This window comes from Streptomyces sp. NPDC059788 (genome assembly GCF_042732265.1).
In the GTDB taxonomy this organism is placed as follows: Bacteria; Actinomycetota; Actinomycetes; order Streptomycetales; family Streptomycetaceae; genus Streptomyces.
Map to the genome: position 1 here is coordinate 75,011 of NZ_JBHWHY010000033.1, position 41,736 is coordinate 116,746.

Consider the following 41,736-nt stretch of genomic DNA (forward strand, 5'->3'; position numbering starts at 1 on the left):
AATCGTCCTCGGGACCACGACCAGGGGTCGCGGGGTGCTGCGTGCGCGATACTGGGATTGAACCAGTGACCTCTTCCGTGTCAGGGAAGCGCTCTCCCGCTGAGCTAATCGCGCGGGTTCCGCCCGGCCCGAAGGCGGGGGATCGGTCCTTGCGGACCAGTGGACGATACTGGGATTGAACCAGTGACCTCTTCCGTGTCAGGGAAGCGCTCTCCCGCTGAGCTAATCGTCCTTGGAGGTGGAGACGGGATTTGAACCCGTGTAGACGGCTTTGCAGGCCGTTGCCTCGCCTCTCGGCCACTCCACCAGGAGTGCGGGGGTCGGGAAGATCCCCCACTTCGAGCGGACGACGAGACTCGAACTCGCGACATCCACCTTGGCAAGGTGGTGCTCTACCAACTGAGCTACGTCCGCAGGTGCCTTTCCGGACCAGGTCCGGGGAGGAACCCCGTCTCCGTTTCGCTTCCGCGTCCCGGCGACGTGTTGAACTCTAGCGGATTCCGGGGCCAGTACAAAAACGCGTTTGTGCAGCGTGCTGCGCTGCTCGCCCGATCGGGGCGGCCGCCGGGCCCCAGCCATAGACTCGATGGCGTGAACGACCTCCCTCCGCTGGCCCGTTTCGGCGGCCGTACAGCCACTGACCTGCGCGATGTCACCCGTGATCCGGAAGCCCTGGACTCGGCGGGCTGGTGGGCCGTCGTCGCCGACTACGAGGGTGGTCTGCTCTGTGCGCGCTTCGGAGACGTACGGGACACCGGGGCGGCGCCCGCGCCGGACCCCGCCCGCTGGCGGGGGCCCGCCCCCGGGGACTGGCGCAGCTCCCTGGACCGCGCCGCCTACACCGCGGGCGTACGGCGCATACGCGAGCACATAGCGGCCGGCGAGGTCTATCAGGTGAACCTCTGCCGCATTCTCAGCGCGCCGCTCCCGGACCCCGCGCGCGCCGACGTGGACGCGCTGTCCGCCCTCCTCGCCCGCGGCAACCCGGCCCCCTACGCGGGCACGGTCCGCCTCCCCGCGCACGGCGCCGAGGTCGCCACCGCTTCTCCCGAGCTGTTCCTGCGCCGCCACGGCCGGACGGTCGAGTCCGGCCCGATCAAGGGCACCGGCCGGGTCCCCGACGACCTGCGGGACAAGGACCGGGCGGAGAACGTGATGATCGTCGACCTGGTCCGCAACGACCTCGGCCGGGTCTGCCGCACCGGCTCCGTGACCGTCCCGGCACTCTGCGCGGTCGAGGCCCATCCCGGCCTCGTCCACCTCGTCTCCACCGTGCGCGGCGAGCTGGCGGACGAGCACGAGAAGACCGGCTGGGCCGACCTCTTCGGCGCCACCTTCCCCGCGGGCTCCATCACCGGCGCCCCGAAGCTCGCCTCGCAGCGCATCATCGAGGAACTGGAGACCGCGCCCCGCGGCCCGTACTGCGGCGGCATCGGCTGGGTGGACGCCGACCGCGGCACCGGCGAGCTGGCGGTGGGTATCCGTACGTTCTGGATCGACCGGGAGACCCCCGAGGGGCCGGTGCTGCGCTTCGGCGCCGGAGCGGGCATCACCTGGGGTTCGGACCCCGAGGGGGAGTGGGACGAGACCGAGCTGAAGGCCCGCAGGCTGCTGGCGGTAGCGTCGGGCCTGCACGAGCCCAGCGGAGGGAGACGATCATGAAGATCTGGCTGGACGGGGAGCTGCGCGACGCCGACGCCGCCCGGGTCTCGGTCCTCGACCACGGCCTGACGGTCGGCGACGGCATCTTCGAGACGCTGCGCGCCGTGGACGGACGCGCCTTCGCCCTCACCCGCCACCTGGACCGGCTCACCTCCTCCGCCCGCGGCCTGGGCCTGCCCGCCCCCGACCTCGACGAGGTCCGGCGCGCCTGCGCGGCCGTCCTGGCGGCCAATCCGATGCCGCTCGGCCGGCTGCGCATCACCTACACCGGCGGCCTCTCGCCCCTCGGCTCGGACCGCGGCGAGGCGGGCGCCACCCTGGTCGTCGCGGTCGGCGAGGCGCCGCGGCGTCCCGACACCACCTCCGTCGTCACCGTCCCCTGGACCCGTAACGAGCGCGGCGCGCTGGCGGGCCTGAAGAGCACCTCGTACGGGGAGAACGTCGTCGCGCTCGCCCGCGCCCGCGAGCACGGCGCCTCCGAGGCGATCTTCGGCAACACCCTCGGCCGGCTCTGCGAGGGCACCGGCTCCAACGTCTTCGTCGCCCTGGACGGCGTGCTGCACACCCCGCCACTGTCCTCCGGCTGCCTGGCGGGCGTCACCCGCGCCCTGGCCGTCGAGTGGACCGGCGCCAAGGAGACCGACCTGCCGCTGGACGTCCTGGAGAGCGCCGACGAGGTCTTCCTGACCTCCACACTGCGCGACGTGCAGGCCGTCACCCGCGTCGACGGGCGCCAACTGGGTGACGCGCCTGGACCGTTGACCGCCGAGGCGATGCGGGTCTTCGCGGAGCGCGCCGCCGCCGACTTCGACCCGCGCTGATGACGCACGCCCGGAAAACCGGGTAGAAAGCCAGCGTGACCACTACGCTGCGCCCCGCCGGACCCGAAGATCGACGCGACGACGGCGGCCGGGCCCGTACGTACGAAGTCTGCGTCAACAGCCGCCCGGTGGGCCGGATAAGCCTCGCGACGGACGCCCGGCTCGGCCTGTCCGCCGGGCGCATCACCGACCTGCGCATCGACGAACGCGACCGGCACCGCGGGCGCGCCACGGTCGCGGCCCTCGCCGCCGAGGAGGTGCTGCGCGGCTGGGGCTGCCGGCGGATCTCGGTGGACGTGCCGGCCACCGCCGAGGTGGCGCTGCGGCTCGCCGCCGCGCTCGGCTACACGGAGCACAGCCGCCGGATGCTCAAGGAGCTGACCACGCCGCCCGGACTGCCCGCGGGCAGCGCCGACCGGCCGCTCGGCGCGGCGGAGTACCCGGACTGGCTGGCCGCCGCGCACGCGTACTACGTCGATGTGCAGGTGGCCAACGGAATGTCGCGCGAGCGCGCGGAACACTGCTCGGCCGAGGACCACCGGAGGCTGCTGCCGGACGGCCCGGCCAGCGCCCACCAGTCGCTGCGCGTGCTGACCCACGAGGGTGCGGACGTCGGCACCGTCTGGACCACGACGTACCACCCGGACCGGCCCGGCGGTTACGTGATGGACGTCCGCGTGGCGCCGGAGCACCGCGGGTGCGGCCACGGCCGCACGCTCATGCTGGTCGCCGAGCGCGAGACCCTCGCCGCGGGCCGCACCGTGCTCGGGCTCAACGTCTACGCGGACAACCCGCAGGCCCGCGGCCTCTACGAGACCCTGGGCCACCGGCCGACCGAATACACGCTGCGCAAACTCCTGCTGTGAGCGGGCGGCCCGCCCCCTGCGGCGGACCGCGTCAGGCCTGCTCGGCCAGCAGCCGGTCGGCGATCTCCGCGATGCGCTCCCGCAGGCCCTCCTGGCTCTTGCTGCCGTCCAGCAGCTTCCCGCCGATCTCGTACGTGGGCGTGCCGGTCACCCCGATCGCCTTGCCCTCCGCCTGGTCCGCGTCGACGGCCAGCAGGTGCCGGCCGTCGATGAGCGCGGTGTCCATCTCCTCGGCGTCCAGGCCCAGTTCACCGGCGACGGCCAGGAGCAGCCGCTCGCCCCGGGCGCCCAGTTCCTCCGTACGGGCCAGTACGGCCTCGGCGTACGGCCAGCCCTCGCCCTGCTCCGCGGCCTCCTCGGCGGCCTGGGCGGCGGCGTACGCGTGCTGGTGCTTGGCCAGCGGGAAGTGGCGCAGCCGGATGTCCAGCCGGTCCCCGTAGCGCTCGCGCAGGGCCCGCAGGTCTTCCAGCGCGGCGGTGCAGTCCGGGCACTGCAGCTCGCACCACACGTCGAGGACGACGGGGCGGGCCGGGCCGGAGGTCGTGGCGTCGTTCATGGGCCCAGTCTCCCAGCCCGCGGCCCGGGCCCCGACCGGGACCTGCCCCGGCACGGCGATCCGCGCCCGGACCGGGACCTGCGGAGGAGCCCGACCCCTAGATGTCCCTGAGCCCGTCCCGGATCGTGGCACCGGACGCCCCGGGCAGTGCAGGATGGAGGCAGAGCAGGACAAGAGGGGCCGTCGCGCGGCCGTCCCGCGGGCAAGCGGGTCCGGGCGCGGCGGACGACGAGAACCGATCGGCAGGAGGACCGGGGATGCTGAGCTCGACCGTCTGTACCGTGGTGTCGGTGGCGGGCCTGGGCATCGCCGCGCTGACCGCCTACCGCAAGCGTTTCCTGGCCGCGACGCGCATCGCGGCGATCTCCCTGGTCCCCGTGGGCCTGGCGATGACCGGCGTGATCGACTGGCTCACCGGCGTGGTCTTCAAGCCCGTGGTGTGGGCGGGCTTCGGGGTGCTGGCCCTCTCCGTCGTGCTCTTCATGATCGCGAGGGTGGCCGAGCGGCACTCCCTCAAGGCCGGCGGCAGCCGCAAGGAGCGGCGCGCCGCGGCCCGGCAGCGGGGGCAGGAGGCGGTGGCCCCGAAGGCCTCCGTCCCGTCGCTCGGCGCCGGCGCCCAGGCCGGGCAGCAGCCCGCGGCCGGGAGCAAGGGGAAGGCGGGCGCGCCGCAGGAGGACTTCTCCGACATCGAGGCCATCTTGAAGAAGCACGGTATCTGAGGCCGCCGGGGCCGTCGCCGGGGCCCGCGTCGGCGGCGCCTCCCGGTCCCGCCGTACGGACTCGCACGGGTGACCACTCGGACACCGGAGCGAACACGGAAATGCACGGGATCTGATGAACTCCCGCCGCTGAGCGCCGATCCGGGCCTTCCCGCCCGATCGCCTGCGCCATCATCGGCGGGAGATGAACGACGAGTGCGCCCTTTCCCGGGACCCCGCCGTCACACCGGCGCAACCCCCGGCCCCCGAACCGCGTGGCTGCCTTTTCGCATTGTCCCAGCCGCCGCTGATGCTCTTCCTCACCGTCATCGCCGTCCTCCTGCTCATCGGCGCCCTGCACGACCTCGTCTTCCTGTGAGGCGGGCCGGGGCGGCGACGGCCGGGTGTCCGGGCGGCACGGTCAGCGCGTGGCCTCGCGGCGGCGCGCCCGGTACGCGGCGACATGCAGCCGGTTGCCGCACGTTCGGCTGTCGCAGTAGCGGCGCGACCGGTTGCGGGACAGGTCCACGAAGGCGAACCGGCAGTCCGGGGCCTCGCAGTGGCGCAGCCGCTCCCGCTCCCCGGCGACGACCAGGAACGCCAGCGCCATCCCGCCGTCCGCCGCCAGGTGCTCGGCGACCGAGGCGCCCGGCGCGAAGTAGTGCACGTGCCAGTCGTAGCCGTCGTGGTCGGTCAGTCGCGGGGTGGTGCCCGCGGCCGCGACCAGGTCGTTCAGCCGCTCGGCCGCCGTACGGTCGTCCGGCGCGGCGAAGACCTCCGCGAACCGCGTCCGTACGGACCGGACGGCCGCCAGGTCCCGGTCGCCGAGCGTGCCCACATCGCTGATCGCGTTACGCGTGACGAACGCCTGGAGCGCCGGGAGGCCGGTCAGGCTGTCGGTGGCACCGGGGGCGTCGCCCTCCGGAGCGGTGTTCAACAGGTCGACGACCGCGTCGAGCGCGCACCGGGTGTCGTGGGTGATCATCACGGTTTCGCTCCCTGGCCGGGTGGGGTCGGACGGCGCCGCCCCGCTGTCCTTGCCGAATGGTCGCCGACTCTAGCGCGTCCAACAAGCCTCGGCGCCGTCTCCGCGGTGGGTCCGCGACGACGGCGCCGGCTTGTGCCGTATGAACTTGTCGGTCCTGTTCCGTCGCCCCGAGTCGGACGGTGCAGGTGTGAGCGGTTCGGTGCGGTGGATGGCTGCGATGGGCTGCTGCGCCGCCTTTCAGCTCTCCGCGAGGATGTGGGAGAGCTCCGTGTCGAGATCGAAGTGCCGGTGTTCGGTGCCTGGTGGAACCGCCGCGTCGGTCCTCTTGAGGAACGACTCCAGGGCCCGCGCCGGGGCCTCCAGGAGGGCCTCGCCTTCCGGGGAGCTCAGGGCGATGCAGACAACGCCCTGTCCATGGCTCCGGGACGGCCATACGCGGACGTCTCCGGTACCCGTGGGCCGGTGCAGGCCCTCGGCGAGGAGGTCGCGGGCGAAAACCCACTCGACGGTCTCCTCGGCTCCGGTGTGGAAGGTCGCGTGCACGGCATACGGATCGGCCGTGTCATACCGCAGGCCCGCGGGTACAGGCAGTGACGACTCGCTCGACACAACGAGGCGCAGGTGCAGCTCGCAGCTGACCGTGGTGTTCATAAGCGCCAGGGCCTTTCGCTCAGTGTGCGCTCGGGGATTCGCACGTCGGCGAAATCGACATGCCACCTACGGTGCCGTTGTAAACCCCTCTGAGGGTTTTGGGTGACTTCCGGTACCTCTTACGGCGGAGTTGCTCATCCTCCTCGGCGTCCATTCCGGTGACCGTCATTCGTCCGGTAGGTTGGGCCGTATGAATACGGAGAGTAACGGGGGAGTCGGAGTGGCCGCCGCGGCGTCGGCCCCGGCTGCGGGGGAGGGCGCCGCGGGGGAGACTGCGGGCGTGGAACAGCGACTCGGTTCCCGGGCGCCGCACTTCATCAAGCGCTCCCGGCCCCTGCACGTGAGCTGGCAGGTCGGCATCTTCGTCGTCGGCCTCGCGGTGGTCATCGGCGGCGTCATCATGCTGCCGCTGCCCGGACCGGGCTGGCTGGTGATCTTCGCCGGCATGGCGATCTGGGCGACCGAGTTCGTCTGGGCGCAGCTGGTGCTGCGCTGGACCAAGCGCAAGGTCACCGAGGCCGCGCAGAAGGCCCTGGACCCGAAGGTGCGGCGCCGCAACATCATTCTGACCAGCGTCGGCGCGGTGATCATCGTGGCCGGGCTGGCCGTCTATCTGTGGAAGTTCGGCCTCGTGCTGCCGTGGCACGCCGGGGAGTGAGCGCCGCCCTGCGACCCGGCCGCCACGGGTGGTCATGAGTGCCCTCCGACGTGCGGTAATGTTGGCGATGCGCCCGGGCGATTAGCTCAGCGGGAGAGCGCTTCGTTCACACCGAAGAGGTCACTGGTTCGAACCCAGTATCGCCCACAACGACGACGGCCCGGAGGTCCCACACCTCCGGGCCGTCGCCGTTTTCCCGGTCCCGGCGGCGCCGGGGCGGCACACTGGGCCCATGGCCGACTGGCAGCGCACCCTGCACCGGTACCGCTTCCGCAGCGAATGGCGGCTGTCCGCGCCGCCCCGGGCGGTCTTCGCCGTCCTGGAGGACGTCGAGGCGTATCCGCAGTGGTGGCCCCAGGTGCGACGGGTGACCCGCGTCGACGGGCGCAGCGGCACCGCGAGCTTCCGGTCCCTGCTTCCGTACGTGCTCACCGTCACCGCGACCGAGATGCGCCGCGACCCGGACACCGGCGTCCTGGAGATAGCGATGCGCGGCGATCTGGAGGGCTTCGCGCGCTGGACGGTGGGCGCGGCCGGTGGCGGGACGCGCGCCGTCTTCGAGCAGGAGGTCGAGGTGCACAAGCTGTCGATGCGCCGGCTGGCGCTGCCGGGACGGCCGTTCTTCCTCGCCAACCACACGCTGATGATGCGCGCCGGACGCCGTGGACTGGCCTCCCGGCTGACCCGCGGGTGATCCGCCGCCGGGGCCGGACCGGCCGGGCTGGGGCGCGGGCCGCGAGCGGAACGGAAAGGTGCGGGCGGGGAATTTGATGGAAAGGCGCGAGGGCCTGTATTGTTCAGGTCGTTCGCGGGGGAAACCCCGGGAGCGAAAAACCCGGGCGATTAGCTCAGTGGGAGAGCGCTTCGTTCACACCGAAGAGGTCACTGGTTCGAACCCAGTATCGCCCACCGGGACCGAGGGCCGGGCTGCCAACAGGCAGCCCGGCCCTCGGCGTTGGCGCACCGTCGTGACGTGCCCCTGTCGTAACGCCGTCGTCGCTCAGGCCGCGGCCGGCAGCTCCGGGCGCATCGGCCAGTGCGGATCGACCGCCTCCTCCGTGCCGTTGCGCGCGAACCACGCCTCCAGGCCCCGCGCCTGGGCCGCGTGCCACACCGCCTGCCGGGTGTGCAGCTGCGCCGGGCTCAGCGACTCCAGCCGCTCCGCGTACCGGTGGCCCAGGGCCCGTACGACCTGGAGGGCGGCGAGCGCGTCGGCGGCGGCCTCGTGGGCGCCGGTCAGCTCGACCTCGTACTCCGCGCACAGGTCAGTGAGCGTACGGCGGCCCTTGCGGTAGCGGTCCAGGTGCTTGTCCAGCACCCGCGGGTCCAGCACGGACAGCGGGTGGGCGCCCAGGTAGTGGGTGAGCGAGGCGGCGCGGTGCCGCCGCAACTCACGGTCCAGCAGCGTCAGGTCGAACGGCGCGTTCATCACGATCAGCGGCCGCCCGGCGAGCGACTGGTCGGTCAGCGCGCGGGCCACCTCCTCCATGACGGGCGACGGCCAGCGGCCGTGCAGGGCCAGGTGCCCGGCCGTCAGGCCGTGCACGGCGACGGCCGCTTCGGGGATCGGGACGCCCGGGTTGACCAGCCACCGGGTGACGCGGGGCACGCTGCGCGGGGTTTCCTGGACGACGAGGGCGGCGGACACGATGCGATCTCGCTCCACGTCGATCCCGGTCGTCTCGGTGTCGAAGGAGGCCAGTGGACCGTCGTACCAGCACGGCATCTTCCCAACTCCTCGCGCTCATGCGGCGGGTGGGCCGACACGCCCACCCGACCAGGTGATACCCGAGGGTTCCGGTTGTCGAACCGTCCTGGTTTGTTGACCACTCAAGACGGACAAGAACACCACAACGGGCCGTTGCCACAGGGGCGGCCCCTTCGAACGACCCGGCTCGGAAGGCACTTGAGCGATGACGCTCGCGCAGCCCGATCCGGGGGGACTGGTGCCCGCGCGGACGGCTCTGTCGCGCGGCGCGCTCGCCACCACGGCCTGTATGGAGACGCTCCAGGTGGGCTATCTTCACGCGGTGGCCGCCGCGTCGGGCTGCTCGCTGGCCCAGCCCTTCCCGGACAACGGCATCGACTGGCACGTCAGCCATGGCGCGCCCGGTCATGCCGTCGACGACGAAGTGACCATCAAGGTGCAGTTGAAATGCACGTACCAGGTCGGCCCCCGGCCACCCGGTGCGAGCTTCGCCTTCACCCTGGACAACGCCCACCTGGTGAAGCTCGCGCGCACGCCGGTGGCGGTGCACAAGATCCTGGTCGTGATGCTGGTGCCGCGGACCCAGGAGGAGTGGCTGCGGGCCGGCCACGACCGCCTCGAACTGCGGCACAGCTGCTACTGGATCAACCTGGCCGGTCATGAGGTGACCGGCCGGCGCAGGACCAACGTGCGGATCCCGACCACGCGGATCTTCGACGACCGCGCGCTCTGCGAGATCATGACGCGGGTCGGGGCGGGAGGGAGACCCTGATGCACCGGCCGACCGACGATTACGCATTCCGGCTTCCGGACCCGGCGCAGCTGGATCCGGCGGTGCTCGGCGCCCTGCTGGCGCGGCACGGCTGGCGGCGGCGGGGAGGCGCCGCCGGCCACTACGCCCGCTGGACGCCGCCCGGCGGTGCCGCCGGGGGCACCAGCCTGCTCGTACCGCAGACCCGGACGTTCCCGGACAGCACCGACCTCATCGCGGAGGCGCTGGCCGCTCTCACGCACAGTGCCGCGCCGTCCGCGCGCGAGGTCCTGGCGGCGCTCGCGGTGCCCAGCGACGAGGTGCGCTGGGAGCGCGAGGTCGCCGACGACGGCATCGGCGGCACCCCGTGGGTCGCGCAGGAACAGCTGCGTACGGCGGCGCGCTCGATGCTGATGGCGGGCGTGCTCGGCACGTACGGGCGGGCCGGGTTCTACGGGGCGCGGCACAAGCGCAAGGCCGAGGCGTTCATGGCGGACGTGCTGGTCGGGCCCGCGCCGGCCGGGCGGCGGCTGACCGCTTACGTCCCGGTGGCGGCGGGCCGCGCGGCCGTCGCCGGACTGCAGCGCGCCCTGCACGCCACCCGCGACGCCACGGACTACCAGCGGGCGACCGGCGGCATGGAGGCGTTCGACGCCGCCGTGGAGCTGGGTGTGTGCCAAGAGCTGGCGGAGGCGCTGATCTCGCTGGTGCGGGAGGCGGAGGGGGTGCGGATATCGGTGGAGTGGTCGCCGGGGGCGGGCCCGCCGCCCGGCTTCGCGGCCCGGCCCGAGCCGGTGGAGTTCTCGCCCGGCGACCTGCCCGCGCTCCAGCAGGCCGCCCAGCGCTACGTCCGCGACGAGCCGTCGCTGCCGGTGCGGGTGACCGGCGCGGTGGTGCGGATGCGGCGCGAGCGGCCCGGCGGCCCCGGCGTGGTGCGGCTGCGGGTGCTGTCCGGGGCCGACGTGCTCCAGGTACGGGTCGCGCTCGACGAGGAGGACTACCGCATCGCCGGGCACGCCCACCTGGTGGGACTGCCGATCCGGGTCAGCGGGCGGCTGGAGAGCCGGGGCGGTTTCCGCCGCGTCACCGGCGCGTCGGACGTCACACCCGTCCAGGTGGACGAGGCCGAACGCGACCGGCTGCTGAAGTCGCTCCAGGAGAACCTGGACTTCTTCGAGGAGGCGTGCGGAGGGCCGCTGCCGGGCGACTGACGGGCGGGCGGCGCACGGCCGGGCCCGCCCCGGCCGTGCGCCCGTGCGCGCAGCGGGCCCGGGGGAGCGGGCCCGGGGCGGGCCCACGCGATAACCGTTTCGCGAGGAAGACCGGTGGCTCGGTACGATTCGCCTGCGCAGCAATCGCTGACGCGCAGGAGACATGAGTCAGGAGAGACCGGTGTCAGACGTCCGTGTGACCATCCAACGCGATTCCGAGCGGGAAGAACGCGTGGTGACCACGGGCACTACGGCCGCCGACCTCTTCCAGGGCGAGCGCTCCGTCGTCGCGGCGCGCGTCGCCGGGCAGCTCAGGGACCTGGCGTACGAGCTCGCCGAGGGCGACGAGGTCGAGCCCGTCGAGATCTCCAGCGAGGACGGCCTGAACATCCTGCGCCACTCCACCGCGCACGTGATGGCGCAGGCCGTGCAGGAGCTGTTCCCGGACGCGAAGCTGGGCATCGGCCCGCCCATCAAGGACGGCTTCTACTACGACTTCGACGTCGAGACCCCGTTCACCCCCGAGGACCTCAAGCGCATCGAGAAGAAGATGCAGGAGATCCAGAAGCGCGGGCAGAAGTTCGCCCGGCGCGCGGTGAGCGACGACGACGCCCGCGCGGAGCTGGCCGACGAGCCGTACAAGCTGGAGCTGATCGGCCTCAAGGGCTCCGCGGCCGAGGCCGCCGAGGGCGCGTCCGCCGAGGTCGGCGCCGGTGAGCTGACCATCTACGACAACCTCGACGCCAAGAGCGGCGACCTGTGCTGGAAGGACCTGTGCCGCGGCCCGCACCTGCCCAGCACCCGGGTCATCCCGGCCTTCAAGCTGATGCGCTCGGCCGCCGCGTACTGGCGCGGCAGCGAGAAGAACAAGCAGCTCCAGCGCATCTACGGCACCGCCTGGCCCACCAAGGACGAGCTGAAGGCGTACCTGGAGTTCCTCGCCGAGGCCGAGAAGCGCGACCACCGCAAGCTGGGCGCGGAGCTGGACCTGTTCTCCATCCCGGAGGAGCTGGGTTCGGGTCTCGCGGTCTTCCACCCGAAGGGCGGCATCATCCGCCGGGAGATGGAGACCTACTCCCGCCGCCGTCACGAGGACGCGGGCTACGAGTTCGTCAACACCCCGCACATTTCGAAGGAAGCGCTCTTCGAGACCTCGGGGCACCTGCCGAACTACGCCGAGGGAATGTTCCCGCCGCTGGAGTTCGACGGGCAGAACTACCGCCTCAAGGCGATGAACTGCCCCATGCACAACCTGATCTTCAAGGCGCGCGGCCGGTCGTACCGTGAGCTTCCGCTGCGGATGTTCGAGTTCGGCACGGTCTACCGCTACGAGAAGTCCGGCGTGGTGCACGGTCTGACCAGGGCCCGCGGCTTCACCCAGGACGACTCGCACATCTACTGCACCAAGGAGCAGATGGCGGACGAGCTGGACTCGCTGCTGACCTTCGTGCTGGAGCTGCTGCGCGACTACGGCCTGGACGACTTCGAGCTGGAGCTGTCCACCCGCGATCCCGAGTCCGACAAGTTCATCGGCGAGGACGCGGAGTGGGAGGAGGCCACCGAGGCGCTGCGGCAGGCGGCCGAGAAGCAGGGCCTGCCGCTGGTCCCGGACCCGGGCGGCGCCGCGTACTACGGCCCGAAGATCTCCGTGCAGGCGCGGGACGCGATCGGCCGGTCCTGGCAGATGTCGACCATCCAGGTCGACTTCCAGCAGCCCAAGCGCTTCGGCCTGGAGTACACCGCGGCCGACGGCTCCAAGCAGCAGCCGGTCATGATCCACCGAGCCCTGTTCGGCTCCATCGAGCGGTTCTTCGCGGTGCTGCTGGAGCACTACGCGGGCGCCTTCCCGGTGTGGCTGGCCCCGGTGCAGGCCACCGGCATCCCGATCGGCGACGACCACGTCCCGTACCTGCAGGAGTTCGCGGCCGAGGCCAAGAACAAGGGCCTGCGCGTCGACGTGGACGCCTCCTCGGACCGGATGCAGAAGAAGATCAGGAACGCGCAGCGCAGCAAGGTCCCGTTCATGGTCATCGCCGGTGACGAGGACGTGGCCAACGGCGCGGTGTCCTTCCGCTACCGCGACGGGTCGCAGAAGAACGGCATCCCGAAGGCACAGGCGATCGCCGAGATCCTGGACGCGGTGGAGCGCCGTATCCAGGTGTGAGACGGGCCCCGCGCACGCGGGGGCGGACGAGGGGCGGTTCCGGATTCCCGGGACCGCCCCTCGCGGCATTCGCGCGCGGGCCGGGGAATATGCTGGCCCGCATGACGAGTGAGCCGGAGCAGCAGATCGGAGTCGGGACACAGGACGCCTTCCAGCGACTGTGGACGCCCCACCGGATGGCGTACATCCAGGGGGAGAACAAACCGTCCGGACCGGGCGCCGAGGACGGCTGCCCCTTCTGCACGATTCCGGCCAAGTCGGACGAGGACGGGCTGGTGATCGCCCGCGGCGAGCACGTGTACGCGGTGCTCAACCTCTACCCGTACAACGGCGGCCACCTGATGTCGGTCCCGTACCGCCACGTGGCCGACTACACCGAGCTGGACCGGGCCGAGACCCTGGAACTGGCCGAGTTCACCAAGCGGGCGATGACCACGCTGCGGGCCGCCTCCGGCGCGCACGGCTTCAACATCGGCCTCAACCAGGGCGCCGTCGCGGGCGCCGGTATCGCCGCCCACCTGCACCAGCACGTCGTGCCGCGCTGGGGCGGGGACACGAACTTCATGCCGGTGGTGGGCCAGACGAAGGTGCTGCCGCAGCTGCTCGCCGACACCCGCAAGATGCTGGCGGACGCCTGGCCGCAGTAACCCGGACGCCGTAGCGCGGCCGAGACACGCGCTCCGGTAAATCGGACAAAGCGACAAATGCGGACAGGGTGCCCTCTAATGGTGAGGTGACTTCCCTGCATCGTCGCTCCGTGCTGCGCGCCGCCCCGGCCGCGTTCGCGGGTGCGCTCGCGCCGGGGTGCGCGACGGCCCGTACGGACACCGCTTCCGTACGGGCCACCGGCTCCCCGCCACCGGGCGGGACCGGCCCGCCGGACCCGGGGCCGCGCCCGTCCGGCCCGCCCGCCTCGGGCGCCGCCCGCCCGCCGACCCGCGCGCCCGGCCTGCCCGTACAGATCCAGCACGGACCCCCGCGCGGCAACGCGCTCGCCCTCACCTTCCACGGTCAGGGCGACGCCGCGACCGCCACCGCGCTGCTCGGCGAGGCCGAGCGGGCCGGCGCCCGGGTGACCGTGCTGGCCGTCGGCAGCTGGCTCGACGAACAGCCCCGAATGGCCCGCCGCATCCTCGACGGCGGCCACGAACTGGGCAACCACACCCAGCGCCACCTCGACATCTGCGCGATGACGGCCGAGGACGCGTACGCCGAGATCAGCGGGTGCGCCGAGCGGCTGCGGAAGCTGACCGGCACCATCGGCAGCTGGTTTCGCCCCTCCCGCACGCAGCACGCCACCGAGCTGGTCACCCGGCTGGCCCGCAGGGCCGGATACCCGCACGTCCTCTCCTACGACGTCGACTCCCTCGACGCGGACGACCCGGGCGCCCCCGCGGTCCAGCGCACCGTGCTGGACCGGGCCCGCGCCGGATCCATCGTGAGCCTCCACCTCGGGCACGCCGGCACGGTTGCCGCGCTGCCCCCGATCCTCGACGGCCTGCACCGGCGCGGACTGCGCGCGGTGACGACAACGGAGCTTGTGACCTGATGGCTGACCGGACCCGTAACCAAGACCCGAAGCGTGCCCGCGCCGGCCGGCGGGCCGCGCTGCTGGCCGTCGCCTGCGCACTGGCGGCGGCGGGGTGCGGCGGCGGCAGCGAGATGAAGGCCGCCGACCGCAGCCCCGGGGCCTCGTCCCCGGCCTCGCCCGCCCAGGCCGCCAAGTCCGTGCTGCCGGGGATGCCGCCGCTGCTGGACGAGCACGACGTGTACGCGGCGGACCGCCCCGGCAAGCTCGCGCCGCAGGTCAAGGACTTCCCCTCACGGGTGTACGTGCCCAACACCGGCTCGGACACGGTCAGCGTCATCGACCCGAAGACGTACCAGGTCATCGAGACCATCCCGGTCGGGGTGCAGCCGCAGCACGTCGTCCCGTCGTGGGACATGAAGACCCTGTGGGTGAACAACAACCGCGGGCACGACCTGACCCCCATCAACCCGGCCACCGGCAGATCCGGCAAGTCGGTGGACGTGCACGACCCGTACAACCTCTACTTCACCCCGAACGGCAAGTACGCGGTCGTGATGGCCTCCATGGACAAGGAACTCGTCTTCCGCGACCCGAAGACCATGGCGGTGCGCAAGACCGTCCCGGTCACCTGCGCGGGCGTCAACCACGCGGACTTCTCGGCGGACGGCAAGTACTTCATCGTCTCCTGCGAGTTCTCCGGCGAGCTGCTCAAGGTCGACACCGAGCGGATGAAGGTCGTCGGACAGCAGAAGCTGCCGTTCCGGGGCGCGATGCCGCAGGACGTGAAGATGTCGCCGGACGGGAAGACCTGGTACGTCGCGGACATGATGGCCGACGGCATGTGGGTGCTGGACGGCGAGAAGTTCCGGACGCCCCGGCTGATGCCGACCGGCAAGGGCGCCCACGGCCTCTACGTCAGCCGCGACTCCCGGAAGATGTACATCTCCAACCGGGGCGAGGGCTCGGTGTCCCTGCTGGACTTCAAGAGCGGCGACCTCGTCGACAAATGGCACATCCCCGGCGGCGGCAGCCCGGACATGGGCGGGGTGTCCGCCGACGGCAAGGTGCTGTGGCTGTCCGGCCGCTACAACTCCGAGGTCTACGCGATGGACACCCGGACGGGGAAGACCCTGGCCAAGATCCCGGTGGGGGAGGGGCCGCACGGTCTGGCGGTCTATCCGCAGCCGGGGAGGTACTCACTGGGGCACACGGGGATCTTCCGGTAGACGGGGCGCCGGGCCGGCCGCCTGCGACCGACCCGGGGTTCCCGGCCACCCGCCACGCCGGGCGGCTACGCGTTGTACTCGTCCGCCTTCTTCGGCTCGGCGGCCTGCACCTGGCCGCTGAGCGCCAGCGAACGGCTGTCGAAGCGCGAGATGTCCACGCCGTTCTCCTTGAGCACGCTCAGCGCGGCGGAGTGCACCACGCGCAGCACCGGCGTCGCGGCGCGCAGCGCGTCGTCGGCCATGAAGCGGTGCCGCCAGGGCTTGTCGGCCCAGGCGTGCCGCAGACCGAACGGCTCCGGCAGCGTCAGCTTCCCGCCGAGGAACTCCAGGAAGCCGGGGAACCACGTCAGCGGGGCGCGGGCGGCGAGCCGCACCACCTCGCTCGCGTCCACCAGCGGCAGGCTGACGGACCTGGTCTCCCAGAACTTGACCGTCTTGGAGACGCTCTTGGTCTTCGGCGAGGGCTTGGACGTGAACAGCGGGTTCACCGGGCCCAGGGCGTGGCCGGTGACCTCGACGCGCAGCGTCTCGTGCAGCACCGTGACGGTGATCAGCAGGGTTATCACCAGCTGGCCGTCCCACAGCACGAACTGGACGCCGAGGTAGTGCCGGCTGCCGCTGCCGAACTGCTGCTCGTTGCAGATCCGCTCTATCTCGTGGCCGCGGACCTGGAACGCCTCCACCTCGGTGCCCGAAGGGCGGGACACCGAACCGGCCTTCTCGCCGACCGGCACCACGACCCAGTGCCGTACGGACGGGGCGTCCTTGAAGCCACCGGTGTGCAGCGGGCTGCGCTCCAGCAGGCGCAGCCGGTCGTGGATGACGCGGATGACGTCGTAGCTGCGGAACGGGTTGATCTCGCTGCCCCCGTCGGCGGGCCGCAGCTCCTCGGCCATCTGCCAGCTGCCCCAGCGGGTGCCCATGCCGAGTATGCCGTTGGGGCCGGCGTAGAAGGCGACGTTGCTGTGCTGTTCGGCGGTGAGCTTGGCCAGGTTCTGGCGCATCTGCTCGGCGGCGGTCTCGTTCGGGTCGCGGGGGACCGCCTCGGGGATCTTGGCGCCCACGCCGCCGCCTTCGAGCAGGCCCTTCCAGGCGTCCCGCAGGTCCCGGGCGGTGGTCTCACTGATCCGCTTCGCCCACCACCAGCCGATCACCGGCACCACGACCATGGCCCGCAGATACACCGACCAGAACCCGGTGAACGGCAGCTTGACCAGGAAGAGCACCGCGATACCGGCCACCGCGATCATCAGCGCCACGCCGAGCGCCGAGGTGCCGGTGCCCTGCGCCTTCGAGAGCAGCTTCTTGAGCTGGAAGGCGCCCAGCCACAGCAGTACGCCGGGCAGGAACAGCAGCCCGAAGCCCACCATCAGGAAGGTCAGCTTCACATCGCGGATCTTGCGGATGCGGATGGCGGCCAGGCAGTGCTCGACGACCGTCTGCGGTTCGATGCCGAAGGACTGGATGAGCGCGCCACGGCCGCCGCCGAGCATCCGCAGCTGGAGGGCGCGGGAGAACGCCTCTCCCAGATTCGGTTCGAACAGGGAGAGTTTGGGCGGTTTGATGGTCGACTTCGCGGTGGCGGAGTCGGCCTTGGAGATGTCGGCGAGCGGGTTGTCCCGGTACGCCGCCGAGGCCAACGCCTGGGTGGCCGCGGTCTGTCCGGCACCGCCGGACAGCGGGACCTGGGCCCCGGGACTGAAGTCGAAGCCGTCTGCTGCCACTACCGCCCCCATCGCCCGCCCGCATCCGCTGCTGCGGCCTTCTTCCCAACTACCGTCGGTCGCACACCTTCTGAGCTGCGATCACAGCGTACCGCTGCCGTCCACCCCGGGAGTGCCGAGGTGGACGGCGTGCGGCCGGCCACGGCTCACGAGCCGTTCTCCTCCTGTTCGCGCAGCTTCGCGGCGAGCTGCGGCGGCATCGGCTCGTGCCGCGTGTAGGAACGGTGGAAGCGGCCGGTGCCGTGGGAAAGGGAGCGCAGGTCCACGGCGTACCGGCTGATCTCGATCTCCGGCACCTCGGCCCGGACCAGGGTGCGCCCGTGCCCGGCCTGTTCGGTGCCCACCACCCGGCCGCGCCGCCCGGACAGATCGCTCATCGCCGCGCCGACGAAATCGTCCGGAACCAGTACGGTCACCTCGGCCACCGGCTCCAGCAGATGGATACGGGCGTCGGCGGCGGCCTCGCGCAGCGCCAGGGAGCCCGCCGTCTGGAACGCGGCGTCGGAGGAGTCCACCGAGTGCGCCTTGCCGTCCAGCAGCGTGACCCGGACGTCGACCAGCGGATATCCGGCCGCGACGCCGCGCAGGGCCTGGGCCCGTACGCCCTTCTCGACGGACGGGATGAACTGCCGGGGCACCGCGCCGCCCACGACCTTGTCCACGAACTCGATACCGCTGCCGCCCGGCAGCGGCTCCACCTCGATCTCGCAGATCGCGTACTGGCCGTGGCCGCCGGACTGCTTCACGTGCCGTCCGCGGCCCGCCGCCTTGCCGCCGAAGGTCTCCCGCAGCGAGACCTTGTACGGCACGGTGTCCACCTGCACGCCGTACCGGGAGCGCAGCCGCTCCAGCGCCACGTCGACGTGCGCCTCGCCCAGGCACCACAGCACGACCTGGTGGGTGCCCTGGTTGTGCTCCAGGCGCATCGTCGGGTCCTCGGCGACCAGGCGGGACAGGCCCTGGGAGAGCTTGTCCTCGTCCGCCTTGCTGTGGGCCTGGATGGCGACCGGCAGCAGCGGGTCCGGCATGGACCACGGCTCCATCAGGAGCGGCGCGTCCTTGTCGGACAGCGTGTCACCGGTCTCGGCGCGGGTCAGCTTCGCCACGCAGGCCAGGTCGCCGGCGATCGCCTTGGACAGCGAGCGCTGCACCTTGCCGAACGGGGCGGACAGCGCCCCGATCCGCTCGTCCACGTCATGATCCTCGTGGCCCCGGTCCTGCAGGCCGTGCCCGGACACGTGCACCGTCTCGTCCGGGCGCAGGGTGCCGGAGAAGACCCGTACCAGCGAGAGCCGGCCGACGTACGGGTCGGAGGAGGTCTTGACCACCTCGGCGACCAGCGGGCCCGCCGGGTCGCAGGTCAGCGAGGGCCGGGGCTTGCCGTCGGGGGTGGTGACCGCGGGAGCCTCGCGCTCGGCCGGGGTGGGGAAGCCGCGGGCGATCAGGTCCAGCAGCTCCACGGTGCCCAGGCCCTGCCGGGCGCCCTCCACGGCCGGCGCGGCGGCCAGCACGGGGTGGAAGGTGCCGCGCGCGACCGCCGTCTCCAGGTCCCCGACGAGCGTCTTGACGTCGATGTCCTCACCGGCGAGATAGCGGTCCATGAGGGACTCGTCCTCGCTCTCGGCGATGATGCCCTCGATGAGCCGGTTGCGGGCCTCCTCGATCAGCGGCAGCTCGTCCTCCTTCGGCTCGCGCTCGACGCGTTCGCCGGAGGAGTAGTCGAAGACCCGCTGGGAGAGCAGCCCGATCAGGCCGTTCACCGGCGCGTGGCCGTCGGCGCCCGCCGTGCCGTACAGCGGCAGGTACAGGGGCAGTACGGCGTCGGGATCGTCGCCGCCCAGGGCGCTGCCGCACAGCCGGGTCATCTGGTCGAAGTCGGCGCGCGCCGCCTCCAGGTGCGTGATGACCAGCGCGCGCGGCATCCCGACCGCGGCGCACTCGTCCCAGACCATGCGGGTCGCGCCGTCCACACCGTCCGCCGCCGAGACGACGAAGAGGGCCGCGTCCGCTGCTCGCAGACCGGCCCTCAACTCCCCGACGAAGTCGGCGTACCCGGGTGTGTCCAGTACGTTGATCTTGATCCCGCCGTAGTCGACGGGGACCAGGGACAGCTGCACCGACCTCTGCTGCCGGTGCTCGATCTCGTCGTAGTCGGACAGACAGCCGCCGTCCTCGACCCGGCCCGCCCGGTTGACCGCCCCGGTCGCCAGCGCGAGCGCCTCCACCAGCGTCGTCTTCCCCGCACCACTGTGGCCGACCAGCACCACATTCCTCAGGGACGTGGGCTGGTCGGCCGATGTCGCCCTGCCGGCGGCTCCCGGATGTGTCCTCGTCTTCTCGCCCATGTGTCTCGCCTCCCGGTCGACACTTTGCGGTGGTTCGAGCTTTCCACCCTGGTCATGGCACGTCCATACATCGCACAAGGGACGATCAGGGATCTTGTGGGGCGCCCCCCGCCGCGCGGGCCCCGTGGGGTCGGCGACCGCCCCGGGGACGTCGTGGCCGGTCACGGGTCGTGCCCCGGGCCGTGGTGGGTTCGCGGTACGCGGGTGCCTCCTGGCTACGATGGGCCAGCCGGTGGCCCCTTGACCGCGCGGCCCGTATCGACCTCCGGGAAGGCCATGCTGAACACGTACGCGCGTGCTTTCTTCACGCGTGTCCTCACGCCATTCGCCGCCCTGCTCATCCGCCTCGGGGTCAGCCCGGACGCGGTCACCCTCGTCGGCACGGGGGGTGTGGTGGCGGGTGCCCTGGTCTTCTTCCCGCTCGGCGAGTTCTTCTGGGGCACCATCGTCATCACCCTGTTCGTGTTCTCGGACCTGGTGGACGGCAACATGGCACGGCAGCTGGGCCGGTCCAGCCGCTGGGGGGCCTTTCTCGACTCCACTCTCGACCGGGTCGCCGACTCGGCGATCTTCGGCGGGCTGGCGCTCTGGTACGCGGGGGCCGGCAACAGCCTGTGGCTCTGCGCCGTGGCGATCTTCTGCCTGGCCGGCGGGCAGGTGGTCTCGTACACCAAGGCCCGTGGCGAGAGCATCGGACTGCCGGTGAACGTCAACGGACTCGTGGAGCGGGCCGAGCGGCTCGTCATCACGCTGGTCGCGGCCGGCCTCGCCGGACTGCACGACTTCGGGGTCCCCGGCGTCCAGTACCTGCTGCCCGTCGCCCTGTGGGTGGTGGCCGTCGGCAGCACCGTCACCCTCGCGCAGCGCGTGGTGACCGTACGCCGGGAATCCGCCGAGGCCGACGCCATCGCACAAGGGGGGAACAGCGCGTGACGCGCACGACTCGTACGGCCGCCGGCCGTACCCGCACGATCATCGACCGCGAGAAGCTGACGGACGGGGCGTACGCCCTGGGCTGGGGCGCGGTCAAGAGGCTCCCCGAACCTGCCGCCAACGCGCTGGGCCGCCGGGTCGCCGACGCGGTCTGGAAGCGGCGCGGCAAGGGGGTCCTGCGCCTGGAGGCCAACCTCGCGCGCGTCGTGCCGGACGCCACACCGCGGCGCCTCGCCCAGCTGTCCCGGGCCGGGATGCGCTCCTACGTGCGCTACTGGATGGAGTCCTTCCGGCTGCCGGTCTGGAGCAAGGAACGGATAAGGACCGGATTCGCGCCGGCCGACGTCCACCACCTGGAGGACGGGCTCAAGAGCGGCCGCGGCGTGATCCTCGCCCTGCCGCACATGGGCAACTACGACATCGCGGGCGCCTGGGTCACCACCAAGCTGGGCGTGCCCTTCACCACCGTCGCCGAACGCCTCAAGCCCGAGTCGCTCTACGACCGGTTCGTCGCCTACCGCGAGGGCCTGGGCATGGAGGTGCTGCCGCACACCGGCGGCGCCGCGTTCGGCACCCTGGCCCGGCGGCTGCGGGCCGGCGGCCTGGTCTGCCTGGTCGCCGACCGGGACCTGTCCGCCTCCGGCATCGAGGTCAAGTTCTTCGGCGAGGCCGCCAAGATGCCGGCCGGGCCCGCGATGCTCGCGGTGCAGACCGGGGCGATGCTGCTGCCGGTCACCCTGTGGTACGACCGAAGCCCCGTCCTGCAGGGACGGGTCCACCCGGAGGTCGAGGTGCCGCAGACCGGCACCCGCGCCGAGAAGGCCGCCACGATGACGCAGCAGATGGCCGACGCCTTTGCCTCCGGCATCGCCGACCACCCGGAGGACTGGCACATGCTGCAACGCCTGTGGCTCGGTGACCTGGAGCCGCGCGAGCCCGCCCGGCGCGCCGACACGCCGCGCGACGGCGCCCCGCGATCGGAGCAGCCTTGAGGATCGGGATCGTCTGCCCGTACTCCTGGGACGTCCCGGGCGGCGTCCAGTTCCACATCCGGGACCTGGCCGAACACCTCATCCGGCTCGGCCACGAGGTGTCGGTACTCGCGCCGGCGGACGACGAGACACCACTGCCGTCGTACGTGGTCTCCGCCGGACGTGCCGTACCCGTGCCGTACAACGGTTCGGTTGCCCGGCTCAACTTCGGCTTCCTCTCGGCGGCCCGCGTCCGCCGCTGGCTGCACGACGGCGCCTTCGACGTCATCCACATCCACGAACCCGGCACCCCGTCGGTCGGACTGCTCGCCTGCTGGGCGGCGCAGGGCCCGATCGTGGCGACGTTCCACACCTCCAACCCGCGCTCCCGCGTCATGATCGCGGCGTATCCGATCCTGCAGCCCGCGCTGGAGAAGATCAGTGCGCGGATCGCGGTGAGCGAGTACGCCCGGCGCACCCTGGTCGAACACCTCGGGGGCGATGCGGTGGTCATCCCCAACGGCGTCGACGTCGACTTCTTCGCCCGGGCCGAGCCGAGGCCCGAGTGGCAGGGCCGCACGATCGGCTTCATCGGGCGCATCGACGAGCCGCGCAAGGGACTGCCCGTCCTGATGCGGGCACTGCCGGAGATTCTCGCCGCGGTCCCGGACGCGCGGCTGCTGGTCGCGGGCCGCGGCGACGAGGCGGAGGCCGTCGCGGAACTGCCCGCCGAGCTGCGCTCGCGGGTGGAGTTCCTCGGCATGGTCAGCGACGAGGACAAGGCGCGGCTGCTGCGCAGCGTCGACCTGTACGTCGCGCCCAACACCGGTGGCGAGTCGTTCGGCATCATCCTCGTCGAGGCGATGTCGGCGGGGGCGCCGGTGCTCGCCAGCGACCTCGACGCGTTTGCGCAGGTCCTGGACCAGGGGGAGGCGGGCGAGCTGTTCGCCAACGAGTCCGCGGAGGCGCTGGCCGCCGCGGCCGTACGGCTCCTGGGCGACCCCGAGCGGCTCGCGGAGCTGCGGGAGCGGGGCAGCCGGCATGTGCGGCGCTTCGACTGGTCGACCGTGGGGGCGGACATTCTCGCCGTGTACGAGACGGTTACCGCGGGGGCGGCGATGGTTGCGACGGATGAGAGGGTGGGGTTGCGGGCTCGGTGGGGGTTGGCTCGGGACTGATGCGCTGCGCGCTTTGCGCGCGGTTTTCCGTTTGTGGTTGCGCTTTGCGCTTCGCGCTTTGCGTTTTGCGCTTCGCGCGGGGGTTGCGCTGTCGCGCGGGTCGCGTTGCTTTCGTTCTGGGGGCGGGGGTGCGCAGGGGGCCAACTCCTCGACACCGTGCACGTCATCGGTGACGTAGTTGTGAACCCAGATACCCGGCTGCTCTGCGGGGATGGCCCCCTACGCACCCCCTCCGGCCGGTTTGGCGCGTGCGGGACAGCTGGTGGGGAAGATTTCGATCACCCTGGTCGGCGCCCCACCATGCGGTGAGGCTCGCGGTGCGTGAGGGGCGGGAGGCCTGCCCACCACCCGGGTAGTAGGACGGCCCCCGGGGCTCCCCACCGCGCTCGCCCCGCTCCGCGGGGCGAGCCCACCCCCTGCGCTCCGCGCAGGAGCCCCGGCCCGGTCCAGCGCTTCGCGCCGGACCGGGCTGTGTGGTTCCCAGCCACGTCGTACGGATAGTCGCCCACGGCGCGGGGCTCGGGTCCACGCAGGGGTCTCCCCGCAGAGCAGCCGGGTATCTGGGTTCACTACTAACTTCCCCGTTGCCGTGCACGGTGTCGAGGAGTGACCCCTGCGGGGGCCCGAGCCCCCCACCCACCGGACAGACAGCGCACAACGCGCACCCCCAACCACACCGCCCCACGCGCGCAACGCGCGCTCCGCACAATCACAGCCCGTCCGGCGTTTGAGGACACCTGAACGCCGGCCACCGCGGCGGTAAAGCCGCACCCCTCCCGACAAACACCGCACCGGGCCCCCACGAACGCCGAAGGGCGACCCCACGGCCGGTACTGTGACCCCGCGTGACCACTTTGATCTGGATCGCGGCCGCCCTCGTCGTCATCGGCGTCTACCTGAGCTGGACCGCGGGGCGCCTGGACCGCCTGCACGCCCGCATCGACGCCGCCCGCGCGGCGCTGGACGCGCAGCTGTTGCGGCGGGCCTCGGTGGCCCAGGAGCTGGGGACGTCCGGCATTCTCGATCCGGCCGCCTCGATCGTGCTCTACGAGGCCGCGCACGAGGCGCGGCAGGCGGCGGAGGAGCAGCGGGAGGTCGCCGAGAGCGGGCTGAGCCAGGCGTTGCGCGCGGTCTTCGACGACGTGGGGCAGCTCGACGCCGTACGGGAGGCGCCGGGGGGCGAGCAGACGGTCACCGAGCTGACGGCGGCGGTGCGGCGGGTGCCGATGGCGCGGCGGTTCCACAACGACGCCGTACGGGCGGCCCGTGCCGTACGGCGTCACCGGGTGGTGCGCTGGTTCCGGCTCGCGGGGCACGCGCCGTTCCCGATGGCCTTCGAGATGGACGACGAGCCCCCGGCCGTTCTCGACGACCGCGCGGCCGGTCACTGATCCGGGGCGGCGGACGGGTGCCCTCCGGGCCGCGTGCGCCTGGTGACGAGCCACTGCCTTCCGATTGGCCCTTTTCAGTGGCCCGGCGCAAACGGTTGTGTGGGCGGCGGAGTACAACCGCCCGCACTTAGTGAGGTCATACCGTGTCCACCACGCCCAACGCCACGTCCGCCACCGCTCCCGCCGGGAACCCCGAGACCGGTACCGCCCGCGTCAAGCGCGGCATGGCCGAGCAGCTCAAGGGCGGTGTGATCATGGATGTCGTCACGCCGGAGGAGGCGAAGATCGCCGAGGACGCCGGCGCGGTCGCGGTCATGGCCCTGGAGCGGGTCCCCGCGGACATCCGCAAGGACGGCGGGGTGGCCCGCATGTCCGACCCGGACATGATCGACGGCATCATCGACGCGGTCTCCATCCCGGTCATGGCCAAGTCCCGGATCGGCCACTTCGTCGAGGCGCAGGTACTCCAGTCCCTCGGTGTCGACTACATCGACGAGTCCGAGGTCCTCACCCCGGCCGACGAGGTCAACCACTCGGACAAGTGGGCGTTCACCACCCCGTTCGTGTGCGGCGCCACCAACCTGGGCGAGGCGCTGCGCCGTATCGCCGAGGGCGCGGCGATGATCCGCTCGAAGGGCGAGGCCGGCACCGGCAACGTCGTCGAGGCGGTGCGCCACCTGCGTCAGATCAAGGGCGAGATCGCCAAGCTGCGGGGCTGTGACAACAACGAGCTGTTCGCCGCGGCCAAGGAGCTGCGGGCTCCGTACGAGCTGGTCAAGGAGGTCGCCGAGCTGGGCAAGCTGCCGGTGGTGCTGTTCTCCGCCGGCGGTGTGGCCACCCCGGCCGACGCCGCGCTGATGCGCCAGCTCGGCGCCGAGGGCGTCTTCGTCGGCTCCGGCATCTTCAAGTCCGGCGACCCGGCCAAGCGCGCCGCCGCCATCGTCAAGGCGACCACGTTCTACGACGACCCGAAGGTCGTCGCGGACGTCTCGCGCAACCTGGGCGAGGCCATGGTCGGCATCAACTGCGACACCCTCCCCGAGGCGGAGCGGTACGCCAACCGCGGCTGGTGAGCGGGCGGACGGGCGCCGAGAGCGCGAAGACGGCGAGCGGGAGAACGACGGACGGATGAGTACCCCCACCATCGGCGTGCTGGCCCTTCAGGGCGATGTGCGCGAGCATCTGACGGCGCTGGCCACGGCGGACGCCCTGGCCAGGCCGGTGCGCCGGCCCGAGGAGCTGGCCGAGGTCGACGGCCTGGTCATACCGGGCGGTGAGTCCACGACCATGTCGAAGCTGGCGGTCGTCTTCGGGATGCTGGAGCCGCTGAGGGAGTTCGTGGGCTCCGGAAAGCCGGTGTACGGCACCTGCGCCGGCATGATCATGCTGGCCGACAAGCTGCTGGACGGGCGTGCGGACCAGGAGACGCTGGGCGGCATCGACATGATCGTGCGCCGTAACGCCTTCGGGCGGCAGAACGAGTCCTTCGAGGCGGCCGTCGAGATGGCCGGGATCGGGGGCGGGCCGGTCCAGGGCGTGTTCATCCGCGCGCCCTGGGTCGAGTCGACGGGGGCCGCCGTCGAGGTACTGGCGGCGTACGACGGGCACACAGTGGCGGTCCGGCAGGGTAACGTCCTTGCCACGTCCTTCCATCCGGAGCTCACCGGCGACCACCGGGTGCACGCGTACTTCGTCGAGATGGTGCGCCGCGCGTAGGGGTCCGCCGCGGGCCGCCCGCCGTGTGTGCGGCGGCCCGATCTCGTCCCGGTAGGATCTGTGGCGTTCGTTTCTCAACCTGGTTACGCGAAGGAGACAGGCGGATGTCCGGCCACTCTAAATGGGCTACGACGAAGCACAAGAAGGCCGTGATCGACGCCAAGCGCGGCAAGCTCTTCGCGAAGCTGATCAAGAACGTCGAGGTCGCGGCCCGCACCGGCGGCGCCGACCCCGACGGCAACCCGACCCTCTTCGACGCCATCCAGAAGGCGAAGAAGAGCTCGGTGCCGAACAAGAACATCGACAGCGCGGTCAAGCGCGGCGCGGGTCTCGAAGCCGGCGGCGCCGACTACGAGACGATCATGTACGAGGGCTACGGTCCCAACGGTGTCGCGGTGCTCATCGAGTGCCTCACCGACAACCGCAACCGCGCGGCCTCCGACGTCCGCGTCGCGATGACCCGCAACGGCGGCTCGATGGCCGACCCGGGCTCGGTCTCGTACCTGTTCAACCGCAAGGGCGTGGTGATCGTCCCCAAGGGTGAGCTGAGCGAGGACGACGTGCTCGGCGCGGTCCTGGACGCGGGTGCCGAGGAGGTCAACGACCTCGGCGAGTCCTTCGAGGTGCTCAGCGAGGCCACCGACCTGGTCGCGGTCCGCACGGCTCTCCAGAAGGAGGGCATCGACTACGACTCCGCCGACACCAACTTCGTGCCGACCATGCAGGTCGAGCTGGAGGAAGAGGGCGCCCGCAAGATCTTCAAGCTGATCGACGCGCTGGAGGACAGCGACGACGTGCAGAACGTCTTCGCCAACTTCGACGTGTCCGACGAGGTCATGGCGAAGGTCGACGCCTGACGGGCGGTCAACTGCTGCGGCGGCGACGGGCCGGCGGGGACACACCCCGCCGGCCCGTCCTGCGTTGTCAGTGGCAGCGGATACTGTGCTGATCAGGGGTTCGAACCCCGCGTGAACAGCTGTCCAAGGGGAGAAGTGGGGGAGCGGCCGATGAAGGTGCTGGGTGTGGACCCGGGGCTGACGCGCTGCGGTGTCGGCGTGGTCGACGGCGTCGCGGGCCGCCCGCTCACGATGGCCGCAGTCGGTGTCGTACGGACACCGGCCGACGCGGACATCGCGCGGCGCCTGGTGCTCATCGAGCGCGGCATCGAGGAGTGGCTCGACGAGCAGCGGCCCGACTGCGTCGCCGTCGAGCGCGTCTTCAGCCAGCACAACGTGCGTACGGTCATGGGCACCGCCCAGGCCAGCGCGGTCGCCATGCTGTGCGCCGCCCGCCGCGGACTGCCCGTCGCGCTGCACACCCCCAGCGAGGTCAAGGCCGCCGTGACCGGGTCGGGCCGCGCCGACAAGGCGCAGGTCGGCGCGATGGTCACCCGGCTGCTCCGGCTGGACGCCCCGCCCAAGCCGGCCGACGCGGCGGACGCGCTGGCGCTGGCCATCTGCCACATCTGGCGCGCGCCCGCCGTCAACCGCCTCCAGCAGGCGCACACCGCCAACCGGCTCCAGCAGGCACAGGCGGCCGCCCGGGCCCGCCCGGCGCCCGCGCCCGTCCGACGTACCCCCGCACGCGCACCCGGGCCGCGGCCCGGGACACCCCAGAAGGGCACCACCCGATGATCGCCTTCGTCTCCGGCCCGGTCGCGGCCCTGGCCCCGGACACCGCCGTCGTGGAGGTCGGCGGCATCGGCATGGCCGTCCAGTGCACTCCGGGCACCCTGTCCGGGCTGCGCATCGGCCAGCAGGCCAAACTGGCCACCTCCCTTGTTGTACGGGAGGACTCGCTCACCCTGTACGGCTTCGCCGACGACGACGAGCGGCAGACGTTCGAGCTGTTGCAGACCGCCAGCGGGGTGGGCCCGCGCCTGGCGCAGGCCATGCTCGCGGTGCACTCCCCGGACACGCTGCGCCTCGCCGTCGCCAATGGTGACGAGAAGACGCTCACGGCCGTGCCCGGCATCGGCAAGAAGGGCGCCCAGAAGCTGCTGCTGGAGCTGAAGGACCGGCTCGGCGCCCCCGTCGGCACGGGTGGCGCGGGCGGCGCGGGCGTCGGCAGCGCCGTGACGGCCGGCTGGAGCGATCAGCTGCACGCCGCGCTGATCGGCCTCGGATATGCGACCCGGGAGGCCGACGAGGCGGTGTCCGCCGTCGCGCCGCAGGCCGAGGCGGCCGTCGCGGAGGGCGCGGCGCCGCAGGTGTCGCAGCTGCTCAAGGCCGCCCTCCAGTCGCTGAACCGGGCGCGGTGAGCGCCGTGCACCGCACGGCGCCGGGCCGCGCCCCGGACCGGCACGGCCCGGCGGCAGGCCGGATCGGCCACCACCCCCGCAAGAAGCGCGACGCGAAGCCGGCCGCCACGGCCGGTACGACCACGTGAGGCAGGACGCAGTGAACTGGGACGAGCCCACCGAGACCGCGGCCGACCCGCTCGCGGGCGGCACGGCCGAGCGGCCCGACCGGCTGGTGGGGCCCGACGCGGACGGCGAGGACACCGCGGTCGAGGCCGCGCTGCGCCCCAAGGACCTGGAGGAGTTCGTGGGGCAGGAGCGGGTGCGCGAGCAGCTCGACCTGGTCCTGCGCGCGGCCCGGGCCCGCGGCGCCACGGCCGACCACGTCCTGCTCTCCGGCGCCCCCGGCCTCGGCAAGACCACCCTCTCCATGATCATCGCCGCCGAGATGGGCGCCCCGATCCGCATCACCTCGGGCCCCGCCATCCAGCACGCCGGCGATCTGGCCGCCATCCTGTCCTCCCTCCAGGAGGGCGAGGTGCTCTTCCTCGACGAGATCCACCGGATGTCCCGGCCCGCCGAGGAGATGCTCTACATGGCCATGGAGGACTTCCGCGTCGACGTCATCGTCGGCAAGGGCCCCGGGGCCACCGCCATCCCGCTGGAGCTGCCGCCGTTCACCCTGGTCGGCGCCACCACCCGGGCCGGTCTGCTGCCCCCGCCGCTGCGCGACCGCTTCGGCTTCACCGGCCACATGGAGTTCTACGCCCCCGGCGAACTGGAGCGCGTCATCCACCGCTCCGCCGGCTTGCTGGACGTGCACATAGAAGCCGAGGGCGCCGCGGAGATCGCCGGGCGCTCCCGCGGCACCCCCCGCATCGCCAACCGGCTGCTGCGCCGCGTCCGCGACTACGCGCAGGTCAAGGCGGACGGCGTGGTCACCAAGGAGACCGCGGCGCAGGCCCTGGACGTCTACGAGGTCGACGGCCGCGGCCTGGACCGCCTGGACCGCGCGGTGCTCAACGCGCTGCTCAAGCTGTTCGGCGGCGGACCGGTTGGCCTGTCCACCCTGGCGGTGGCCGTGGGGGAGGAGCGTGAGACGGTCGAGGAGGTCGCCGAGCCGTTCCTCGTCCGGGAGGGCCTGCTGGCCCGTACGCCCCGGGGCCGGATCGCCACCCCCGCCGCGTGGGCCCACCTGGGCCTCGTGCCGCCCCAGCAGCAGGCGGGGGGAAGCGGACAGCAGGGGCTCTTCGGGGCGTGACGGCGCGGGGACTCGCCGGGTCAGGAACTGCGGTGCCATGCTGGGCGTTGTTCCACCGGTGCGGACTCGCTTAGACTCCGCCGATGCCGACCGTATGGTCCGGCATTTCCACCCCCGTATATCAGACCGCGGACTTGCGGTCGTGCGAAGGATTTCCGTCCCGTGAGTATCGTGACTCTCCTCCCCTTCATCGTCCTCATCGGGGCCATGTTCCTGATGACCCGGTCCGCCAAGAAGAAGCAGCAGGCGGCCGCGCAGATGCGCGATGAGATGCAGCCCGGCACCGGCGTCCGGACGATTGGGGGCATGTACGCCACCGTCAAGGAGATCCACGACGACACCGTCCTCCTTGAAGTGGCCCCCGGTGTGCACGCCCTCTACGCGAAGAACGCGGTCGGCGCGGTCCTCCCGGACGAGGAGTACAACCGCATTCTCGACGGCGCCGAGTCGGGCAAGGACGAGGCCGTCGTCCCGGACGACGCCTCCTCGCTGACCGACGGCGTCGCCGCCACGGGCGAGCAGGCCGACGCCGGTGACAAGCCCGCGAACCTGGAGAAGTCGCCGAGGGCCGACCTCACCAAGGACGAGGCCGCCGACGACGCGAAGGACGCCGGCAAGGCCGAGGACGCCGCTGCCGAGGACGCCAAGAGCGGCGCGTCGGCCGACAAGGCTGACAAGTCCGACAAGGCTGACAAGAAGGACGGCGGCGCCGACGCGAAGTAGCCCTGCCCCGACGGAACCGCGGAGCACCCCACGAGCGGTGCACCGCGGTTCCGGGACGGTCTAGGCTCCGGCGGGGGGCACGTCCCCACTACACTTCGTGGCCGCTCGGCAGGCACCGAGCCGCGCGGTTGGACAGGGAGATACGAGAAGGTGGCAGCACCGAAAAAGGGCCGCAGGTCTCCTGGGGGCCAGGGAAGGCCGGGGCGCACCCTGGTCCTGATCTTGATCGCCATGGTGGCGCTGGTCGGCGGGATGTTCGCCTCCGGCACCTCGACGCCCCGGCTGGGCATCGACCTCGCCGGTGGTACGAGCTTCACGCTGGAGGCCCGTAACCAGCCCGGCAAGCCCAACGCGATCAACGAGACCAACATGAACACCGCCGCGGGCATCATGGAGCGGCGGGTCAACGGTCTCGGTGTGTCCGAGGCCGAGGTCCAGACCCAGGGCACCAACCACATCGTCGTCAACATCCCCAAGGGGACGGACGCGAAACAGGCCCGCCAGCAGGTCGGTACCACCGCTCAGCTCGGCTTCCGGCCGGTGCTGACCACCACCGCCGGGACGAAGACGCCGCCGGCCAGCCCGAGCCCCTCCCCTTCCGCGAGCGGCAAGGGCGACGACGGCAAGAAGGACGGGAAGGACGACGGCAAGAAGGACGACAAGTCCGCCACGAAGCCGACGGCCACCTCCACGGCCCAGGGCCGCGCCGTGACCAGCGCCCTCAAGAAGGGCCCGTCCGACCCGCCGAAGGCCTCCAGCTCCGGCACGCCCAAGCCGGGCGACACCCCGCAGCCGTCCACCGGCGCCGAAGAGATCCCGGCCGCGCTGCAGAAGCAGCTCGCCGACCTGGACTGCTCCACCAAGCAGTCGCGCGCCGCGGCCGGCGAGAAGGCCGCCGGCGTCAAGCCGAGCGACCCGGTCGTGGCCTGCAAGGACGACGGCTCGCAGAAGTACGTGCTGGGCCCGGTCGGCGTCGAGGGCACCGACGTCAAGGACGCCTCCGCGGTCTTCGACAGCCAGCAGGGCCAGGGCTGGATCGTCCAGATGGACTTCACCGGCGCCGGCGGCAAGAAGTTCGCCGACATCACCGGCAAGCTGGCCACCAAGCAGCAGCCGCAGAACCAGTTCGCCATCGTGCTGGACGGCGCGGTCGTCTCCGACCCGCGGGTCAGCCAGCAGCTCAACGGCGGCAGCGCCACCATCTCCGGCGGCTTCACCCAGCAGACCGCCCAGGACCTGGCGAACATGCTGTCCTACGGCGCCCTGCCGCTCTCCTTCAAGATCGCCGACGAGACCACGGTCACCGCGGCGCTCGGCGGCGAGCAGCTCCAGGCGGGCCTGATCGCGGGCGCCATCGGCCTCGCACTGGTCATCGTCTACCTGGTCGCCTACTACCGCGGCCTCGCACTGGTCGCCCTGGCGAGCCTCGCGGTCTCCGCGGTCCTCACGTACGCGATCATGACGTTGCTGGGCCCGGCCATCGGCTTCGCGCTGAACCTGCCGGCCGTCTGCGGCGCCATCGTCGCCATCGGCATCACGGCCGACTCCTTCATCGTCTACTTCGAACGCATCCGGGACGAGATCCGCGAGGGCCGCACGCTGCGCCCGGCCGTCGAACGCGGCTGGCCGCGGGCCCGGCGCACGATCCTGGTCTCCGACTTCGTGTCGTTCCTGGCCGCGTTCGTGCTGTTCATCGTCACCGTCGGCAAGGTCAAGGGCTTCGCGTTCACGCTGGGCCTGACCACCCTCCTCGACGTCGTCGTGGTCTTCCTCTTCACCAAGCCGCTGATGACGCTGCTGGCCCGGCGCAAGTTCTTCGCCAACGGCCACCCGTGGTCCGGCCTGGACCCCAAGCGCCTGGGCGCCAAGCCGCCGCTGCGCCGCCGTCGTACCACCGCCCCCACCGAGACGAAGGAGGCGTGAGATGTCGAAGCTCGGCAACATCGGCGCCCGGCTCTACCGCGGTGAGGTCGGTTACGACTTCATCGGCAAGCGGAAGATCTGGTACGGCATCTCGATCCTGATCACCATCACGGCCATCGTCGGCCTGGCGGTGCGCGGCCTGAACATGGGCATCGAGTTCTCCGGCGGCGCGGTCTTCACCACCCCGAAGACGAGCGTCTCCGCCTCGGAGGCGGAGCACAAGGCCGAGGCCGCGGCGGAGGGCCACCAGGCCACCGTCCAGAAGCTCGGCAACGGCGGTCTGCGCATCCAGATCAGCGAGCTGGACACCCAGCAGTCGGTGCCGGTGCAGGAGGCCCTGGCCAAGGACCTGAACGTCCCGGTCAAGGACATCAACACCCAGCTCGTCGGCCCCAGCTGGGGTGAGGAGATCGCCAACAAGGCCTGGCTGGGCCTGGGGATCTTCATGGTCCTCGTGGTGATCTACCTCGCCATCGCCTTCGAGTGGAGAATGGCGCTGGCGGCCCTGATCGCCCTGATCCACGACCTCACGATCACGGTCGGCGTGTACGCGCTGGTCGGCTTCGAGGTCACCCCGGGCACCGTCATCGGTCTGCTGACGATCCTCGGTTACTCCCTCTACGACACCGTCGTGGTCTTCGACAGCCTGAAGGAATCGTCGAGGGACATCCAGAAGCAGACCCGCTTCACCTACAGCGAGGTGGCCAACCGCAGCATCAACTCGACCCTGGTGCGGTCCATCAACACCACGGTCGTGGCGCTGCTGCCGGTCGCCGGCCTGCTCTTCGTCGGCGGCGGTGTGCTCGGCGCCGGGATGCTCAACGACATCTCGCTCGCCCTGTTCGTCGGCCTCGCGGCCGGTGCGTACTCCTCGATCTTCATCGCGACCCCGCTGGTCGCCGACTTCAAGGAGCGCGACCCGGCGATGAAGGCGCTGGCCAAGCGGGTGCGTGCCAAGCGCGCCTCGGCTGCCGCCAAGGGCGACGCGCCCGGGCAGCAGGAGGCCGCCGAGGAAGCGGACGCGCCGCAGGACGCGGAGGACGACGGGGACGGCGACGACACCGCCGCGGCCGGCTCCATGGTCGGCCAGCGCAACCAGCCCGCGTCCCGCAACCGCGGCCGCGGCCGCCCGTCGGGCAAGCGCCGATGAGCGCCACCGGCGGCCTGCGGGAGCTGCTGCTCAGCCGGATCGCGGACGTACCGGACTACCCGAAGCCGGGCGTGGTCTTCAAGGACATCACGCCGCTGCTGGCCGATCCGGCCGCCTTCGGCGCGCTGACCGACGCACTCGCCGCGCTGTGCGAGCGCTATGAGGCCGACAAGGTCGTGGGCCTGGAGGCGCGCGGTTTCATCCTCGCCGCTCCGGTGGCCGTACGGGCCGGTATCGGCTTCGTGCCGGTGCGCAAGGCGGGCAAGCTGCCCGGTGCGACGCTCCGCCAGGCGTACGACCTGGAGTACGGCACGGCCGAGATCGAGATACACGCGAATGCCGTCGCACCCGGCGACCGGGTGCTGGTGATCGACGACGTGCTGGCCACCGGCGGTACGGCCGACGCGTCGCTGCAGCTCATCCGCCGGGCCGGCGCCGAGGTCGCGGGTGTGGCGGTGCTGCTGGAGCTGGGCTTCCTGGCCGGGCGGCAGCGCCTGGAGCCGGGCCTGAAGGGCGCTCCGCTGGAGGCGCTGATCACGGTCTGACGGGGCCGCGGCCGGGCCGTACGGCCGGTGGCCGCACCCCCCGCCGCACTCCCGCCGCGCCACTTCCGTACCAACGGAATTCCGCAAAAAGCGATTAAAAGGGCATCCGGAACAAACCCGGGTGCCCTTTTGCTGTCATGTACGGACCCGACGGCCGCGGAGGAGCCCGAGCGCCGAGGTCGATACCATGGCAGCCCGACCCGTTCGTGGTCTTGTGGTCCGGACCCCCTTTGAGGAGTGCTCTTGCCAGACGAGGCCCAGCCGCTTTCTCCCGGACTCCGCCCGGGGGCGTCGCAGTCCGCCCGCCCGGACGAGCCCGGCCCCACGGACGCGGCCGCCTCGGGTGCGCACAAGAACAGCGAGGGCGCCGGCGTGCCGAAGTCGCAGCCGCCCGCCGTCCGGCCCGCCGCGTCACCCGTACCGGCCGCCAAGCCCACCCCGCCGGTCTACACCGGCCGTACCGGCTCCTCCAACCGGGTACGGGCCCGCCTGGCGCGCCTGGGCGTGCAGCGGCAGAGCCCGTACAACCCGGTCCTCGAACCGCTGCTGCGGATCGTGCGCAGCAACGACCCGAAGATCGAGGCCGCCACCCTGCGGCAGGTCGAGCGCGCCTACCAGGTCGCCGAGCGCTGGCACCGCGGCCAGAAGCGCAAGAGCGGCGACCCGTACATCACCCACCCCCTCGCGGTCACCACCATCCTCGCCGAGCTGGGCATGGACCCGGCCACGCTGATGGCGGGCCTGCTGCACGACACCGTCGAGGACACCGAGTACGGCCTGGACACCCTGCGCCGCGACTTCGGCGACCAGGTCGCCCTGCTCGTCGACGGCGTCACCAAGCTGGACAAGGTCAAGTTCGGCGAGGCCGCGCAGGCCGAGACCGTGCGCAAGATGGTCGTCGCGATGGCCAAGGACCCCCGGGTCCTGGTGATCAAGCTGGCCGACCGGCTGCACAACATGCGCACCATGCGCTACCTCAAGCGCGAGAAGCAGGAGAAGAAGGCCCGCGAGACGCTGGAGATCTACGCTCCGCTGGCGCACCGCCTGGGCATGAACACCATCAAGTGGGAGCTGGAGGACCTCGCCTTCGCGATCCTCTACCCCAAGATGTACGACGAGATCGTGCGGCTCGTCGCCGAGCGCGCCCCCAAGCGGGACGAGTACCTGGCCATAGTGACCGACGAGGTCCAGGCCGACCTGCGCGCCGCCCGCATCAAGGCCACCGTCACCGGCCGGCCCAAGCACTACTACAGCGTCTACCAGAAGATGATCGTGCGGGGCCGCGACTTCGCCGAGATCTACGACCTGGTGGGCATCCGCGTCCTCGTCGACACCGTCCGCGACTGCTACGCGGCGCTCGGCACCGTCCACGCCCGGTGGAACCCGGTCCCGGGGCGGTTCAAGGACTACATCGCGATGCCCAAGTTCAACATGTACCAGTCGCTGCACACGACCGTGATCGGCCCCAGCGGCAAGCCCGTCGAGCTGCAGATCCGTACGTTCGACATGCACCGGCGCGCGGAGTACGGCATCGCCGCGCACTGGAAGTACAAGCAGGAGGCCGTCGCCGGGGCGTCCAAGGTGCGCACCGATGTACCGAAGAACAAGGACGACGCCGTCAACGACATGGCGTGGCTGCGCCAGTTGCTGGACTGGCAGAAGGAGACCGAGGACCCGGGCGAGTTCCTCGAATCGCTGCGCTTCGACCTGTCCCGCAACGAGGTCTTCGTCTTCACGCCGAAGGGTGACGTGATAGCGCTGCCGGCCGGCGCCACCCCCGTGGACTTCGCCTACGCCGTCCACACCGAGGTCGGCCACCGGACCATAGGCGCCCGGGTCAACGGGCGGCTCGTACCGCTCGAATCGACCCTGGACAACGGCGACCTCGTGGAGGTCTTCACCTCCAAGGCCCCCGGCGCCAGCCCGTCCCGCGACTGGCTCGGCTTCGTGAAGTCGCCGCGCGCCCGCAACAAGATCCGCGCGTGGTTCTCCAAGGAGCGCCGCGACGAGGCCATCGAGCAGGGCAAGGACGCCATCGCCCGCGCGATGCGCAAGCAGAACCTGCCGATCCAGCGCATCCTCACCGGGGACTCGCTGGTCACCCTCGCGCACGAGATGCGCTACCCGGACATCTCGTCCCTGTACGCCGCCATCGGCGAGGGCCACGTCACGGCGCAGAGCGTCGTGCAGAAGCTGGTCCAGGCGCTCGGCGGGCAGGACGAGGCCACCGAGGACATCGCCGAGTCCACCCCGATCCGGCCCCGCTCCAAGCGGCGCTCCAGCGCCGACCCGGGCGTGGTGGTCAAGGGCGTCGAGGACGTCTGGGTGAAGCTGGCGCGCTGTTGTACGCCGGTGCCGGGCGACCCGATCATCGGCTTCGTCACGCGCGGCAACGGCGTCTCGGTGCACCGCGCCGACTGCGTCAACGTCGACTCGCTGTCCAAGCAGCCGGAGCGCATCCTCGACGTCGAGTGGGCGCCCACCCAGTCCTCGGTCTTCCTGGTCGCCATCCAGGTCGAGGCGCTGGACCGGTCCCGGCTGCTGTCGGACGTCACGCGCATCCTCTCCGACCAGCACGTCAACATCCTGTCCGCGGCCGTCCAGACCTCCCGCGACCGGGTGGCCACCTCCCGCTTCACCTTCGAGATGGGCGACCCGAAGCATCTTGGGCATGTCCTGAAGGCCGTACGGAGCGTGGAGGGCGTCTACGACGTGTACCGGGTGACGTCGGCCCGCAGGCCGTAACCATCACGTACGAGGGCCCCGGTACGGACATCCGTACCGGGGCCCTCGCGTACGACCTCTCAGCCGCCGAACTCCTCCAGACCCTTCAGGGCCTGGTCCAGCAGGGCCTGGCGGCCCTCCAGCTCACGTCCGAGCTTGTCGGCCTTGGCGTCGTTGCCGGCCGCCCGGGCCGCGTCGATCTGCTTCTGCAGCTTGTCGACCGCGTCCTGGAGCTGGCCCGTCAGACCCGCGGCGCGCGCCCGCGCCTCCGGGTTCGTACGGCGCCACTCGGCTTCCTCGGACTCCTGGATGGCGCGCTCGACCGCGTGCATCCGGCCCTCGATCTTCGGGCGGGCGTCCCGCGGCACGTGCCCGATGGCCTCCCACCGCTCGTTGACCGAACGGAACGCGGCCCGCGCCGCCTTCAGGTCCGAGACCGGGAGCAGCTTCTCGGCCTCGGCGACCAGCTCCTCCTTGCGCGTCAGATTCTCCCGCTGCTCGGCGTCGCGCTCCGCGAACACCTCGCTGCGCGCCTGGAAGAAGATGTCCTGGGCGCCGCGGAAGCGGTTCCACAGGTCGTCCTCGTGCTCGCGCTGGGCGCGGCCCGCGGCCTTCCAGTCCGCCATCAGCTCCCGGTAGCGGGCCGCCGTGGGCCCCCAGTCCGTCGAGCCGGACAGCGCCTCGGCCTCCGAGACCAGCTTCTCCTTGGTCTTACGGGCCTCCTCGCGCTGCGCGTCCAGCGACGCGAAGTGCGCCTTGCGCCGCTTGGAGAACGCCGAGCGGGCGTGCGAGAAGCGGTGCCACAGCTCGTCGTCCGCCTTGCGGTCCAGGCGCGGCAGGCCCTTCCAGGTGTCCACCAGGGCACGCAGCCGCTCACCGGCCGCCCGCCACTGCTCGCTGGCCGCCAGCTCTTCCGCCTCGGCGACCAGCTTCTCCTTGGACTGCCGGGCCTCGTCGCTCTGCCGCGCCTTTTGCGCCTTGCGCTCCTCGCGGCGCGCCTCCACGTCGGTGACGAGCTGGTCGAGCCGCTTGCGCAGCGCGTCGAGGTCACCCACCGCGTGGTGCTCGTCGACCTGCCGGCGCAGGTGGTCGATCGCGGCCGTCGCGTCCTTGGCCGACAGGTCGGTGGTCCTGACCCGCCGTTCGAGGAGGCCGATCTCGACGACCAGGCCCTCATACTTGCGCTCGAAGTAGGCGAGGGCCTCTTCGGGGGTTCCCGCCTGCCACGATCCGACGACCTGCTCGCCGTCGGCGGTACGCACGTACACGGTCCCCGTCTCGTCGACGCGGCCCCATGGGTCGCTGCTCACAGCGCCTCCTCCACATGATGCCGACGAGAGCGCGTCGCCCCCCGGCATCGTCCACAGTTTCTGTCCGGCGGGGCAGCGCCCGGCCGGTCCGACGGGTGTCTTGCGGGTGCGGGTGGCAGCCGTCGGAGCAGGCACCCTACACAACGCCAATCTAGGCGACCGGTGGGCCGGCTGTCCGCATCCAGCACGACCGAAATTTTGCGGTTCGCCCGCCGCGACGGCGCCTCCGGCGTGCCAGGGGGCGCGCCGGGGTCACGATTTCGAGACCGTGGCCCGGTCGATGACGACCGTCGCGTTCGGTGCGGTGTTGCCGGTCGAGGGTTCGGGCTTCGAACCCGCCGCGGCGATCTTCTTCAGTACGTCCATGCCGGAGGTGACGGTGCCGAAGGGCGTGTAGTTCGGGGGCAGCTTGCTGTCCTGGTAGACGAGGAAGAACTGGCTGCCGCCGCTGTTGCGGGTCTTGTCGCTCTTGCCGTCGTAGCGGTTGGCCATCGCGACCGTGCCCGCCGGGTAGACGTCGCCCTTGAGCCTGGGGTCCTTCAGGTTCTCGTCCGGGATCGTGTAGCCGGGGGTGCCCGAGCCGGTGCCGGTCGGGTCGCCGCACTGCAGGACGTAGATGCCCTCGTCGACCAGGCGGTGGCACTTGCTGTGGTCGAAGAACTTCTCGCCCGCCAGGAAGCCGAAGGAGTTGACGGTGTGCGGGGCCTTCGCGGCGTCCAGCTTGATGCCGATGTCGCCGCAGGTCGTCTCCAGCTTCATCGCGTACGCCGCGGAGGTGTCGACGGACATCTCCGGCTCCTTCTTCCAGGTCTTCTTGGACGGCGCGCCCGGCGCCGGCTTGCCGCACGGGTCGGCGGCCTTGCTCGGGCTCGGCGCCGCGGCGTCCGTGGTGCTGTCGTCGCCGGCCAGCCCGACCGAGGCGTACGCGGCGGCGCCCGCGGCCAGCGCGACCGCCAGGGCCGACGCGACGATCACATTGCGGCGCTTGGTCTTGCGCCGGGCCGCGTCCCGCCGCTGCTGCTGGCGCTCGTACTTCTCGCGGGCGAGCTGCCGCCGCCGCTGATCGCTGCTGACCACCGGTCGTCTCCTAGGGGTGCGCTGAGGTCTGCCGTGGCCCGTACCGTATACGGGTTCGCCGGGGCGGGAGTCCCGCCGGTAGGCTCTGGAACAGCCGAAATCTTCCGGATCGCCGTCGGTGATCCGTCCGCCGCTGTCGAATGTTGAGGACGAACGTGCTCATTGCCGGGTTCCCCGCCGGGGCCTGGGGGACCAACTGTTACCTGGTCGCCCCGGCCGCGGGTGAGGAGTGCGTGATCATCGACCCGGGCCACCAGGCCGCACCGGGCGTCGAGGAAGCACTGAAGAAGCATCGGCTCAAGCCCGTCGCCGTCGTCCTGACCCACGGCCATATCGACCACGTCGCCTCGGTCGTCCCGGTGTGCGGCGCGCACGACGTGCCCGCCTGGATCCACCCCGAGGACCGCTACATGATGACCGACCCGGAGAAGGCCCTCGGCCGCTCCATCGGGCAGCAGCTCATGGGCGAGCTGACCGTGGGGGAGCCGGACGACGTCAAGGAGCTGGGTGACGGCGCGAAGCTGGAGCTGGCCGGGCTGGAGTTCTCCGTCGCGCACGCACCGGGCCATACCAAGGGGTCGGTGACCTTCCGGATGCCCGGGCAGGCGGACATTCCGCCGGTCTTCTTCTCGGGCGACCTGCTGTTCGCCGGCTCCATCGGACGTACCGACCTGCCGGGCGGCGACCACGCCGAGATACTGCGGTCGCTGGGGCGCGTGTGCCTGCCGCTCCAGGACGAGACCGTCGTGCTGTCCGGCCACGGCCCCCAGACCACCATCGGCCGCGAGCGCGCCACCAACCCCTTCCTGCGGGAGGTGGCCGCCGGCCTCGGAGACGGCGCACCCGCGCGCCCGGCTCCGCGACGAGGAATGTGACGAGAACTTTCGTGAGCACCTTCAAGGCCCCCAAGGGCACCTACGACCTGATCCCCCCGCAGTCCGCGACCTACCTGGCGGTCCGCGACGCGATCTCCGGACCTCTCAAGCGCTCCGGGTACGGCTACGTCGAGACGCCCGGATTCGAGAACGTCGAGCTGTTCGCGCGCGGTGTCGGCGAGTCCACCGACATCGTGTCCAAGGAGATGTACGCCTTCGAGACCAAGGGCGGCGACCGGCTCGCGCTGCGCCCCGAGGGCACCGCCTCCGTGCTGCGCGCCGCGCTGGAGGCCAACCTCCACAAGGCGGGCAACCTCCCCGTCAAGCTCTGGTACTCCGGCTCGTACTACCGCTACGAGCGCCCGCAGAAGGGCCGCTACCGCCACTTCTCCCAGGTCGGCGCGGAGGCCATCGGCGCCGAGGACCCGGCGCTGGACGCCGAGCTGATCATCCTGGCCGACGACGCCTACCGCTCGCTGGGCCTGAAGAACTTCCGCATCCTGCTCAACTCGCTCGGCGACAAGGAGTGCCGTCCCGTCTACCGGGCGGCCCTCCAGGAGTTCCTGTACGGGCTCGACCTGGACGAGGACACCCGCCGCCGCGCCGAGATCAACCCGCTGCGGGTGCTCGACGACAAGCGCCCCGACGTGCAGAAGCAGCTGGTGGGCGCGCCGCTGCTGCGCGACCACCTGTGCGAGGCGTGCAAGGCGTACCACGAGCAGGTACGCGAGCTGCTGACCGCGGCGGGCGTCGCCTACGAGGACGACCCGAAGCTGGTGCGCGGCCTGGACTACTACACCCGTACGACTTTCGAGTTCGTCCACGACGGCCTGGGCTCGCAGTCCGCGGTCGGCGGCGGCGGGCGCTACGACGGCCTGTCCGAGATGATCGGCGGCCCCGCGCTGCCGTCGGTGGGCTGGGCGCTCGGCGTGGACCGCACGGTGCTGGCCCTGGAGGCCGAGGGCGTCGAGCTGGAGCTGCCCGCGAGCACCGCCGTCTTCGCCGTGCCGCTCGGCGAGGAGGCCCGGCGGGCGCTGTTCGCCACGGTCACCGAGCTGCGCCGGGCCGGGGTCGCCACCGACTTCGCGTTCGGCGGCAAGGGCCTGAAGAACGCCATGAAGTCGGCGAACCGCTCGGGCGCCCGCCTCGCGGTCGTCGCGGGTGAGCGCGATCTGGCCGAAGGCGTCGTCCAGATCAAGGACCTGGAGAGCGGCGAGCAGACCCCGGTCCCGCTGGACTCGGTCGTCGACGAGGTCCGCCGCAGGCTCGGCTGACCCCGGCCGCCTCTGTACGGGGCGCCTGCCGTCGTGTAGAGGCCCTCTTCCGGCCGTCCACCGCGCTGTCCGCGGGGTGGCTCGGAAGGGGGTCTTTATGCGCATCGAACAGTGGTTCCGTGTCCGGTTGGGGCAGAATGAGGGCCCGGCGCGCACCAGTTGGCACGCGCTCTCCGCTCACTCCCCAAGGCACCGACGGAACGGCGATATGACGACGACAGCGCTTGACGACGTGTCCACCGGCGACGATCACCCGGGCCGCGGCGGCGGTACGACCGGCTCGGGACGGGGCCTGGCCTGGCTGCTGGTGATCACCAGCGCCCTGGGGCTCCTCGCGTCCTGGGTGATCACCATGGACAAGATCGAGCTGCTTAAGGACCCCAACTTCAAGCCGGCCTGCAGCCTGAGCCCGATCGTCTCCTGCGGCAGCGTGATGCAGAGCCCGCAGGCCGAGGTCTTCGGCTTCCCCAACCCGGTCGCCGGCCTCATCGCCTTCGGCGTGGTCATCGGGATCGGCGTCGGACTGCTCGCGGGGGCCCGCTACCGCGCCTGGTACTGGATCGGCCTGAACATCGGCAGCCTCGCCGGCGCCGTCTTCTGCATGTGGCTGATGTCGCAGTCGCTGTACGTCATCAACTCGCTGTGCCTGTGGTGCACGCTGACCTGGTGCGCCACCATCCTGATGTTCTGGTACACCACCGTGCACAACCTCAAGCACGGGATCATCCCGGCGCCGGCCGGCCTGCGCAAGGCCGTCCTGGAGTTCCACTGGGTCGTGCCGGTGCTCTGGTACGGCGTGATCGCGCTGCTGATCCTCACCAAGTGGTGGTCGTACTGGAGCACCCTGATCTGAGGCGGGCCGGGGCGTACGACGCCGCCGGGAGCC

General features: G+C 71.6%; 40 protein-coding genes and 7 tRNA genes (1 of these 47 running past the window's edge). 34 read left to right on the top strand and 13 right to left on the bottom strand.

The window, feature by feature from the left end:
- The 5 genes from ACFV57_RS27255 to ACFV57_RS27275 all read right to left on the bottom strand — a co-directional run.
- Positions 1–8 (bottom strand) — tRNA-Val (locus ACFV57_RS27255) (it extends 64 nt beyond the left edge of the window).
- Between the two features lie 34 nt (positions 9–42).
- Positions 43–114: transfer RNA gene (locus ACFV57_RS27260), tRNA-Val, on the bottom strand.
- A 46-nt stretch (positions 115–160) separates the two neighbouring features.
- A tRNA-Val gene (locus ACFV57_RS27265) sits at positions 161–232 on the bottom strand.
- Between the two features lies 1 nt (position 233).
- Positions 234–307 (bottom strand) — tRNA-Cys (locus tag ACFV57_RS27270).
- Positions 308–341: 34 nt separating this feature from the next.
- Positions 342–414, bottom strand: a tRNA-Gly gene (locus tag ACFV57_RS27275).
- Positions 415–591: 177 nt separating this feature from the next.
- On the opposite strand from ACFV57_RS27275, the gene ACFV57_RS27280 reads away from it, so the two are divergent.
- The 3 genes from ACFV57_RS27280 to ACFV57_RS27290 are packed head-to-tail and all read left to right on the top strand — an operon-like array spanning position 592 to position 3,349.
- Positions 592–1,662: a chorismate-binding protein gene (locus ACFV57_RS27280; protein ID WP_385237692.1), complete on the top strand. Its 1,071-nt coding sequence runs from the start codon at positions 592–594 to the stop codon at positions 1,660–1,662.
- Positions 1,659–2,483 carry an aminotransferase class IV gene (locus ACFV57_RS27285; protein WP_385237695.1) on the top strand — a complete coding sequence of 275 codons (825 nt, stop codon included), beginning with the start codon at positions 1,659–1,661 and terminating at the stop codon, positions 2,481–2,483. The genes ACFV57_RS27280 and ACFV57_RS27285 overlap by 4 nt, the downstream gene beginning before the upstream one ends.
- A gap of 35 nt (positions 2,484–2,518) precedes the next feature.
- Entirely contained in the window at positions 2,519–3,349 is an 831-nt protein-coding gene (locus ACFV57_RS27290; RefSeq protein ID WP_385237697.1) for a GNAT family N-acetyltransferase, read from the top strand.
- 31 nt (positions 3,350–3,380) lie between these two features.
- Here ACFV57_RS27290 and ACFV57_RS27295 read toward each other — a convergent pair whose 3' ends face one another.
- Positions 3,381–3,905 carry a DsbA family protein gene (locus ACFV57_RS27295; RefSeq protein ID WP_385237700.1) on the bottom strand — a complete coding sequence of 175 codons (525 nt, stop codon included), beginning with the start codon at positions 3,903–3,905 and terminating at the stop codon, positions 3,381–3,383.
- A 257-nt stretch (positions 3,906–4,162) separates the two neighbouring features.
- Here ACFV57_RS27295 and ACFV57_RS27300 point away from each other — a divergent pair, with 257 nt between their 5' ends.
- Both ACFV57_RS27300 and ACFV57_RS27305 read left to right on the top strand, forming a co-directional pair.
- The gene (locus ACFV57_RS27300) at positions 4,163–4,624 is read left to right on the top strand and encodes a hypothetical protein (RefSeq protein ID WP_385237702.1); all 462 of its coding nucleotides are present in this window, start codon (positions 4,163–4,165) and stop codon (positions 4,622–4,624) included.
- Positions 4,625–4,808: 184 nt separating this feature from the next.
- Complete coding sequence (locus tag ACFV57_RS27305; RefSeq protein WP_385237705.1) at positions 4,809–4,982, top strand: hypothetical protein; 174 nt, start codon at positions 4,809–4,811, stop codon at positions 4,980–4,982.
- A gap of 42 nt (positions 4,983–5,024) precedes the next feature.
- Here ACFV57_RS27305 and ACFV57_RS27310 read toward each other — a convergent pair whose 3' ends face one another.
- Positions 5,025–5,591 carry a CGNR zinc finger domain-containing protein gene (locus ACFV57_RS27310; RefSeq protein WP_385237708.1) on the bottom strand — a complete coding sequence of 189 codons (567 nt, stop codon included), beginning with the start codon at positions 5,589–5,591 and terminating at the stop codon, positions 5,025–5,027.
- 237 nt (positions 5,592–5,828) lie between these two features.
- Positions 5,829–6,242, bottom strand: a complete 414-nt coding sequence (locus ACFV57_RS27315) for an SsgA family sporulation/cell division regulator (protein ID WP_003959770.1) — start codon at positions 6,240–6,242, stop codon at positions 5,829–5,831.
- Positions 6,243–6,432: 190 nt separating this feature from the next.
- Here ACFV57_RS27315 and ACFV57_RS27320 point away from each other — a divergent pair, with 190 nt between their 5' ends.
- From ACFV57_RS27320 to ACFV57_RS27335, 4 genes are all read left to right on the top strand, one after another.
- Positions 6,433–6,900 carry a TIGR02611 family protein gene (locus ACFV57_RS27320; protein WP_385237711.1) on the top strand — a complete coding sequence of 156 codons (468 nt, stop codon included), beginning with the start codon at positions 6,433–6,435 and terminating at the stop codon, positions 6,898–6,900.
- A 75-nt stretch (positions 6,901–6,975) separates the two neighbouring features.
- Positions 6,976–7,047, top strand: a tRNA-Val gene (locus ACFV57_RS27325).
- Positions 7,048–7,132: 85 nt separating this feature from the next.
- Positions 7,133–7,594, top strand: coding sequence for an SRPBCC family protein (locus tag ACFV57_RS27330; protein ID WP_385237713.1), 462 nt, complete (start codon positions 7,133–7,135; stop codon positions 7,592–7,594).
- A 143-nt stretch (positions 7,595–7,737) separates the two neighbouring features.
- Positions 7,738–7,809: transfer RNA gene (locus ACFV57_RS27335), tRNA-Val, on the top strand.
- Positions 7,810–7,900: 91 nt separating this feature from the next.
- Here the strand turns inward: ACFV57_RS27335 and ACFV57_RS27340 are convergent.
- A complete protein-coding gene (locus ACFV57_RS27340) occupies positions 7,901–8,626 on the bottom strand; it encodes an exonuclease domain-containing protein (protein ID WP_385237716.1) in 726 nt (241 codons plus the stop codon).
- 187 nt (positions 8,627–8,813) lie between these two features.
- On the opposite strand from ACFV57_RS27340, the gene ACFV57_RS27345 reads away from it, so the two are divergent.
- From ACFV57_RS27345 to ACFV57_RS27370, 6 genes are all read left to right on the top strand, one after another.
- On the top strand, positions 8,814–9,380 hold the full coding sequence (locus tag ACFV57_RS27345) for a DUF4365 domain-containing protein (RefSeq protein WP_385237719.1): 567 nt from the start codon (positions 8,814–8,816) through the stop codon (positions 9,378–9,380).
- Complete coding sequence (locus tag ACFV57_RS27350; protein ID WP_385237722.1) at positions 9,380–10,570, top strand: hypothetical protein; 1,191 nt, start codon at positions 9,380–9,382, stop codon at positions 10,568–10,570. Before ACFV57_RS27345 ends, ACFV57_RS27350 begins: the two co-directional genes overlap by 1 nt.
- A gap of 181 nt (positions 10,571–10,751) precedes the next feature.
- Complete coding sequence (gene thrS / locus ACFV57_RS27355; protein WP_385237725.1) at positions 10,752–12,734, top strand: threonine--tRNA ligase; 1,983 nt, start codon at positions 10,752–10,754, stop codon at positions 12,732–12,734.
- 89 nt (positions 12,735–12,823) lie between these two features.
- Positions 12,824–13,381: an HIT domain-containing protein gene (locus ACFV57_RS27360; protein ID WP_030024201.1), complete on the top strand. Its 558-nt coding sequence runs from the start codon at positions 12,824–12,826 to the stop codon at positions 13,379–13,381.
- A gap of 110 nt (positions 13,382–13,491) precedes the next feature.
- Positions 13,492–14,283 (top strand): polysaccharide deacetylase family protein, encoded by a 792-nt coding sequence (locus tag ACFV57_RS27365; RefSeq protein ID WP_385237795.1) that lies wholly within the window; start codon positions 13,492–13,494, stop codon positions 14,281–14,283.
- Complete coding sequence (locus ACFV57_RS27370; protein ID WP_385237728.1) at positions 14,283–15,491, top strand: YncE family protein; 1,209 nt, start codon at positions 14,283–14,285, stop codon at positions 15,489–15,491. The genes ACFV57_RS27365 and ACFV57_RS27370 overlap by 1 nt, the downstream gene beginning before the upstream one ends.
- A gap of 65 nt (positions 15,492–15,556) precedes the next feature.
- Here ACFV57_RS27370 and ACFV57_RS27375 read toward each other — a convergent pair whose 3' ends face one another.
- Both ACFV57_RS27375 and ACFV57_RS27380 read right to left on the bottom strand, forming a co-directional pair.
- Positions 15,557–17,227 carry a hypothetical protein gene (locus tag ACFV57_RS27375; RefSeq protein WP_385237731.1) on the bottom strand — a complete coding sequence of 557 codons (1,671 nt, stop codon included), beginning with the start codon at positions 17,225–17,227 and terminating at the stop codon, positions 15,557–15,559.
- A gap of 134 nt (positions 17,228–17,361) precedes the next feature.
- Positions 17,362–19,560 (bottom strand): elongation factor G-like protein EF-G2, encoded by a 2,199-nt coding sequence (locus ACFV57_RS27380; RefSeq protein WP_385237734.1) that lies wholly within the window; start codon positions 19,558–19,560, stop codon positions 17,362–17,364.
- Positions 19,561–19,836: 276 nt separating this feature from the next.
- Between ACFV57_RS27380 and pgsA the strand changes: the two genes are divergently transcribed.
- From pgsA to ACFV57_RS27460, 16 genes are all read left to right on the top strand, one after another.
- Positions 19,837–20,493 (top strand): phosphatidylinositol phosphate synthase, encoded by a 657-nt coding sequence (gene pgsA, locus ACFV57_RS27385; RefSeq protein ID WP_385237737.1) that lies wholly within the window; start codon positions 19,837–19,839, stop codon positions 20,491–20,493.
- A complete protein-coding gene (locus ACFV57_RS27390) occupies positions 20,490–21,485 on the top strand; it encodes a phosphatidylinositol mannoside acyltransferase (RefSeq protein ID WP_385237740.1) in 996 nt (331 codons plus the stop codon). The genes pgsA and ACFV57_RS27390 overlap by 4 nt, the downstream gene beginning before the upstream one ends.
- Positions 21,482–22,642 (top strand): glycosyltransferase family 4 protein, encoded by a 1,161-nt coding sequence (locus ACFV57_RS27395; RefSeq protein ID WP_385237742.1) that lies wholly within the window; start codon positions 21,482–21,484, stop codon positions 22,640–22,642. The genes ACFV57_RS27390 and ACFV57_RS27395 overlap by 4 nt, the downstream gene beginning before the upstream one ends.
- A gap of 845 nt (positions 22,643–23,487) precedes the next feature.
- The gene (locus ACFV57_RS27400) at positions 23,488–24,033 is read left to right on the top strand and encodes a hypothetical protein (RefSeq protein WP_385237745.1); all 546 of its coding nucleotides are present in this window, start codon (positions 23,488–23,490) and stop codon (positions 24,031–24,033) included.
- Between the two features lie 143 nt (positions 24,034–24,176).
- Positions 24,177–25,106 (top strand): pyridoxal 5'-phosphate synthase lyase subunit PdxS, encoded by a 930-nt coding sequence (pdxS, locus tag ACFV57_RS27405; protein WP_385237747.1) that lies wholly within the window; start codon positions 24,177–24,179, stop codon positions 25,104–25,106.
- Positions 25,107–25,161: 55 nt separating this feature from the next.
- Positions 25,162–25,749: a pyridoxal 5'-phosphate synthase glutaminase subunit PdxT gene (pdxT, locus tag ACFV57_RS27410; RefSeq protein ID WP_385237750.1), complete on the top strand. Its 588-nt coding sequence runs from the start codon at positions 25,162–25,164 to the stop codon at positions 25,747–25,749.
- 104 nt (positions 25,750–25,853) lie between these two features.
- The gene (locus ACFV57_RS27415; protein WP_385237753.1) at positions 25,854–26,606 is read left to right on the top strand and encodes a YebC/PmpR family DNA-binding transcriptional regulator; all 753 of its coding nucleotides are present in this window, start codon (positions 25,854–25,856) and stop codon (positions 26,604–26,606) included.
- A gap of 150 nt (positions 26,607–26,756) precedes the next feature.
- Positions 26,757–27,383, top strand: coding sequence for a crossover junction endodeoxyribonuclease RuvC (ruvC, locus tag ACFV57_RS27420; RefSeq protein WP_385237756.1), 627 nt, complete (start codon positions 26,757–26,759; stop codon positions 27,381–27,383).
- The gene (gene ruvA / locus ACFV57_RS27425) at positions 27,380–28,009 is read left to right on the top strand and encodes a Holliday junction branch migration protein RuvA (RefSeq protein WP_385237759.1); all 630 of its coding nucleotides are present in this window, start codon (positions 27,380–27,382) and stop codon (positions 28,007–28,009) included. Before ruvC ends, ruvA begins: the two co-directional genes overlap by 4 nt.
- Positions 28,006–28,137 carry a hypothetical protein gene (locus ACFV57_RS27430; protein ID WP_385237762.1) on the top strand — a complete coding sequence of 44 codons (132 nt, stop codon included), beginning with the start codon at positions 28,006–28,008 and terminating at the stop codon, positions 28,135–28,137. The genes ruvA and ACFV57_RS27430 overlap by 4 nt, the downstream gene beginning before the upstream one ends.
- Positions 28,138–28,148: 11 nt before the next feature.
- Positions 28,149–29,249 carry a Holliday junction branch migration DNA helicase RuvB gene (gene ruvB / locus ACFV57_RS27435; protein ID WP_385237797.1) on the top strand — a complete coding sequence of 367 codons (1,101 nt, stop codon included), beginning with the start codon at positions 28,149–28,151 and terminating at the stop codon, positions 29,247–29,249.
- A gap of 162 nt (positions 29,250–29,411) precedes the next feature.
- The gene (gene yajC, locus ACFV57_RS27440) at positions 29,412–29,972 is read left to right on the top strand and encodes a preprotein translocase subunit YajC (RefSeq protein ID WP_385237765.1); all 561 of its coding nucleotides are present in this window, start codon (positions 29,412–29,414) and stop codon (positions 29,970–29,972) included.
- A gap of 150 nt (positions 29,973–30,122) precedes the next feature.
- Complete coding sequence (secD, locus tag ACFV57_RS27445) at positions 30,123–31,895, top strand: protein translocase subunit SecD (RefSeq protein WP_385237768.1); 1,773 nt, start codon at positions 30,123–30,125, stop codon at positions 31,893–31,895.
- A gap of 1 nt (position 31,896) precedes the next feature.
- Complete coding sequence (secF, locus tag ACFV57_RS27450) at positions 31,897–33,045, top strand: protein translocase subunit SecF (protein WP_385237771.1); 1,149 nt, start codon at positions 31,897–31,899, stop codon at positions 33,043–33,045.
- A complete protein-coding gene (locus tag ACFV57_RS27455; RefSeq protein WP_385237774.1) occupies positions 33,042–33,590 on the top strand; it encodes an adenine phosphoribosyltransferase in 549 nt (182 codons plus the stop codon). Before secF ends, ACFV57_RS27455 begins: the two co-directional genes overlap by 4 nt.
- 243 nt (positions 33,591–33,833) lie before the next feature.
- On the top strand, positions 33,834–36,335 hold the full coding sequence (locus ACFV57_RS27460; RefSeq protein ID WP_385237777.1) for a RelA/SpoT family protein: 2,502 nt from the start codon (positions 33,834–33,836) through the stop codon (positions 36,333–36,335).
- 59 nt (positions 36,336–36,394) lie between these two features.
- Here ACFV57_RS27460 and ACFV57_RS27465 read toward each other — a convergent pair whose 3' ends face one another.
- Together ACFV57_RS27465 and ACFV57_RS27470 are read right to left on the bottom strand one after the other, a co-directional pair.
- The gene (locus tag ACFV57_RS27465) at positions 36,395–37,624 is read right to left on the bottom strand and encodes a DUF349 domain-containing protein (protein ID WP_385237780.1); all 1,230 of its coding nucleotides are present in this window, start codon (positions 37,622–37,624) and stop codon (positions 36,395–36,397) included.
- Positions 37,625–37,876: 252 nt separating this feature from the next.
- Complete coding sequence (locus ACFV57_RS27470; protein ID WP_385237783.1) at positions 37,877–38,701, bottom strand: peptidylprolyl isomerase; 825 nt, start codon at positions 38,699–38,701, stop codon at positions 37,877–37,879.
- A 155-nt stretch (positions 38,702–38,856) separates the two neighbouring features.
- On the opposite strand from ACFV57_RS27470, the gene ACFV57_RS27475 reads away from it, so the two are divergent.
- The 3 genes from ACFV57_RS27475 (at position 38,857) to ACFV57_RS27485 (ending at position 41,703) form a co-directional block, all read left to right on the top strand.
- The gene (locus tag ACFV57_RS27475; RefSeq protein WP_385237786.1) at positions 38,857–39,576 is read left to right on the top strand and encodes an MBL fold metallo-hydrolase; all 720 of its coding nucleotides are present in this window, start codon (positions 38,857–38,859) and stop codon (positions 39,574–39,576) included.
- An 11-nt stretch (positions 39,577–39,587) separates the two neighbouring features.
- Positions 39,588–40,850 (top strand): histidine--tRNA ligase, encoded by a 1,263-nt coding sequence (gene hisS, locus ACFV57_RS27480; RefSeq protein ID WP_385237788.1) that lies wholly within the window; start codon positions 39,588–39,590, stop codon positions 40,848–40,850.
- A gap of 208 nt (positions 40,851–41,058) precedes the next feature.
- On the top strand, positions 41,059–41,703 hold the full coding sequence (locus ACFV57_RS27485) for a vitamin K epoxide reductase family protein (protein ID WP_385237790.1): 645 nt from the start codon (positions 41,059–41,061) through the stop codon (positions 41,701–41,703).
- The last annotated feature ends 33 nt before the right edge of the window (positions 41,704–41,736 follow it).

What these genes read in the sequence shown, in the direction of transcription:
- pgsA (WP_385237737.1), top strand. Translation starts at nt 19,837, where the DNA reads ATGCTGAACACGTACGCGCGTGCTTTCTTCACGCGTGTCCTCACGCCA.
- ACFV57_RS27350 (WP_385237722.1), top strand. Translation starts at nt 9,380, where the DNA reads ATGCACCGGCCGACCGACGATTACGCATTCCGGCTTCCGGACCCGGCG.
- ACFV57_RS27345 (WP_385237719.1), top strand. Translation starts at nt 8,814, where the DNA reads ATGACGCTCGCGCAGCCCGATCCGGGGGGACTGGTGCCCGCGCGGACG.
- ACFV57_RS27375 (WP_385237731.1), bottom strand. Translation starts at nt 17,227, where the DNA reads ATGGGGGCGGTAGTGGCAGCAGACGGCTTCGACTTCAGTCCCGGGGCC.
- ACFV57_RS27320 (WP_385237711.1), top strand. Translation starts at nt 6,433, where the DNA reads ATGAATACGGAGAGTAACGGGGGAGTCGGAGTGGCCGCCGCGGCGTCG.
- secF (WP_385237771.1), top strand. Translation starts at nt 31,897, where the DNA reads ATGTCGAAGCTCGGCAACATCGGCGCCCGGCTCTACCGCGGTGAGGTC.
- ACFV57_RS27305 (WP_385237705.1), top strand. Translation starts at nt 4,809, where the DNA reads ATGAACGACGAGTGCGCCCTTTCCCGGGACCCCGCCGTCACACCGGCG.
- ACFV57_RS27330 (WP_385237713.1), top strand. Translation starts at nt 7,133, where the DNA reads ATGGCCGACTGGCAGCGCACCCTGCACCGGTACCGCTTCCGCAGCGAA.
- ACFV57_RS27360 (WP_030024201.1), top strand. Translation starts at nt 12,824, where the DNA reads ATGCTGGCCCGCATGACGAGTGAGCCGGAGCAGCAGATCGGAGTCGGG.
- ruvC (WP_385237756.1), top strand. Translation starts at nt 26,757, where the DNA reads ATGAAGGTGCTGGGTGTGGACCCGGGGCTGACGCGCTGCGGTGTCGGC.
- pdxT (WP_385237750.1), top strand. Translation starts at nt 25,162, where the DNA reads ATGAGTACCCCCACCATCGGCGTGCTGGCCCTTCAGGGCGATGTGCGC.
- ACFV57_RS27285 (WP_385237695.1), top strand. Translation starts at nt 1,659, where the DNA reads ATGAAGATCTGGCTGGACGGGGAGCTGCGCGACGCCGACGCCGCCCGG.
- ACFV57_RS27315 (WP_003959770.1), bottom strand. Translation starts at nt 6,242, where the DNA reads ATGAACACCACGGTCAGCTGCGAGCTGCACCTGCGCCTCGTTGTGTCG.
- ACFV57_RS27340 (WP_385237716.1), bottom strand. Translation starts at nt 8,626, where the DNA reads ATGCCGTGCTGGTACGACGGTCCACTGGCCTCCTTCGACACCGAGACG.
- ACFV57_RS27415 (WP_385237753.1), top strand. Translation starts at nt 25,854, where the DNA reads ATGTCCGGCCACTCTAAATGGGCTACGACGAAGCACAAGAAGGCCGTG.
- ACFV57_RS27300 (WP_385237702.1), top strand. Translation starts at nt 4,163, where the DNA reads ATGCTGAGCTCGACCGTCTGTACCGTGGTGTCGGTGGCGGGCCTGGGC.
- ACFV57_RS27485 (WP_385237790.1), top strand. Translation starts at nt 41,059, where the DNA reads ATGACGACGACAGCGCTTGACGACGTGTCCACCGGCGACGATCACCCG.
- ACFV57_RS27295 (WP_385237700.1), bottom strand. Translation starts at nt 3,905, where the DNA reads ATGAACGACGCCACGACCTCCGGCCCGGCCCGCCCCGTCGTCCTCGAC.
- ACFV57_RS27455 (WP_385237774.1), top strand. Translation starts at nt 33,042, where the DNA reads ATGAGCGCCACCGGCGGCCTGCGGGAGCTGCTGCTCAGCCGGATCGCG.
- ACFV57_RS27380 (WP_385237734.1), bottom strand. Translation starts at nt 19,560, where the DNA reads ATGGGCGAGAAGACGAGGACACATCCGGGAGCCGCCGGCAGGGCGACA.
- ruvA (WP_385237759.1), top strand. Translation starts at nt 27,380, where the DNA reads ATGATCGCCTTCGTCTCCGGCCCGGTCGCGGCCCTGGCCCCGGACACC.
- ACFV57_RS27370 (WP_385237728.1), top strand. Translation starts at nt 14,283, where the DNA reads ATGGCTGACCGGACCCGTAACCAAGACCCGAAGCGTGCCCGCGCCGGC.